This is a genomic window from Cryobacterium sp. TMT1-62 (genome assembly GCF_004403145.1).
GTDB lineage: Bacteria > Actinomycetota > Actinomycetes > Actinomycetales > Microbacteriaceae > Cryobacterium > Cryobacterium sandaracinum.
On sequence record NZ_SOGZ01000030.1, the window covers coordinates 1 to 56,929 of the forward strand.

50 protein-coding genes (1 of these 50 cut by a window edge) are annotated in these 56,929 nt (G+C 66.6%); 21 read left to right on the top strand and 29 right to left on the bottom strand.

Translation table 11 applies throughout. The features are described 5' to 3' along the window. Positions 1-129: 129 nt before the first annotated feature. The 3 genes from E3T34_RS07595 to E3T34_RS07605 all read right to left on the bottom strand — a co-directional run bounded on the left by E3T34_RS07595 (position 130) and on the right by E3T34_RS07605 (position 3,545). Positions 130-1,623 carry an amino acid permease gene (locus E3T34_RS07595; protein WP_134342634.1) on the bottom strand — a complete coding sequence of 498 codons (1,494 nt, stop codon included), beginning with the start codon at positions 1,621-1,623 and terminating at the stop codon, positions 130-132. 141 nt (positions 1,624-1,764) lie between these two features. Further along, positions 1,765-3,270: a phosphomannomutase/phosphoglucomutase gene (manB, locus tag E3T34_RS07600; RefSeq protein ID WP_134342635.1), complete on the bottom strand. Its 1,506-nt coding sequence runs from the start codon at positions 3,268-3,270 to the stop codon at positions 1,765-1,767. Then, the gene (locus E3T34_RS07605; RefSeq protein ID WP_104099183.1) at positions 3,267-3,545 is read right to left on the bottom strand and encodes a DUF3499 family protein; all 279 of its coding nucleotides are present in this window, start codon (positions 3,543-3,545) and stop codon (positions 3,267-3,269) included. Before E3T34_RS07605 ends, manB begins: the two co-directional genes overlap by 4 nt. A 43-nt stretch (positions 3,546-3,588) precedes the next feature. Between E3T34_RS07605 and E3T34_RS07610 the strand changes: the two genes are divergently transcribed. Next, positions 3,589-4,041 carry a metallopeptidase family protein gene (locus tag E3T34_RS07610; RefSeq protein ID WP_104099184.1) on the top strand — a complete coding sequence of 151 codons (453 nt, stop codon included), beginning with the start codon at positions 3,589-3,591 and terminating at the stop codon, positions 4,039-4,041. Between the two features lie 199 nt (positions 4,042-4,240). Then, entirely contained in the window at positions 4,241-4,930 is a 690-nt protein-coding gene (locus tag E3T34_RS07615; RefSeq protein ID WP_104099185.1) for a hypothetical protein, read from the top strand. Positions 4,931-5,605: 675 nt separating this feature from the next. On the opposite strand, the gene E3T34_RS07620 is transcribed toward E3T34_RS07615, so the two are convergent. Further along, positions 5,606-7,075, bottom strand: a complete 1,470-nt coding sequence (locus E3T34_RS07620) for a glycosyltransferase family 87 protein (protein WP_166785861.1) — start codon at positions 7,073-7,075, stop codon at positions 5,606-5,608. A gap of 111 nt (positions 7,076-7,186) precedes the next feature. Here E3T34_RS07620 and E3T34_RS07625 point away from each other — a divergent pair, with 111 nt between their 5' ends. After that, entirely contained in the window at positions 7,187-8,476 is a 1,290-nt protein-coding gene (locus tag E3T34_RS07625; RefSeq protein ID WP_104099188.1) for a molybdopterin-dependent oxidoreductase, read from the top strand. Between the two features lie 11 nt (positions 8,477-8,487). Beyond that, positions 8,488-8,988: a hypothetical protein gene (locus E3T34_RS07630; RefSeq protein ID WP_104099189.1), complete on the top strand. Its 501-nt coding sequence runs from the start codon at positions 8,488-8,490 to the stop codon at positions 8,986-8,988. Here E3T34_RS07630 and E3T34_RS07635 read toward each other — a convergent pair. From E3T34_RS07635 to E3T34_RS07645, 3 genes are read right to left on the bottom strand one after another with little or no spacing between them, the layout of a single operon-like run. Continuing rightward, positions 8,937-9,629, bottom strand: a complete 693-nt coding sequence (locus E3T34_RS07635; RefSeq protein ID WP_104099190.1) for a bifunctional 2-polyprenyl-6-hydroxyphenol methylase/3-demethylubiquinol 3-O-methyltransferase UbiG — start codon at positions 9,627-9,629, stop codon at positions 8,937-8,939. The genes E3T34_RS07630 and E3T34_RS07635 overlap by 52 nt on opposite strands. Beyond that, on the bottom strand, positions 9,626-10,267 hold the full coding sequence (locus tag E3T34_RS07640) for a DUF2064 domain-containing protein (RefSeq protein WP_104099191.1): 642 nt from the start codon (positions 10,265-10,267) through the stop codon (positions 9,626-9,628). The genes E3T34_RS07635 and E3T34_RS07640 overlap by 4 nt, the downstream gene beginning before the upstream one ends. Beyond that, entirely contained in the window at positions 10,264-10,932 is a 669-nt protein-coding gene (locus tag E3T34_RS07645; RefSeq protein WP_104099192.1) for a glycosyltransferase family 2 protein, read from the bottom strand. Before E3T34_RS07645 ends, E3T34_RS07640 begins: the two co-directional genes overlap by 4 nt. A gap of 120 nt (positions 10,933-11,052) precedes the next feature. On the opposite strand from E3T34_RS07645, the gene E3T34_RS07650 reads away from it, so the two are divergent. Continuing rightward, positions 11,053-11,805 (top strand): response regulator transcription factor, encoded by a 753-nt coding sequence (locus E3T34_RS07650; RefSeq protein ID WP_233191092.1) that lies wholly within the window; start codon positions 11,053-11,055, stop codon positions 11,803-11,805. Then, on the top strand, positions 11,802-12,968 hold the full coding sequence (locus E3T34_RS07655) for a sensor histidine kinase KdpD (RefSeq protein WP_134342637.1): 1,167 nt from the start codon (positions 11,802-11,804) through the stop codon (positions 12,966-12,968). Before E3T34_RS07650 ends, E3T34_RS07655 begins: the two co-directional genes overlap by 4 nt. Before the next feature lie 113 nt (positions 12,969-13,081). On the opposite strand, the gene E3T34_RS07660 is transcribed toward E3T34_RS07655, so the two are convergent. The 8 genes from E3T34_RS07660 to manA all read right to left on the bottom strand — a co-directional run bounded on the left by E3T34_RS07660 (position 13,082) and on the right by manA (position 24,145). Then, entirely contained in the window at positions 13,082-14,146 is a 1,065-nt protein-coding gene (locus E3T34_RS07660; RefSeq protein ID WP_134342638.1) for an NAD(P)-dependent oxidoreductase, read from the bottom strand. Continuing rightward, positions 14,143-15,093 carry an MTAP family purine nucleoside phosphorylase gene (locus tag E3T34_RS07665; RefSeq protein WP_134342639.1) on the bottom strand — a complete coding sequence of 317 codons (951 nt, stop codon included), beginning with the start codon at positions 15,091-15,093 and terminating at the stop codon, positions 14,143-14,145. The genes E3T34_RS07660 and E3T34_RS07665 overlap by 4 nt, the downstream gene beginning before the upstream one ends. Before the next feature lie 25 nt (positions 15,094-15,118). Then, on the bottom strand, positions 15,119-16,576 hold the full coding sequence (locus E3T34_RS07670; RefSeq protein WP_134342640.1) for a DUF5719 family protein: 1,458 nt from the start codon (positions 16,574-16,576) through the stop codon (positions 15,119-15,121). After that, a complete protein-coding gene (locus E3T34_RS07675; protein ID WP_134342641.1) occupies positions 16,566-19,679 on the bottom strand; it encodes a glycosyltransferase in 3,114 nt (1,037 codons plus the stop codon). The genes E3T34_RS07670 and E3T34_RS07675 overlap by 11 nt, the downstream gene beginning before the upstream one ends. A 144-nt stretch (positions 19,680-19,823) precedes the next feature. After that, complete coding sequence (locus E3T34_RS07680) at positions 19,824-20,144, bottom strand: WhiB family transcriptional regulator (RefSeq protein ID WP_134342688.1); 321 nt, start codon at positions 20,142-20,144, stop codon at positions 19,824-19,826. A 158-nt stretch (positions 20,145-20,302) separates the two neighbouring features. Continuing rightward, positions 20,303-21,277 (bottom strand): UDP-glucose 4-epimerase GalE, encoded by a 975-nt coding sequence (galE, locus tag E3T34_RS07685; protein WP_134342642.1) that lies wholly within the window; start codon positions 21,275-21,277, stop codon positions 20,303-20,305. Positions 21,278-21,588: 311 nt separating this feature from the next. Further along, on the bottom strand, positions 21,589-22,545 hold the full coding sequence (locus tag E3T34_RS07690; RefSeq protein ID WP_134342643.1) for a hypothetical protein: 957 nt from the start codon (positions 22,543-22,545) through the stop codon (positions 21,589-21,591). 259 nt (positions 22,546-22,804) lie between these two features. Next, positions 22,805-24,145 (bottom strand): mannose-6-phosphate isomerase, class I, encoded by a 1,341-nt coding sequence (gene manA / locus E3T34_RS07695; protein ID WP_104100302.1) that lies wholly within the window; start codon positions 24,143-24,145, stop codon positions 22,805-22,807. A gap of 133 nt (positions 24,146-24,278) precedes the next feature. Here manA and E3T34_RS07700 point away from each other — a divergent pair, with 133 nt between their 5' ends. Then, the gene (locus E3T34_RS07700) at positions 24,279-25,457 is read left to right on the top strand and encodes an acyl-CoA dehydrogenase family protein (RefSeq protein ID WP_134342644.1); all 1,179 of its coding nucleotides are present in this window, start codon (positions 24,279-24,281) and stop codon (positions 25,455-25,457) included. Between the two features lie 213 nt (positions 25,458-25,670). On the opposite strand, the gene E3T34_RS07705 is transcribed toward E3T34_RS07700, so the two are convergent. Both E3T34_RS07705 and E3T34_RS07710 read right to left on the bottom strand, forming a co-directional pair. Next, positions 25,671-25,976 (bottom strand): metal-sensitive transcriptional regulator, encoded by a 306-nt coding sequence (locus tag E3T34_RS07705; protein WP_104100304.1) that lies wholly within the window; start codon positions 25,974-25,976, stop codon positions 25,671-25,673. Further along, a complete protein-coding gene (locus tag E3T34_RS07710; protein WP_134342645.1) occupies positions 25,973-27,649 on the bottom strand; it encodes an FAD-dependent oxidoreductase in 1,677 nt (558 codons plus the stop codon). The genes E3T34_RS07705 and E3T34_RS07710 overlap by 4 nt, the downstream gene beginning before the upstream one ends. Positions 27,650-27,729: 80 nt before the next feature. Between E3T34_RS07710 and E3T34_RS07715 the strand changes: the two genes are divergently transcribed. Both E3T34_RS07715 and E3T34_RS07720 read left to right on the top strand, forming a co-directional pair. Continuing rightward, positions 27,730-29,034 carry an O-antigen ligase gene (locus E3T34_RS07715; RefSeq protein WP_134342646.1) on the top strand — a complete coding sequence of 435 codons (1,305 nt, stop codon included), beginning with the start codon at positions 27,730-27,732 and terminating at the stop codon, positions 29,032-29,034. Positions 29,035-29,053: 19 nt separating this feature from the next. Continuing rightward, positions 29,054-30,355 (top strand): O-antigen ligase, encoded by a 1,302-nt coding sequence (locus E3T34_RS07720; RefSeq protein ID WP_134342647.1) that lies wholly within the window; start codon positions 29,054-29,056, stop codon positions 30,353-30,355. 53 nt (positions 30,356-30,408) lie between these two features. On the opposite strand, the gene E3T34_RS07725 is transcribed toward E3T34_RS07720, so the two are convergent. Continuing rightward, positions 30,409-31,611, bottom strand: a complete 1,203-nt coding sequence (locus tag E3T34_RS07725; RefSeq protein WP_198412272.1) for a glycosyltransferase family 2 protein — start codon at positions 31,609-31,611, stop codon at positions 30,409-30,411. Between the two features lie 60 nt (positions 31,612-31,671). Continuing rightward, entirely contained in the window at positions 31,672-32,934 is a 1,263-nt protein-coding gene (locus E3T34_RS07730; protein ID WP_134342648.1) for a lipopolysaccharide biosynthesis protein, read from the bottom strand. 70 nt (positions 32,935-33,004) lie between these two features. Between E3T34_RS07730 and E3T34_RS07735 the strand changes: the two genes are divergently transcribed. Beyond that, positions 33,005-33,913 (top strand): glycosyltransferase, encoded by a 909-nt coding sequence (locus E3T34_RS07735; RefSeq protein ID WP_134342649.1) that lies wholly within the window; start codon positions 33,005-33,007, stop codon positions 33,911-33,913. Here the strand turns inward: E3T34_RS07735 and E3T34_RS07740 are convergent. The 3 genes from E3T34_RS07740 to E3T34_RS15810 all read right to left on the bottom strand — a co-directional run bounded on the left by E3T34_RS07740 (position 33,910) and on the right by E3T34_RS15810 (position 37,243). Beyond that, complete coding sequence (locus E3T34_RS07740; RefSeq protein WP_134342650.1) at positions 33,910-35,943, bottom strand: hypothetical protein; 2,034 nt, start codon at positions 35,941-35,943, stop codon at positions 33,910-33,912. The genes E3T34_RS07735 and E3T34_RS07740 overlap by 4 nt on opposite strands. 98 nt (positions 35,944-36,041) lie before the next feature. Next, a complete protein-coding gene (locus E3T34_RS07745; RefSeq protein ID WP_198412273.1) occupies positions 36,042-37,076 on the bottom strand; it encodes a glycosyltransferase family 2 protein in 1,035 nt (344 codons plus the stop codon). Then, positions 37,076-37,243, bottom strand: a complete 168-nt coding sequence (locus E3T34_RS15810; protein ID WP_166785862.1) for a hypothetical protein — start codon at positions 37,241-37,243, stop codon at positions 37,076-37,078. The genes E3T34_RS07745 and E3T34_RS15810 overlap by 1 nt, the downstream gene beginning before the upstream one ends. 185 nt (positions 37,244-37,428) lie before the next feature. Between E3T34_RS15810 and E3T34_RS07750 the strand changes: the two genes are divergently transcribed. Genes E3T34_RS07750 through E3T34_RS07760 form a run of 3 tightly spaced genes read left to right on the top strand, consistent with a single transcriptional unit; the run spans position 37,429 to position 39,020 of the window. Continuing rightward, positions 37,429-38,148 carry a glycosyltransferase family 2 protein gene (locus E3T34_RS07750; protein ID WP_134342691.1) on the top strand — a complete coding sequence of 240 codons (720 nt, stop codon included), beginning with the start codon at positions 37,429-37,431 and terminating at the stop codon, positions 38,146-38,148. Positions 38,149-38,157: 9 nt separating this feature from the next. Next, positions 38,158-38,544 carry a DUF2304 domain-containing protein gene (locus tag E3T34_RS07755; RefSeq protein ID WP_134342651.1) on the top strand — a complete coding sequence of 129 codons (387 nt, stop codon included), beginning with the start codon at positions 38,158-38,160 and terminating at the stop codon, positions 38,542-38,544. Positions 38,545-38,567: 23 nt separating this feature from the next. Next, positions 38,568-39,020: a GtrA family protein gene (locus tag E3T34_RS07760; protein ID WP_104100313.1), complete on the top strand. Its 453-nt coding sequence runs from the start codon at positions 38,568-38,570 to the stop codon at positions 39,018-39,020. Positions 39,021-39,030: 10 nt separating this feature from the next. Here the strand turns inward: E3T34_RS07760 and E3T34_RS07765 are convergent, their stop codons facing one another. Next, positions 39,031-39,978: a glycosyltransferase family 2 protein gene (locus tag E3T34_RS07765; RefSeq protein ID WP_134342652.1), complete on the bottom strand. Its 948-nt coding sequence runs from the start codon at positions 39,976-39,978 to the stop codon at positions 39,031-39,033. Between the two features lie 196 nt (positions 39,979-40,174). Between E3T34_RS07765 and E3T34_RS07770 the strand changes: the two genes are divergently transcribed. Next, positions 40,175-40,627 (top strand): GtrA family protein, encoded by a 453-nt coding sequence (locus E3T34_RS07770; RefSeq protein ID WP_241977363.1) that lies wholly within the window; start codon positions 40,175-40,177, stop codon positions 40,625-40,627. Here the strand turns inward: E3T34_RS07770 and E3T34_RS07775 are convergent. The 3 genes from E3T34_RS07775 to E3T34_RS07785 form a co-directional block, all read right to left on the bottom strand. After that, complete coding sequence (locus tag E3T34_RS07775) at positions 40,614-42,587, bottom strand: hypothetical protein (RefSeq protein WP_134342653.1); 1,974 nt, start codon at positions 42,585-42,587, stop codon at positions 40,614-40,616. The genes E3T34_RS07770 and E3T34_RS07775 overlap by 14 nt on opposite strands. A 77-nt stretch (positions 42,588-42,664) precedes the next feature. After that, the gene (locus E3T34_RS07780; protein ID WP_134342654.1) at positions 42,665-44,719 is read right to left on the bottom strand and encodes a hypothetical protein; all 2,055 of its coding nucleotides are present in this window, start codon (positions 44,717-44,719) and stop codon (positions 42,665-42,667) included. A gap of 73 nt (positions 44,720-44,792) precedes the next feature. After that, the gene (locus tag E3T34_RS07785) at positions 44,793-47,309 is read right to left on the bottom strand and encodes a glycosyltransferase (protein WP_104100318.1); all 2,517 of its coding nucleotides are present in this window, start codon (positions 47,307-47,309) and stop codon (positions 44,793-44,795) included. Between the two features lie 135 nt (positions 47,310-47,444). Here E3T34_RS07785 and E3T34_RS07790 point away from each other — a divergent pair, with 135 nt between their 5' ends. Genes E3T34_RS07790 through E3T34_RS07805 form a run of 4 tightly spaced genes read left to right on the top strand, consistent with a single transcriptional unit; the run spans position 47,445 to position 51,812 of the window. Further along, positions 47,445-48,368: an ABC transporter permease gene (locus E3T34_RS07790; protein ID WP_104100369.1), complete on the top strand. Its 924-nt coding sequence runs from the start codon at positions 47,445-47,447 to the stop codon at positions 48,366-48,368. A gap of 23 nt (positions 48,369-48,391) precedes the next feature. Continuing rightward, positions 48,392-49,651 carry an ABC transporter ATP-binding protein gene (locus tag E3T34_RS07795; protein WP_104100319.1) on the top strand — a complete coding sequence of 420 codons (1,260 nt, stop codon included), beginning with the start codon at positions 48,392-48,394 and terminating at the stop codon, positions 49,649-49,651. Between the two features lie 59 nt (positions 49,652-49,710). After that, positions 49,711-50,565 carry a glycosyltransferase family 2 protein gene (locus E3T34_RS07800; RefSeq protein WP_104100320.1) on the top strand — a complete coding sequence of 285 codons (855 nt, stop codon included), beginning with the start codon at positions 49,711-49,713 and terminating at the stop codon, positions 50,563-50,565. Positions 50,566-50,624: 59 nt separating this feature from the next. Beyond that, the gene (locus E3T34_RS07805) at positions 50,625-51,812 is read left to right on the top strand and encodes a glycosyltransferase family 2 protein (RefSeq protein WP_104100321.1); all 1,188 of its coding nucleotides are present in this window, start codon (positions 50,625-50,627) and stop codon (positions 51,810-51,812) included. 85 nt (positions 51,813-51,897) lie between these two features. On the opposite strand, the gene E3T34_RS07810 is transcribed toward E3T34_RS07805, so the two are convergent. From E3T34_RS07810 to E3T34_RS07820, 3 genes are read right to left on the bottom strand one after another with little or no spacing between them, the layout of a single operon-like run. After that, complete coding sequence (locus E3T34_RS07810; RefSeq protein WP_104100322.1) at positions 51,898-52,827, bottom strand: class I SAM-dependent methyltransferase; 930 nt, start codon at positions 52,825-52,827, stop codon at positions 51,898-51,900. A 39-nt stretch (positions 52,828-52,866) separates the two neighbouring features. Next, on the bottom strand, positions 52,867-53,730 hold the full coding sequence (gene rfbA, locus E3T34_RS07815; protein ID WP_134342655.1) for a glucose-1-phosphate thymidylyltransferase RfbA: 864 nt from the start codon (positions 53,728-53,730) through the stop codon (positions 52,867-52,869). 2 nt (positions 53,731-53,732) lie between these two features. Continuing rightward, positions 53,733-54,341 carry a dTDP-4-dehydrorhamnose 3,5-epimerase family protein gene (locus E3T34_RS07820; protein ID WP_134342656.1) on the bottom strand — a complete coding sequence of 203 codons (609 nt, stop codon included), beginning with the start codon at positions 54,339-54,341 and terminating at the stop codon, positions 53,733-53,735. 72 nt (positions 54,342-54,413) lie between these two features. On the opposite strand from E3T34_RS07820, the gene rfbB reads away from it, so the two are divergent. The 3 genes in view from rfbB to E3T34_RS07835 are tightly spaced (each overlapping or abutting the next) and all read left to right on the top strand, a layout consistent with a single transcriptional unit that may run on beyond the window. Beyond that, a complete protein-coding gene (gene rfbB, locus E3T34_RS07825) occupies positions 54,414-55,400 on the top strand; it encodes a dTDP-glucose 4,6-dehydratase (RefSeq protein WP_134342657.1) in 987 nt (328 codons plus the stop codon). Beyond that, the gene (gene rfbD, locus E3T34_RS07830; protein ID WP_134342658.1) at positions 55,400-56,254 is read left to right on the top strand and encodes a dTDP-4-dehydrorhamnose reductase; all 855 of its coding nucleotides are present in this window, start codon (positions 55,400-55,402) and stop codon (positions 56,252-56,254) included. The genes rfbB and rfbD overlap by 1 nt, the downstream gene beginning before the upstream one ends. Next, positions 56,251-56,929, top strand: partial view of a glycosyltransferase family 1 protein gene (locus tag E3T34_RS07835; RefSeq protein WP_134342659.1) — the 5' portion only. The gene runs 467 nt beyond the window's last position; only the first 679 of its 1,146 coding nucleotides appear in the window; its start codon is at positions 56,251-56,253; its stop codon lies beyond the right edge, outside the window. The genes rfbD and E3T34_RS07835 overlap by 4 nt, the downstream gene beginning before the upstream one ends.

A 56,929-nucleotide genomic window follows, 5' to 3' on the forward strand; every position in this document is an offset into this window, starting at 1 on the left:
TTCCGCACCTGTGGGGTACGTTTGAATACATTACGGCCGACACACCAGGCCGTCAAAACCAGCAACCGCCCGGGCGTGTCACGCCCCAACGGGGCGGAAACACGGCTTCCGTGCAGCCGGGACGGCACCCTATTTCAGCACAGCGGCAGTGCCGCTCGGGGCAAGAGTCTCGGCCTCGTCGTTCTTCACTTCGGCGGAAACCGAGTCATCCGCAACGGGGTGGGCGGCGCCCCTGTCCCCGCGGTACTTCCACAGGCCGATGCCGACCACGACGCCCGCAAGCAGGAGGGACATCAGGAGTTCCATGCGGGTGCGTTCGAGAATGGCCATGCCCGCGAGCAGTGCAACGATGGCGCCGATAGCCAGCCAGGTCAGGTAGGGGAAGGCCCACATCTTCAGGCTCAGGCGACTGGCGGCATCCGTGCCCATGCGCCGTCGCAGGATCAGCTGCGACACGGCGATGACGAGCCAGACGAGAAGCGCGATCGCGCCAGAGGTGTTGACGAGGAGAAGGAAGACCGTGTCGGGCGCGATGTAGTTCAGACCCACCGTGATGAACCCGACGACGGTGGAAGACAAGACGGCGGCGCGCGGCACGCCGCGGACGGAGATTTTCGACCACGCCGGGGGTGCGTCCCCGCGTTCCGACAGGGAGAAAAGCATGCGGCTCGCGGTGTAGAGACCCGAGTTCAGGCAGGAGAGCACACTGGTAAGCACGATGATGTCCATGATCGTGCCGGCCCCGGGGATTCCGTAGAGCTCGATCACAGCGACATAGGGACTCTTGGCCACGGAAGCGCTGTTCCACGGAAGCAGCGTGACGACGACGGCGATGGATCCGATGTAAAAGACGAGGATGCGCCAGACGGTGGATTTGACAGCCTTCTTGACCGCGTCGACCGGGTTCTCGGACTCGCCGGCAGCGATCGTGGCGATTTCGGCGCCGAAGAACGAGAAAACGACCACGAGCACGCCGCCGAGGACGGCGCCGCTACCGCTGGGGAAGAACCCACCGTTGCCGGTGAGGTTGCTCAGGCCGGGGGCCGCGACCCCGGGCATCAACCCGAGGATGGCCACGACGCCGAGCAGCAGGAAGACGGCGATGGCCGCCACCTTGATCGACGCGAACCAGAACTCGAATTCACCGAACATTTTCACGGAGGCGACATTGGTGCCCGTGAGGAGCACCATCAGAAGGAGTGCCCAGACCCACTGGTCGACCTCCGGCACCCAGCGGTGCACGATGGCGGCGCCGGCCGTGGCCTCGATGCCGAGGACGATGATCCAGAACCAGGCGTACAACCAGCCGATGCTCAGCCCCGCCCAGCGACCGAGGGCTTTGTCGGCGTAGGTAGAGAACGAACCGGTTTCTGGATGCGCCGCCGCCATTTCGCCCAGCATCCGCATGACCAGGATAACAAGCAGTCCCGCGGCCGAGTAGGCCACGAGGATGCCCGGCCCGGCCTGCTGGATGGCAGCTCCGGACCCGACGAAAAGGCCGGCTCCGATCACGCCGGCGATTGCGATCATCGAGAGGTGTCGCGGTTTCAGGGACTTGGACAGCTGCTGGCCTCCCCCGCCCTTTTTTGCGGCAGTGCGGTCTGTGTCTGTCTCGTTGGCCATGTCACTCCAGTTTCAGTGGGATGCTGCCACCCCGACGGTGGGGCCGACTGCTATCCATTGGTGCTTCGTGAGTCAGCGTATGACCGGCGATTACCGGCGCCGAAATCAACCCGCGGGTGGAAACGTGCTTGTAACGTGCGATTAATCGGCGGGCATGAGTGCGAGGACTTCGTCGCGGATGCGCACCATCACCTCAGGGGTCCCGGCCTCCACGGTGAGTCGCAGCTCGGGCCGCACCTGCTTCTGTTGCTGCTGCGGCGCTCGCTCCGGCTCGGTGCGCGATGGGCGCACGTTAAACCACCAGAACGGTTCGTCGACGCTCGTGAGGCCGATGACCGTAAGGCCGTCGATCTCCTCGAAGTCGGCGGAACCCGTGTAGGCGTCGACGACGCGCGCGTAGACCCCGGGCAGGTCGTCGACGGCCATGCTGATCTCGCCGGAATGGGCGTAGGGCATGGCATCCGCCGCCAGCGCCGACAACGGGCGGGGCTGGAATCCGAGCTCCGCCAGAACGTGCAGGGCCGCGAGCAGACCGCTGTCGGCGCACCAGAACTGCGGGAAGTAGTAGTCGCCGGAGTACCCGAACCCGAACACTGCCCCGGTGGCCCGCAACTCGGCCCGCATCAGGGATCCGCCGACCGAGGTGGGGACCGCGGCCGCACCGGCCGCCTCGATCGTCTCCGCCACGAAGCGGGAGACGTTGAGGTCGTGCAGAACCACCACATCCCGGCCAGGGTCCTCAATCCGCGCGCTCGCGATGGCGCGCCGGGCGAGCACGGCGCCGATCGCGGACGAGGGCACGACGCACCCGGTCTCGTCGACCACCACGCAGCGGCCGCCGTCGGCGTCGAAGCCGAGCCCGAGGTCGGCCTCGTGCTGGATCACGGCATTCCGCAGATCGGTGAGGGTGGCCGGGTCGGCAGGGTCGATGGTGTGCGGCGGGAGGTCCGGGCCCTGATCGAAGAAGAGCGGGACGATGGTGAGGGCTGCTGCGCGCGGTGTTTCGGCGGGGTCCGCCGCCGCGGAGGCGCCGCCGGCCGGGTCTCCGGCAGCTTCGCGGACATCGTCGCCGAAAACGTAGGGCACCGTGACGGCGGCGGCGCCGCGGCCGGCGTCGACCACGACGGTGAGCGGGCGGATGCCGGTGAGCCCGACGAGCGCGCGCAGCCCGGCCGCGTAGTCGGGCAGCAGGTCGAACTCGCGGCGGCGGCCGGGTGTCGCCACCGGGGCCGGCCCGGCGGCCAGATAGCCGACGGCGCGGTCACGAATGGCGCCGAGACCGTGGTCGTGCCCGATCTCTTGGGCACCCGCCCGAAGCATGGTGAGCGAGGAGGCGGTGATCCGGGCGGCCGGGGCGTTTCGGGCTCCCGAGCCGAATCGAATTTCGTCGGTGGAGCACACGCCGAGGTCGACGACGGTGGCCCCTCGGGCTTCCGCACCCCGGGTGAAGGCGGCCACGAGCTCGCCCGCCTCGCCCCGGTCGTGACCGAGGAGTACCTCGCGGCTCTGCGCACCGACTTCGTCGACGAAGGCAGCGGCAAGGGCAGCCACCAACTGCGCGGTCAACGGTGCGGCAGTCGTGCCGCACACCTCGCCCGAGCCGACGACGGCGCCCAGGCAGGCGGCGGCATCCGTCTGGTCCGTCATTCCGCGGATCCCGACTCGGCGTCCGGCCCGGCGGCCGGCTGTGCGTCCGGCCCGTCGGCCGGCTCGGTCGCCGGCCCGTCGGTGCGGAGGCGCACCAGCTGCCAGCCCTGCGGGGCTGCGGTCAGCCGGGCGTGCCGGGCGCAGAGGTCGAAGGTGTGCGGCTCGCGCTGCACGGCAAGCGGACCGAGGACGGCCATCGCGTCGGCATAGTCGAAAGTGAGAGTCGCGGCGGATTCCTCCGAGCAGGCGACACGGGAGCAGGGCCGGAATGACATTGGCTACAGGATACCCGTCAACGGGTCGAACTAGGATGAGGGCATGTCTCGAGTTCGCCGTTCCGCCGTGTCGACGCCGGCCCCCGTTCAGCGCGGGCGAGGTCGGGACCGGCACGGCCGGGGCATCCGCAGCTCGGCGACCGGGCCTTATTTGCCGCCTCTGCAGACGCGCATCGACAACTTCGATATGACCGTGGCGTCAACCGTTGACTACCTCCGCTCGGTCTGGCCGGAGCAGCTGGGTGATGTGAGGTTCGTGGTTGCGGCCGGTCCTTCCTCGGTGCTGCCGGCCATCGGAGTGGAGCGCTGGGCCGTGAACGCCGCGGAGCGTCGCGTGGTCTTCTACCGTTTGCCGATCCAGCGCCTGACGCGGCTGCATCGGAACGACGACCTGCACCGGCGGATGGTGATCGAGAGCTGCGTGTTCCGCGCGATCGCCGAGCTGCTCGGCAAGGACCCGTGGGACCTGGCGCCGGATCGGTTCCGGCACTTCTAGGGTTCCGCTCGCGTCTTTTGCTGGCGGCGGCCGGGGTGCGCTCGGTCGCTTTTTTGTGCCCGGATCCCCGTAATTACGGAGCTTGTGGCCGAAGTTTGCCCCAATTTGAACTAATTCCAAACCGTTTGACGGAGGGGACCGAACCTCATTCAGCACCAAGAACCGCTGAATCCCAACCACAGACCCTAAGGATTTTCTCATGCGCTCATTCACCAAGACCACGCTCAGCCTCGCCACCGCGGGCCTCCTCATCGCCGGCCTCTCCGCCTGCTCGACCACAGCCGATGCGACCGCCCCGGCCGAGAATTCCTCCTCCTCTTCCTCCCCTTCCTCCGAGGGAGCAACCCCCAAGGCCCTCGCTTCGATCCCCGCATTGTCGGGCGTCGACACGTCCGTTCTCCTCGACGCCGACTTCGCTGCGGCGCTGACCAGCCTCGGCCTCACCCCCGGCACCGTGGGCACCGCCACCCTGACCGACGGCAGCCTGCACTTCCCGATCACCGGTGGAAACGTGGACTACTACGACCCCGAAGAGGACTACCGGCCCTTCGTCCAGGGCTCCATCGAGCACGAGGGCTCCGGCTTCTCACTGACCGCCGGCGAGACCACGGTCGAATTGACCAACTTCACGATCGACCCGGGCACCAGCAAGCTGTTCGGTGACGTGAGCGTCAACGGAGAGTCAGCCGCCACCCAGGTCCTCCTCTTCAACCTCTACGGCGGGACCCTGAAGCCGCTCCAGATGGACGGCGATAACGCCATCCTCGAGGGCACCACCGTGCACATCTCGGCTGAGGCCGCCGGCCTGCTCAACGACACGTTCATGACGGATGCTGTCGCTGACCAGCTCCTGGTCGGCATCGCGAAGATCACGGTCGCCACCAAGTAACACCGCTTATCAGGAAGGGCCCGCTGCGCAGATGCGCAGCGGGCCCTTCCTTGTGTTGCTCGCGGTGGTCGAGACGCTGACCCGGCGGCCCGGCGGCCCGGCGGCCCGGCGGCCCGGCGGCCCGATTCTGCCGCCCGGTTCTGCCGCCCGCCCGGGGCATCCGGGGCGGCCGCGGTCGCTAACTTTGGGGATTTTCGCAACACGCCGCACACCCAGGCGCCACAACCGGCATTTCGCGAAAATCTCCGCGTTTACGTCACACGGCGGATGGGAGGTGAGGGCCGTGTGACCGATGCCAGCGGCGGTCAGTTCAACGGATTGCGCCGTGGCCCCTCTTCTCCTTCACAATATGGGCGTCATCGGGTTTTCCACAGAGCGATGACTGGTGCCGATCTGGGGCATGGAATGTCAGTGGATACCCGTAGCGTCTCCCTCATGAAGCCCACTTATAGCGAGAAGTTCGAGGCCCGGGGCGACACTTCGAGGCGATTCAGGCGACGCAGGCGGAGTCCGCCCGAGTCGACGCCCGATTCGCCGCGCAGGTCAATGGAGCCCGCCGGTATTCCGAGATCACGGCCCGGAACGCGACTCGGGGGAGCTCCGTGCACCTGCCCGACGGGACGCTGAAGAAGACGTCACCGACCGGGCGCGCCCTCCTCAGCGAACCAGCCACGATCATCCGCCCGGCGGGGCATCCGGCGGAGAAGGAGGAGAAGGCGGAAGAGTAGAAGGTGAAGAAGGCGCGGGAGCCGGATTCGGACGTGCCGGCGCCGTTCTGATCGGGCGGAACAGGCGTCGTGCCACCTCGGGGCGGGCGCGGTGGATCGACACGACGACGATGACGACGATAGCCGTGGCGATGGCCACCCGGGTAAGCGGAATCGACGGGACCAGCAAGCGGAGGGTGAGGGCCATCGGCACCAGAAGCCATTCCCAGCGGCCGCTGAGGGCGATGAACGGCAGCAGCAGCAGGGCATACCAGGAGTACCGCGGGCTCAGAATGAGCAGCGCACTGCCGATCATGACAAGTTGGCCCAGCCAGGGCTGGTCGGGGTCCGTCTTCCAGATCACGAGCACGGCGATGACGAAAAGCAGCACACCGGCAACGATGACGGCCGAGCCGCCCGGGGCGACCAGCGAGAGCAGGGCGAAGCGGGTGCCGTCCTCATACCCTTCCTCGGAGAGGTAGCCGGGCAGATAGCCGAGCACCCCGATACCGGTGGTCAGCACATACGGCACGTACAGCAGCAGGAAGGTGGCCACGGCGGCCACGGCGACCTTCCACCCCTGGCGCCGCAGCATGGCAGGGGCCGCGAGCACGGGAATCAGCTTGGTCGCGATCGCCGCGCCGAGCGCGATCCCACCGCTCCAATAGCGCCGGCCGGTGACCAGGAACACCGCGCTCAACGTGAAGACGACGCCGAGCATGTCGATGTGGGAATTCGTGACCGCTTCCGTGGCCACGAGCGGACACCAGGCCCAAAGCGCGGCGAACCGCTGGTCGATGCCGCGGCGGCGCATCCCGACCAGCAGCATCACCGTGGTGCCGACGCTGAGCAGGAGGCCCGTCAGTTGCAGGGGCCAGTACTCCGCATTCGGCCCGGTGACCGCCCGGACGCCGGCGAAGAAGATCTCGGCGGCCGGCGGATAGATCGTGGGCACTCCGGTGCGGTTCAGTGCCGAACAGAGAATCTCGTCGGACTCGCTTTTCAGCGCCGTCTGGATGCGTTCGCCGACGCACACGAGATCGCCGGCCGCGGTCAGCTCCGGAGCCGGAAACAACCAGTCGGGGCGCAGGGCGTCGAGCCGATCGTCGGCCGGCGTGTAGGCATACGGCGAAATGCCCGCGGTGGCGACGATGCCGTCCCAGGCGTAGCGCGCGGAGTCCGTGCTCGTGTTCGGCGGACCGACCATGGCCGCGGCCCCGATCCCGACCGAACCCGCCAGGATCAGCACGACCACGGCCCGGCCCCGCACCCCGCGCAGCAGGACCACGGCGAGCGCGAAAAGCAGCCACAGCCCGCTGGTGCAGATGACCAGAGGCACCGTGTCGCGTCCCGGCTTGAACAGGTCATACGCGAGCACGCTGAAGGCCGTCAGGGCCGCACTGGCGGCAAGGAGGAGGGAGACAACGGCGATACGCACCCTGCCATCCTGACGGAACCCGGGCATTCGGGCCCAACCGTCCCGGTGCGCGTCACCGGACCGTAAGGATTGCGCCGCCTCTCCGGGCACCCCGGATGATGCAATGGAACCATGAGACGAATGATGTACGAGGCCCAGCGCGCGCTGGCCTCCCCGGTGCGCAATCCCCGGCTGGCGGTCGTGACCGGCCGGCTGCTCGGCGCCGCGTTCATCGTCTGCTTCGGCACCGGCCTGTACAGCCATTTCCTGCAGGAGCCGCTGCCGTGGATGCGGTTCCCGACCCGGCCCGCGTCGCTCTACCAGATCACCCAGGGCACGCACATCGTGGCCGGCATCGCATGCTTCCCGCTGCTGCTGGCCAAGCTCTACATCGTCTTCCCCGACCTGTTCCAGTGGCCGCCGGTGAAATCGTTCCTACACCTGCTCGAACGCGCGTCGATCGCCCTCTTCGTGGGCGCATCCCTGGTGCAGATCACCATCGGCCTGATCAACACCTACCAGTGGTACCCGTGGCCCTTTCCCTTCCGCGAGGTGCACTACGCCCTCGGCTGGGTGTTGGTGGGACTGCTGGTACTGCACATCGGCATCAAGCTGCCGATCATCACACGGTTCTGGAACGGGCGCGCCGCTGCCGAGCACGAGGCAACGGATGCCGCGAGCGACGTTGAGTCACCGGCCGACGTCGAGGCGGTGCGGCTCTGGGGCAGCGGACGTCCGTCCGGTGTGACGGGCCGGTTGATCGCCTGGATCGACGCCACGCCCTCGTTCGTGAGCGAGACGAAGACCGTGAGCGAGACGACGACCGTGAGTCGCCGGGGCTTCCTCACCACCGTCGGAATCGCCTGCGCCGCCGTGGTGGGGCTGACCGCCGGCCAGACCTTTGCGCCTCTGGACGCGGTGAACGTGTTCGGTCCGCGCAAGAAGGGCGTCGGCCCGCAGGGCCTCCCGGTGAACCGCACGGCCGAGGAGGCAAAGGTCACCGCGTCGGCCGTCGCCGCCGGCTGGGTGCTCACCCTCGCTGCCGGTGGCGTGGAGCGCAGCTTCAGCCGCGCCGAGCTCGAGGCCCTGCCGCAGACCGAGGTGGAACTGCCGATCGCCTGCGTCGAGGGCTGGAGCCAACTGGCGCTCTGGCGCGGGGTTCGCCTGTCGGAACTGGCCGACCTGGTCGGCGCCGACACCGGCGCATCCTTTCGCCTGATCAGTCTCGAAGAGCGCGGCAGCTTCAAGAAGACCGAGATGGGACCGGAATACGTGCGGGACCCGCTGACCCTGGTGGCGCTCGAGCTGAACGGCGAGACGCTCGACCTGCAGCACGGTTACCCGGCACGCATGATCGCCCCGGGACGGCCCGGAGTGCTGCAAACCAAATGGCTGAGCCGGATCGAGGCGATCACCGCATGAACACCGCAGGTATGACAACAGCACGCGCGACCACCGCGCTCCCCCACGCCGGCGACCGACGGATGCGCGCAGCCCGCACCACGCTGATCCTGCTCGGCACGTCCGGGCTCCTCTTCGGCCTCTACGTTCTTTTCGACACAGTGCGGATCACCCGACTGCCCGGGGTGGCGCTCTGGATCGGCGCGGCGATCGTGCTGCACGACGCCGTGCTGGCCCCCCTGGTCTTCTTCTGCGGCCTTCTGCTGCGCCGCGCGGGGCGCCGCGTCACGGGCACGATCGTGCTGGTCGTGCAGGCCGCCATCGTGGTCGGCTCGATCATGACGCTGATCGTGGTGCCCGCGATCGTCGCCCGGTCGCTCACCTCGAACAATCCGAGCATCCTTCCGCTCGACTACGGTCGGAACCTCGCTCTGTTCTGGGTGGCCGTCGCCCTGGTCGCGACGGTCTGGTCGGTCGTGCTCTACGCTCGCAGCAGGCGCGCGAACCAGCGGCCGTCCAGCCGCCAGTCCTGAGCCACGACCAGACCGGTCGCTCCGGCACGGTCGCGGAGGCCGTTAATGCCGATTTCCGCCCAGGGGAACACGGCGCTGCGGCTCCCGGTTGAATCCTCGATGGTGCCGAGGTAGCTGTCGTCCCGGGCCGGGTCGTGGCTGAGTTCGACCAGGAGAACGCCGTCCGGCGCCAGCAGGTCGGCGCAGCGCGTGAGCAGAACGGATGCGTCGCCGCCGATTCCGATGTTGCCGTCGACGAGCAGCGCGGCCGCCCAGCCACCCTCCAGCGGCAGAGGGTCGAAGACGCTGCCCTGCAACACGTCGAGGCCGGCGTCTGCGGCCATGCGCACGGCGGTCGCCGACACGTCGAGGCCGAGCGCGGTCAGCCCCAGCCCCATGGCGGCCCGCACCATGCGGCCGGGGCCGCAGCCGATGTCGAGCACCGGGCCGGTGATCCCGTCGAGCAGGCAGAGGTCGGTGTCGTCGGCGTCGGCGCTCCACCGACCGGCGTCGATGGTGGCGTGCTCGCCGGAGGATATCCGGCGCAGGTAGAGCACGTTGTCGGCGTTCCGCAGCGCGGCGGCATAGGGCTCCGCGCCGCCGGCACCGAAGGTGGTCGGTTCGGCCCACTCCCCCTCGAGTTGTGCGGCCAGCAGCGTCATCGGAAATTGTCCGTCGGGCTCGGCGGCATCATGGCGGCCAGAGCCGTGGCGAATCTGCCGGTGGGCGCGATCCCCGCCACCCGGTGGGCGTCTTCGATGGTGTCCACATCGGTGAGGGTAGGCAGCAGGTTCACGCGCAACCCAGCATCCGTCAGCCGTTTCAGCTGCACAGCGCCAGTATCGTCCCGGGACATCGGCACGCCGCGGATCAGGTCGCCGGTCGGGTCGTTCAGGGCGAGCGCCCAGAAGCCGCCGTCGTTCGCGAAGCCGAACCAGGCATCCACGTCATCGGTCCAGTCGGTGAAGACGGGTTCGAGCAGGGCGGGGGTGACCTGCGGGGTGTCCATGCCGACCAGCAGCATGGGACCCTCGCAGGCGTCGAACACGGCCGCGAGCCGCAGGTCGAGGGTGCCCTCCACCTGTGGCAGGATCTCGTAGCCGGCGGCTGCGTTCGGCGCAATCACACCGTCGAAGGCCAGGATGCGGCGGGTCGCGGGCAGGGCGGCGACCGCGGCGAGAGTGTCGTCGAGGCTGGCCGCCGCCAGATCGGCGGCCTGTTCGAGGCTCAGCGGCGGGTGCAGCCGGGTCTTCACCCGACCGGGAAGGCATTCCTTGGCGATCACGACGATGGTCGTCATCGGCGCGTCTCCCGGAGGAGGGCGGACATGTCATTGACCGCGGTCAGGGTGCCGCGCACGGTTCCGGTCACCTTGCTGCGGCCGACCCTGGGCGAATACGTCGTGTCAACCTCGAGGATGCGCCAGTTCGCCGACGCCGCCTTCAAGAACATCTCCAGCGGATACCCGCTGCGGCGGTCCTGGAGATTGAGGTCCAGCACGGATTCGCGGAGCGCGGCGCGCATGGGGCCGAGGTCATGGATGTTCACCCCTGTTATTCGGCGCAGACGCCAGGACAGACTGGAATTGGCGAGGCGCGCGTGCAGCGGCCAGGATTTGGCGGTCGCGGGCCGGCGGCGGCCGAGCACCAGGTCGGCGGATCCGGCCCGCACGGGATCAACCAGGAGCGGCAGTTCGGCCGGGTCCATCGACGCGTCGGCGTCGCAGAAGGCGACAATCGGCGCGGTGGCCGCCAGGAGGCCCGCGTGAGCGGCGGCGCCGAAGCCGCGGCGCGCCTCGTGCACGACCTGGGCGCCGGCCATGGCGGCGATCTCAGCCGATCCGTCGGTCGAGCCGTTGTCGACGACGATGGCCCGATACCCCTCCGGGAGTCGCGACAGCACCCAGGGCAGAGCGTCGGCCTCGTTCAGGCATGGCAGCACGAGGTCCACCTGGAACACAGTCATGGGACGACACTATGGGGGCCGGCTCCGCCGAAACGGCCAAAGAGATTACGGAGTGAGGAAGAAACGGTGTCGCCTGCTCCGGCCCGGCACACCCGGTGCCTGCCGCTCTATCCTGATTTCGTGCCTCCTTCCCTGCCCCCGGGCGATTTGCGCCCGCTACCGCCTCTCGAGCGCCGCATCCTCGTCGTCGACGACGACCCGACGGTGTCCGAGATCGTCTGCCGGTATCTGCGGGCGTCCGGGTTCGTGGTCGACGAGGCGGCAGACGGCTTGGACGGGCTCGCGAAAGCCGAACAGCTGCGGCCAGACCTGGTCGTGCTCGACCGGATGCTGCCACTCCTGGACGGAATCGAGGTGTGCCGGCGCATCCGCGGGGACTGGGAGATCCCGGTGATCATGTTGACCGCCCTCAACCAGGAGGAGGACCGCATCGACGGCCTCGAGGCCGGCGCCGACGACTACCTGACCAAACCGTTCTCCCCGCGCGAACTCGTGCTGCGGGTGCAGTCGGTGCTGCGCCGGAGCACCGCGCCCGCCGTGCCGGCCGGTCTGGTCTCGGCCGGCGACTTCGCCCTGGACGCGCAGGCGCACGAGGTGCGGCTGCGCGGCGAGCCGCTGGTGCTCACCGCGCGGGAATTCGACCTGCTGGCCCACCTGATCAGGCGTCCGCACACCGTGCTCAGCCGAGAGGACTTGCTTCGTTCCGTCTGGGGCTGGGAGTTCGGCGACCTGTCCACGGTGACGGTGCACGTGCGCCGGCTGCGGGAGAAGATCGAGGCTGACCCGGCGCAGCCCCGGCTGCTGAACACGGTCTGGGGGGTCGGCTACCGGTTCGACCCGGTTCCGCTGGCTCCCACGGGGCGGCAGTCATGACACCGGATGTGCTCCTCACGGTCTCGCTGTTCACGCTGGCCTGCGCGGTGGTCGTCGGCGGCGCCGGCCTGCTCACCCTGCGCCTGCTTTCCCGCACCTCCCTCGTACTGCAGCTGATGGTGATCGCCCTTGCCACGGTGGTGTCGGTCGTCGGCGGGATGGCGGCGGTCGCCTCGCAGACATACGTCTCCCGGCACGACCTCACGGTCTTCTACTCCGTGGCCAGTGTCGCCGGACTGGTGTCGCTGGCCATGGCCGCGGTGCTCAGCCGTCAGCTCGCCCGGGACAGCCGCTCCCTGCGCTCGGCCGCGGCCAGCATCGAGCGCGGCGAACGGGTCGCGGCGACCGACCGGCACAGCAACAACGAGTTCACGGCGCTGGCCGGGGAGCTGGCCGCGACCGGGGAACACCTCGCCGAATCCCGTGTCCGCGAGAATCAGATCGAGGAGTCACGGCACGAGCTGATCGCCTGGATCTCTCATGACCTGCGCACGCCGCTCGCGGGCATCCGTGCCATGGCCGAAGCCCTCGAGGATGGCATGGTCGAGGACCCGGAACGGTACTACACGCAGATGCGCGGGCAGGTGGACCGGCTCACGGGCATGGTCGACGACCTGTTCGAGCTGTCGAAAATCCACTCCGGCACCCTGCGCCTGAGGCTGCAGCCGGTCTCGCTCTACGACCTGATCAGCGACACCGTCGCCGGACTCTGGCCGATCGCCCAGTCCAAGTCGCTCGACCTGCGATTCGCCGGAGAGAAGGGGCTGACCATCCTCGCGGACCCGCGCGAACTGTCCCGGGTGGTCGGCAACCTCGTCATGAACGCCATCCAGCATTCGCCGGCCGGCAGCTCGATCGTGGTCTCGGTCACGGCCAGCACCGGATCGGGTGCCGGTGCCACCGACCACGCCGTGATCTCGGTAACGGATGCCGCTGGCGGCATCCCCGAGCAGGACCTCAGCCGGGTCTTCGAAGCCGGCTGGCGGGCGAGCGGTCCGCGCACCCCGGTGGCCGAACCGTTGGGCACCGGCGGCGCTGGCCTCGGCCTGGCCATCGTGCAGGGGATCGTGCGGGCGCACCACGGCGAAGTGCGGGTGCGGAACGTGCCCGGCGGGTGCCGGTTCGAGGTGCTGTTGCCGCGGCATCCGATCGCTACGCGCTGATCCGCGCCGGACGCCCCGAACGAATTCGACGGAGATTTTGCCCATAAACCCTGTTTTCGGCCTCAAACCGACTCTTTTCGGCAAAATCTCCGTCGAATTGGTTCATACCGGGGCTACCGGGTGACTGCGGCGCGCAGGGGCGCGTTCGCGAAAGCGCGCATGCCCTCCTCGAATGAAATGCTGGGTGCCCAGTCCAGTTCGCGGCGGAGTCGCCCCGAGGAGGCAGTGATGTGGCGCACATCGCCGAGCCGGAATTGCCCGGTGACGACGGGGGTCGGTCCGTCGGTGGCCACGCTGAGGGCCGCGGCCATCTCGCCGATGGTGTGCACGACGCCGCTGCCCACGTTGAAGGGGCGGAAAGTGGACGGCTCGATGCCGGCGGTCCAGTCGAGCGCGGCGAGGTTGGCCGAGGCGACGTCGGCGACGTGCACGAAGTCGCGACGCTGGCCGCCGTCTTCGTAGACCCGTGGGGCCTCGCCGCGTTCCAGCGCCGAGCGGAACAACGACGCGACACCCGCGTAGGGCGTGTTCTGCGGCATCCCCGGCCCGTAGACGTTGTGGTAACGGAGCGCCGCGGCCCGGCCTCCGGTGGCGCGCGCCCACGCCGACGCGAGGTATTCCTGTCCCAGCTTGGTGCTCGCGTAGACGTTGCGCGGGTCGAGCGGGTCGTCCTCGGAGATGAGCAGTGGCTCGAGGGCCTCACCGGTGGCCTCATCGACGGGGTCGAACACGCCTTGCAGCAGATCGGCCTCGCGGCGCGGTCCCGGACGCGTGAAACCCTCCGGGCCGCGGTAGCTTCCCTCCCCGTAGACCACCATCGAGGAGGCCAGCACGAACCGGTTGATCCCGGCCTCGGTCATCACCGCGAGCAGAACGGCCGTGCCGACCTCGTTGCTGTGCACATAGTCGGGGGCGTCGGCGAAGTCCACGCCGAGGCCGACCTTCGCGGCCTGGTGACAGACGGCATCCGTGTCGCGGAGAGCGAGCGCGACGACGGATGCGTCGGTCACGTCGCCGACGATCACGTCAACACCGTTCGGCAGCACCGGGAGTCCACCGTGCACGTCACTGCGGAGGGAATCGAGCACCCGTACCTGCCAGCCGCGGGCGAGCGCGTCCCGGACGATCGCGCCGCCGATGAAACCGGCCCCACCCGTGACGAGCAGGCGCCGGGTCACGCGTCGGCTCCGGCCGGCGCGGCAGGGGCAGGTGCAGGACGACGATCGAGCACGACGCCGACCTGCTCGGGGGCGATCAGCTCGCGAGGGGAGAAATTCTCGGGCAGGGCACGCAGGATGCCGTCGATCGCGGCCAGGATCCGCGGCTGGGCGGCCCGGAGACGCGTGAAGACCAGGCTGGCGGAAACTGTATCCGGGTCGGCCTCGACCTCGGCCTGAGGTGTGTCGGTCTGAGCGGTGTCGGTTTGAACGGTGGGCACCGGGGCCAGGCCTGCGTCGGCGTCGGTGACGAAGGAGAGATTGACCGTGCCCATGTTGAGTTCGGCGGCCAGGACGACCTCCGGGTACTGCGTCATGTTGACGGTGTGCGCGCCCGCGGCGCGGAACCAGAGCGATTCCGCCCGGGTGGAGAACCGCGGGCCCTGAATCACGACGCAGGTGCCGGTGGGTGCGAAGTTCTCCTCCAGCGTCGCGAGCGCGCCGATCGCGAGGCGGCGCAACTCCGGATCGAACGGGTCGGCCGCGGCCAAGTGCGCGACCGTGCCCTGGTCGTAGAAGGTGTCGGCACGGCCCGAGGTGCGGTCGATGAACTGGTCGGTCACCACCAGCATCCCCGGCGGGTATGCGGGGCTGACGCCGCCGACGGCCGACGAGGAGATGATGGCCTTCACGCCCAGCGACGCGAGCGCCCAGATGTTGGCCCGATAGTTGATCAGGTGCGGCGCCACCGAATGGTCGCCGCCGTGCCGGGCCAGGAAGGCGACCCGCCGGCCGGCCCGCAATCCGATGGAGATCGACGCCGAGGGAGGGCCATAGGGCGTGATGATGTCGACGGATGTCTCGGTGCCGGCGTCGAAGAGCCGGTACAGTCCGGACCCGCCGATGACGGCGACGCCCACGTCGGCGGTGCTGGTGGTGCTAGTGGTGGTGCTGGTGGTCTCGATCACGGGATCTCCAGAGGTTGGAAGACGGTTAGCGGGGGTAGACCCGGATCGGGGCCGCCAGCGGCCCGGCCTGGCTCAGCGGGAATGCCGCGAGCAGCCCGTCGCCCGCGTAGGCCACCGAAGCCACGGTCGAGGTGCCGCCGGACACGAGGTAGCGCTGCGACTGCTCCAACGGCATCGTGGCCGAGCCGCCGGCCGGCACCGCCACTGTGCTGGATGTGCCATTGTCGGGGGTGGCCGTGTAGGTGGCGTCGACGGTGCCCATGTTGACCAGGTTGAGTTGCGGGGACGGGCCGTCGGCGGCGGCCACCAGGAACTCGTCGGCGAGGGCGTCGGACGACGCGAACCAGGCGAAGTCGCGGCCTGCGGAACCCGCCGCGGAACTCTGCGCCGCGGCCACGATCGGCTCGCTGGCGGTCAGTTCCAGCGAGTAGGTACCGGGAACGAGCCCGGTCAGGGGCACCTCGGTGGCAACCCCCGGCTGGATGTCGACCTGGACCGAGGCCCCGGCCGCCTGGCCGGTCGCACCGGTCACACCGACCTGGACCGTCGCCGCCACCGTTCCGGGAACAAGCACCCGCACCGAGGTGACGTCGTCACTAAGGCCGCCGACCTCGTCGGGGGCATCCGATCCGGCCGCGTTGGAGACGATCACGCCGGCGATCGCCAGGGCTTCGGCGGGGCCGTTTGAGGGACCGAGGAGGTCGACGCCGCCGGGTTCCAGCCCGCGCACGATGCTCTGCTGCAGCGTGGCCGCCACCTGGCCGCCCTTGGATTGCACGTGCAGCACGGGTGAGCGGAGGTTGGGGGCCAGTCCGGCGAGGGAAACGACCCGCTGGGTGCCCGGCTGCACGAGGATTCCGGTGGAGCCGGGGGCATCCACCTGACCGGTCTCGCCGAACACGGCCAGGTCGACGGTGGCCACGACCGTGGTGGGGTTGCTGAGCAGCACGAGGCTGGTGCGGCCGATGTCGGTGGAACCGCCGACGAGCCAGCTATCACCGGCCGCCTCCCCGCAGCCCGCGACGGCCAGGCCACCGAGCGATTCGCCGCCCGCGATCTGGGACTGGCTGCCCGTGACCAGCGGTGCCGCCCCCGACCCGGGCGGGGTCGGAACGCGCAGCAACTGCGGTGCGCCGAACGATTCGGGGTTCGCGTTGTCCGGGGCCGCGATGGCTGTAACCTCCGGTTCGATCCATCCCGGCTCGCCCGACGCCGCATGGGCGCCGAAAACGGCTGCAGCGCTTCCGACGGAACTGGCTGCCTGTGCCTGGCTGGAATCCTCGGCCAGCACGAGGAGCGGCCCCGGGCAGACTCGTTGCTGCTCGCTCGGAGTCGGCGACACGATGATGGACGACGGCCCCTTCTCAACCGTGGGCCAGGTGACGAGGGTTGCCGCGCCGACGGATGCGACGACGACTCCGAGACCGACCAATCCGGCCACCGCCCGCGCCCCGAGCAGGGCGATTCCGCGTTTACTGGGCATGGTCGTGCTCCTCTGAACGGGCGCCGATTTCCGTGTCAGGTCCGGAGTCGGGTCCGGTACCGGAACCGACGTCCGGTGACGTTCCAGGGACGGCTTCAGTCGACGTGACCGGTGCGGCTGTGTCGAGGGTGCCCGCCGCCGCGGGCGTGACGGCGCGCTCGGTGGAGGGCCGGAAGCCGGGCGCGGGCTTCCTACGGGCCGCCGCCTTGGCGATACGCTTGTTCTCCCTGGTGCGGGCCTTCGCCGTGTTGCGGATGGCGTCCCGGCTGGCCTGACGCACCGCCTCCGGCCCCGCACCGGTAGGGATCGACAGGAGCACGGTGGCCCCGACCACAAGCACGGCGATGACGAGGAACACCAGACCGAGAGTGCCGCCGGCGTTGGCCGGGATGGCGCCGTTGGCCGCGGTGGGAACCGGGGCATCCGTCACCTCGTACTGCCAGAGCCGGCCGAAGACCGTGTCTCCCACCGGCGCCAGGGCGGCGTTGCCGTCGAGGGCGGTCGTGGTGCGGCCGGCGGTCTCTTCTGCCGCGGGGGTGACCGGCGCCGTGTTTCCGGGACCGGCCGGTGCGACGGCGGCCGGTCGAAGCAGCACGAAACGGATGCCGAAGTCGGCCAGGCCGGCCGCGGCGTCGAGCCCGCTGCGCGAGGCGAGGTTTCCGGCCAAAGTGGCCAGCTCCTCCTCCCGCGGGCTGAGGGTCACGTCGGTGCTGCTGAGGGTGGACTGGGTGTTCAGGGTGGCGCCGGGACCGCGCACGATGGTCGCGAGGATGCCCCCGTCGGGTTGCGGCACGATCTGCAGGGTGCCGACCCGGGCATCCGTCTGCGCCTCGGCGCTGACGAACGCGGGCTGGGTGCGGTCGATGCCCTCGGCCACGACACTGGTGCCGAGGGGCAGGGCTGCGACCAGCGGCGCCACCACGATCACGAGCAGGGCGACCACGGTGACCGCCGGGGCGATGGCGAAGCGGCGCAGGCCGCGCAGGGCGAAGACGACCGCGCCGACCAGTCCGAGCCAGTACAGGCTGAGCCCGGCGCCGGCCCAGATGCCGACCGGCTGGCCGCCGACCGAGGAAAGGGAGAGCTGGCTGGCGGCGATGGCCGTGCCCGCACCGAGCAGGGCGGTCAGCAGCGCGAAGCTCGCGCCGCGGGCCCCAGGCAGGAAGAGGGCAAGGGCGCCGAGTACGGCCAGCGGGATCAGGAGCACCGGCACGAGCACGGACGCGTCGACACCGGGCAGCCCGAGCGTCTCGAGCAGCGGGGTCCACCCGCCGAGCTCACCGGACGGGAAGCCGAGCAACAGCTGCCACACCGAGACGTCGGGGGCGGGCAGAGGCAGGCCCGGGTCCGCCAGCAGGGCCAGCCAGTTGCCGCGCAGTCCCTGATTCCAGATCAGAGGTGCCGCGAGGGCGAGCGCCGCCAGAGGGATGCCGATGAACCGCATACCACTGCGCCCACTGAGCAGCATGGCGATCAGCCAGACCACCAGGAGCGCGGGCGCGAGCGACGGCGCCGCAGCCACGATGGCGGCGAACAGCAGGGCCGCGGAGCCGGACGCCGACCACGAGCGGGCGGCCATGAACCCGGCGAAGAACAGCCACGGCAGCAGCAGGTGCACGAGGATCGCAGCCGGACGCCCGGCAGCGAGGGCGCTGAGGAAGGTGGGCGACAGCATCCAGAGCACGGCGGCGATGGCGCGAATGGACGCGCGCTCGGAGAGGCGGGTCGCGGCAAGCCAGGCGCCGAGGGCGGCCAGCGGCAGGGCAAGGAAGTGGAGCAGGACGAGCGAGAAGGACGGCGCCCAGAAGGTGAGCGAGCCCAGCACCGCCAGCACCGTGGCGAATGGGTCGGCGCCGCCGACAAAGCCCAGGCCGATGTCGCGCCAGCCGTAGCCGATGCTCCCCCAGAGTTCGGCGGGGGTGTCCGACAGTGGCAGCAGCCCGCCGCCGGTGAGGGTGCGGGCGCCGATCAGAGGGCCCAGGACGATGAGGCCGGCCACCAGGGCGGCCAACACGGTCCACGCGCCGCCACCGGAGGCGAAGCGGATTTCGGGCACCTCGCCGTTCACGCTGGTGAGGCTGGCCTCACGGCGGAGCGCCTGGCGGCGGCGCACCTCGACGGTGGGCACGCGCAGCGAGGCGATCGACGCCCAGCCCAGGGTGCGGGTGGCACCGAAGCGGCGCCGGGCAGCACTCACCCGCAGACCGCTGAAAGCCGCGGCGAACGCGGCGGAGTACTCACCCAGAATCGCCCCGGGTTCCTTCTGCAGCAACTGCCCGAACGAGCGCAGCACCGCGAGGGGAACCAGGGCCAGCCAGTGCAGAGGGATCATCCAGCGCGGGGAGTAGACAAGCCGGCGATGCAGCTGCGCGGCGCGCATGGCACGGAGGCGCTTGCGGCGCGCGCGGCCGCGGGAGGAGCCGCTGGTGCCGGCAACGCCGTCTCCGGCTGAGGCCACCTGAGCCGCGGCGACGCCGGAGACGCGGTAACCGGCCATCCGCACGCGCACACAGAAATCGAGGGAGTCGTCCGCGGACGGCAGGGCCGGGTCGAAGCCGCCGAGCTGCTGCCAGACGAGGTGGCGCACCAGCATGCCGCCGGCGCTCACAGCGAGCACGTCGCCCATTCCATCGTGCTGGCCCTGGTCGAGTTCGCTCTCCACCAGGGTGACGGTCGCACCGCCGGGCGTCAGGGACTGCCCGAATTCGTGGATATAATCGCTGGCGTCCCAGTCCATGACCTTGGGACCGGCCACGGCAACGGATGGCGCAATCTCCAGTTCGCCGAGCAGGGCCGTCAGGGCGTCGGGTTCCGGCGCACTGTCCTGGGCGAGGAGCCACAGCATTTCGCTATCGGACTCGGCGGGCGCGATGACCCTCTCGGCCGTGACGATGGCCTCGCCGAAGCTGAGTCCGGCATCCGCTGAGATGAAGTGAGTCGGTGCGTAGGCAGCCAGAAGCGCGGCCGTAGTGTCGGTCGATCCGCAGTCGACCGTGATCACGACGTCGGGTTGACGTGTCTGGCGACTCAGCGCCTCGAGAGTGCGGTCGAGGTGCTTGGCGCCGTTACGGGCAACGAGGATGGCGGTGACTCTGGCATGCATATGGAGAACAGCCTAGATTGGTTCGGGCCCGATGAGGAGCAATGGGAGGGGCGAGCCTGAAAAACACTGCTTCGCCTCCGGTGCCGCAGCCGGCGTCGGGTCCGGATTCGCATGCCGTGGGTCGTTTTACGGCCCGTCTGAGGCCTAGCTGGCCCGCTTGCGCAGTTTGCGCCGTTCCCGCTCGGACAGGCCGCCCCAGATTCCGAACCGCTCGTCGTTGGCGAGCGCGTATTGCAGGCACTGGGTTTTCACCTCGCACGAGGAGCAGATCTTCTTGGCATCGCGGGTCGACCCTCCCTTTTCGGGGAAGAACGCCTCCGGATCGGTCTGCGCGCAGAGCGAGTCCGATTGCCACGACAGAAGATCGCCGTCGCCCACTTCCTTACGGACCCCGGGAACACCCAGACGAACCGGGTCAATGAACCAGTCCTCCGGTACCCCGGCACGAGACTCTGATAGCGCCATATCGTCATCCACCCCACTGCAAAATGTGCCCAAAATTACGCGTCAGCCCTAATTACAGCCGTGTAATTCCTTGCCGTCAAGTCGCTGATACTAAACCGTCAATATTTGTTGGAGGGTTTCGACTCGCCCAAGAGCGAAAATCGGTGCGATTTGATTGGTCACAACGCTGAGACGGATGCCGCCTGCCGCGATTCCCAGGCGCTTTGCACCATCTCCTCCAGGCTGTGGCGCATGGCCCAGTCCAGATCGCGGGCCGCGAGTTCGCCGGAGGCGACGATCCGGTCGGGGTCGCCCGCGCGGCGCGGACCGATCACGGGCGCGAAGTCGATGCCGGTGACGGCCGCCACGGTGGACATGATCTGCCCCACCGACACTCCGTCGCCGCTGCCGAGGTTGTAGACGGGCAGCACCGGCTCGCCGGCGTCCAGGTGCCGGGCCGCGGCCACGTGCGAGAGGGCCAGGTCTGCCACGTGGATGTAGTCCCGCACGCACGTTCCGTCGGCGGTGGCGTAGTCGTCGCCGTTGATGCTCGGGATGCGGCCCTCCATCAGCGCGTCGAAGACGAGGGGGAAGAGGTTGTGCGGGCTGGTGTCGCGCAGGTCGAGCGCTCCGGACCCGACCACGTTGAAGTAGCGCAGCGCCGTGTAGCGCAGTCCGGCGGCGACGGCCTGATCGCGCAGCAACCATTCGCCGATCAGTTTGGACTCACCGTAGGGAGATTCGGGGTTCTTCGGGGTTTCCTCGGTGACCAGGTCGGTGTGCGGGGTGCCGTAGACGGCCGCGCTCGAGGAGAACACCATCCGTTTGACCTCGCACTCCTGCATGACCGCCAGCAGGGTGGCCATGGCCGTGACGTTCTGCTCGTAGGTGTGCAGCGGGCGCTGCACCGAGACCCCGGCGTACTTGTAACCCGCGACGTGTACGACGCCGGTCACGGTGTGCTCGGCGAAGGTGCGCACCAGCAGCTCGCGGTCGAGGAGGGTGCCGCGCACAAACGGCACGTCGGCAGGCACGAATTCAGCGTGCCCGCTGGAGAGGTCGTCGATGACGACCACCTCGATGCCCTCTTTCAGGAAAGCACGAACGATGTGGGAACCGATGTATCCGGCACCTCCGGTGACAAGCCACGCCATCTGAACCTCGCAAGATCTGACGGCAATCAAGCACTGCCGCTCTGCAAGCCTAGCCTCGGTGGCGGGGCTGTCGCTGGTCGATCAGCGCGGCAGGTCGTCGGGGCGGGTCGCCCGGCGCAGCCTGCCGCTGCCCGGAGCGAGTTCCCGGAGGGTGGCGGACGCGGACGCGGGGGCGGGCAGGGTCGGGCAACGGATGGGGCCCTGATCGCGACGCGCGCGGGTGCGCCAGGCGGCTCGACCGCGAGCTGGGCGGGTGCTCGCCGCGGCGCAGGGGCGACACCTGATGCGGGGGCCGGGAACCGACCCGGGCCCTAGCCGAGACGGTGGCGCGCCCGCAGCATCCGCTCGTGGAACGGCGGAAACGCTGCCGACGGCTCGCGCAGGTAGTCGTACTCCAGCGCCGTGACCATCGCCCGCACACACAACCCCCACTGTTTGCGAAGGAGCGCGTAGCTGAACCTCAGGGTGCGCCCGTTCTGGCTTGCAACCAGCAGATCGCGTTCCCGGTCGACCTCGAAGGCGATCGGATCGTCATGCCAGTCCTTCCCATCGATCTCGACGAAGGTCGACGGCCCGATCTGGCCATCGAGATGCCCGACCCCGCTGACGAACGGTTGCGGAACGAAGGGGATGCCCGCGGCCAGGGCCTTGAGTCGGAATTCCGTTTCCCCACCCGCGGCGGCGCGTCCGTCGACTTCGTCGCGCCAGGACTGAACCCGCAGCGGCGCGCGGGCGAAGATCCAGCCCAGGTCGTCGCGGATAATCCCGACGCCGTTTTCCTGGGCGCTGTGCAACGCGGCATCCAGACACACGATTGCGGTGACCCGGTCGTGGTTGTTCAGAATGTGCACCAGGGCCTCGTGCACGCTGGTACGCCACACGCAGTCGCCCCGTCCGTCGATCGCGTCGTCGCTCCACGTCACGCGACACCGCACACCGTCGATCACATCCAGCCGTGCGCGCATGTCCGTCGGGCGCCGCAACCCGCGCACGGCGCTGGGGACGCTGACGTGGAGCCTGCCGGTGGTTGGGGTCCAGATCCCGTAGGACTTCAGGCAGCTCAATCCGGCCAGCCGGCCTCCGATCCGGAACGCCTCGACGGCCGACGGCGGCGCCGACGGAACCGAATACCAGCCCTTGCGCACCCGCACGACCGTTCCCCGGTTGACCTCGCCGCGGAGGTGCCCATCGCTCCAGCCTCGGGCGCGGAGTGCGGCGCGTTTGACGAAGAGTCCGTGGTCGAGGATGTCCCTGATGAGTGAGCGCATGGCCCGCAGCCTCGCAGCGGAGTCGAACCCGCGCCGCGGCATCCGTCACCTTGGGGATAAAACGCCGCCCCCACCGGGTGGGGGGGGGCACCGTTTCCCGCCCGGACGCTCCCGATCAGACCGCCCCAGCACCCCCGCGCTGCTGCGCGGAAGGGCGACCGCGAACGAATTCGACGGAGATTTTGCTCCGAACAGCGCACAAACCGGCAAATAGCGGGTTCGAGCGCAAAATCTCCGTCGAATTGGTGGGGAGCCAGGGCTAGGGGGTCGTGGCCAGGAAGACCTCGCCGACGCCGGCGAACGTGAGCGTGCCTTCGTCGGGCGTGATGTAGACGGACTCGCCGCGCTTGAGGGCGACGGATGCCCCCGCACCGGCCACCAGGAATCCCCCGGCCGTGCAGATGGCGATCGCGGGCCCCGTCAGCGTGAACTGCCGCATCGGCACTCCCGCGCGAGAAGCCGCAGCCGCACGAGCACCAGCACCCGCATCCCCGGGAGAAGCCGCAGCCGCAGGCGCGCCCGCACCCCCGGCTTCCGCCGCGATGTGCACGAGCACGAAGTCGTCCACGTCGGGTCGGTACTCCGAGACGCCCGGAGACGACAGCACGGGCGGAAGGTACGGCACGGGCAGCGGCGTGAATTCGAGCACCTCGAGCAGTTCGTCGACGTCGATGTGCTTGGGGCTCAGCCCGCCGCGCAGCACGTTGTCCGAGGCGGCCATCAGCTCCACACCGAGGCCGGACAGGTAGGCGTGGATGTTCCCGGCAGGCAGGTAGAGCACCTCGCCTCGGCGCAGCGACACCCGGTTCGTCAGCAGCGAGATCACGATGCCGGGATCCCCCGGGTAGGCACGGGCCAGGTCCCGCACGGTGGCGAGTTCGAGCGGGTAGTCGAGGATCGCGCCGCTCTCGGCCAGGTCGGCCGCGCTGACGGCGAGGGCAACCACCCGCTCGACCAGCCAGGCCACCTCGCCGGAATCGCCGCCGCGGCCGTCGCGCAACAACCAGTCGACGCAGTCGCGCAGAGCGTCGTCGCCGAGCAGGTGCCGCTCGAGCGCATCGAGCGCGCCGGGCTGCGGGTCGTCCGAGGCCACGTCGAGGGCGCGCAGCTCGCCCAGGATGCCGCGGATCTCGACCGGCTCGCGGAACCCACAGAGGGCCTCGAAGGTGTCGCTCAGGGCGAAAATCACCTCGGGCTTATGGAACGGGTCGCGGTAGTTGCGGTCCGCCGCATCCTGCGGAATACCGGCCGCGTTCTCCAGGCCGAAGCCGATCCGTGCCCGCTCCGCGGTCGGGTGCGCCTGCAGCGAGAGCGGTCCCGCGGCGGCGAGGATCTTCAGGAGATACGGCAACCGCGGAGCAGCGGGCGCGGCGAGCGCGGCGCCGAGGGCCTCCTCCGGGGCTGCGTGGATCCAGTCCAGGAGGGTGTGGTGGCCGCCGACCTGCTCGGGGTCGGTGATGACGCTCGGCGATCCCGGGTGTGCGCCCAGCCAGAGTTCGGCCTCAGCTGTGCCCGACGGATCGTAGCCGAGCAGACCCGCGATGGCGGTGGTCGAACCCCAGGCATAGTGCCGCGGCGTATTGGTGATGCCCACAAACATGGCGCTCTCCTGCACTCTTAGGTTTAGACCAAACTACCAACCGCTTGCGGCGTGCCGGTTCCGCGACCGTAGGCTGCGAACATCCGCCGACCGCCGCACGCCGGCCGTCGCCACCTTTGCAATGGAGCACCTGATGACCTTCGAGCTACTTCCCAGCGACTTCTACGGCTACGAGAATCTGCTGACCGATCAGGAGAAGACCGCGCTCGCCAATCTGCGCGCCTACCTCGAGTCCGACGTTCGGCCCATCGTGAACGGATGCTGGGAGCGCGCCGAGTTTCCGGCCGAGGTCATCCGGCCGCTGGCGGCGCTCGGGGCCTACTCCTTCGGCTGGCCTGAGACCCGGCCCTTCCAGAACTCCGCGGTGTTCCGCGGCTTCGTGGCCCTGGAGACGGCGCGCGTGGACGCATCCGTCGCCACGTTCGTCGGCGTGCAGAACGGCCTCGCCTGCGGAACCATCTCGGCGACCGGCTCGCCGGAGCAACGCGACGAGTGGCTGCCGCGCCTGGCGAGCGGGGAGCTCGTGGGGGCATTCGGGCTGACCGAGCCGCTCTCCGGCTCGGACGCGGCGCAGGGACTGCGCACGACGGCCACCCGCACCGGCGACACTTGGCTTCTGAACGGCGCCAAGCGCTGGATCGGCAACGCCACCTTTTCCGACATCACCATCATCTGGGCGAAAGACACCGCCGACGGCATGGTCAAGGGCTTCATCGTGACCACCGACACCCCCGGCTACAGCGCCACCCGCATCGAGGGCAAGATCAGCCTGCGCTCGGTGCAGAACGCCGACATCGTGCTCGAGAACGTTGTCGTGCCCGAAAAGAACCGGCTGCAGAACGCGAACTCGTTCAAGGACACCGCCAAGGTTCTGCGCCTGACCCGCGCCGAGGTGGCCTGGGCGGCCGTGGGAACGTCGATCGGCGCCTACGAGGCGGCCGTCGCGTACGCGAAGGAGCGCACGCAGTTCGGCAAGGAGATCGGCGGCCACCAGCTGGTGCAGGACCTGCTGGTGAAGTCGCTGGGCAACATCACCGCCAGCCTGGGCATGGTCGTGCGGGTCTCGCAGATGCTCGACGAGGGCAGCCAGCGCGACGAGCACGCCGCCCTGGCCAAGCTCTTCACGACTGCCCGGATGCGCGAAACGGTCGCCTGGTGCCGCGAACTATTCGGCGGCAACGGCATCGTGCTCTCGTTCGATGTGGCGCGCTTCTTCTCCGACGCCGAGGCCGTCTACTCCTATGAGGGCACCCGGGAGATGAACACCCTGATCGTGGGGCGCAGCATCACCGGCCAGGCGGCCTTCGTCTAGGCGAGTCAGGGGCCGCGCCCGCCCTAGCCGCGAGCCCCGAGTCCCGAGCCCCGAGTCCCGAACCGCGAGCCCCGAACCGCGAGCCGCGAGCCCCGAACGAATTCGACGGAGATTTTGGCCAAACCAGTCCCCAGAACCCCGAAAAAGCGCTTTTACGGGAGAATCTCCGTCGAATTGGTTCAACGCCGAGCGGGCCCGACTCGCGTCGGGAGGCTACGCCAGCGTCAGGAAGAGCTTCTCCAGCTCCTCGACCGTGAGGGAGTTCTCCCCCTGCGGGTTGTCGAGGCACTCGCGCATCGCCGTGGAGACGATGACGAAACCGGCCTTGTCGAGGGCGCTGGACACGGCGGCAAGCTGAGTGACGACATCCTTGCAGCTGCCGCCGGCCTCGACGGCGGTGATGACCGCCGCGAGCTGGCCCTGGGCCCGGCGCAACCGGTTGAGGATCTTCTTCTGGTTCTGTTCCCCAGCGACGTCGGCAGCAGCGACGTCGGCAGCGGTAGCGGTGATTTCGGTCATGCCGGAATCCTTTCAGACTTGGCGGCGATGACGGGCATCAGGCCGAGAGCGGTTTCGCCGGCGATCCAGGTGCGGTAGCCGCCGTCGAGGTTCTGCACGTCCAGCCCGTTCTGGCTCAAAATGCGTGCGGCCGTGTGCCCGCGCTGGCCCACCTGGCAGTGCACGATCACAGGTGCGTCGGGCAGCTCGGCCAGGCGGTCCCGCAGTTCGTCCACCGGAACGTTGATCGCGCCGGGAATGTTCCCGGCGGCGAACTCCGCCGCCGAGCGCACATCCACGAGCACCGCGCCCGCGGCCCGGGCGGCGGCCAGCTCGTGCCACTGCAGCGCACGCGTCGTTCCCGCGGCAAGGTTGTCGGCGACATAGCCGAGCTGGTTGATCGGGTCCTTCGCCGACGCGTACTGCGGCGCGTATGCCAGCTCGAGGCGGGTGAGAGCGGATGCCGTCAGTCCGCCGGTCATCGCCGTCGCCAGGATGTCGATGCGCTTGTCGACGCCGCTGCCGCCGACGATCTGGGCGCCGAGGATGGCATCCGTCGCCGGGTCGACCAGGAGCTTCATCGACATGCCCTCGGCGCCGGGGTAGTAGGTGGCGTGCGACGCCGGGTGGGTGTGCACGACCCGGCGCGCGCGGCCGCGCTGCACGAGACGCTTCTCGCTCCAGCCGACCATGGCCGCCGTCAGGCCGAAGATGCCGAGGATGGCGGTTCCGAGCACCGGGGAGGCCGACGCGGGCTCGCCGGCGATGCTGTCGGCGGCCGCCCGGCCGTGCCGGTTTGCGAGGCCGGCCATGGTGATCAGGATGCCGCTGTCGTCGACGGCGTCGATCTTCTCGACGCCGTCGCCGACCGCGTAGATCGACGGGTCGTTGGTCTGCTGACTGCCATCGACGGCGATACCGCCGCTCGCGCCGATCGTGATGCCCGCCCGGGCGGCGAGCGAGGTGTCGGGGAGCACGCCGACGGAGTCGATGACGAGGTCGGCCGGAACGACGGATCCGTCGCTGAGCTTGACTCCCGCGTCGGCGGCGGCGACGACGGTCGTGTTCAGGCGTACGTCAACGCCCCGCAAGAGCAGCTCGTCGAAGATCGGCGCGGCCATCTCGGCGTCGAAGGGCCCGAAGACCTGGGAGCCGAACTCGACCAGGGTCACGTGCACGCCGCGGCGAACGAGGTTTTCGACGGCCTCCAAGCCGATGAACCCGGCGCCGATGACGACGGCGGAGGCCTGACCCGTGACGCCGGCCAGCAGAGCGGTGATGTGGTCGACGTCGTCGACCGTGCGCAGGGTGCGAGTGGCGAGGCCGGCCGGGGTGATCCCGGTTCGGGCCGTCGCTCCGGCAGCCAGGATGAGGCGGTCGTACGTCTCGGTGGTCTCGGCGCCGGTCTGCGTTTGGCGCACGGAGACCGTCTTCGCCTCCCGGTCGATCGCCGTGACCTCGTGGTCGACGCGCACGTCGAGGCGGAAGCGGGCTTCGAGGGATGCCGGGGTCTGGAGTAGGAGATCGCTGCGGTCCGTGATCACGCCGCCCACGTAATAGGGAAGTCCGCAGTTTGCGAACGAGACATAGTGGCCGCGTTCAAATACAATAATGTCTGCCGTCTCGTCCAGCCGACGCAACCGCGTCGCCGCCGACATTCCGCCCGCAACTCCACCAACAATGATCGTTTTCATTCGAACCTCCGGGATAACCATACCCCAGGGGGTATAGAAATTGATCGGTGACCGCCCCGGCACGCTCTAGCCTTAGACACATGCCCGCCGTCCAGAGCCGATTCGTCGTTCGCACCTTCGCGACGCTCGTCTTTTTCTCCGTCCTGGCCGGCCAGTTCTGGCGCAGCCTTTTCGGCTGGTGGGGCTACGGCGCGATCGCGCTGGTCGTCGTCGTGAGCAGCGTCGTCGCCCTCGTCACATTGAACCCGGACTGGATGTGGTCGCGGTTCCCGAAATCGCTCATCGCCTTCCTCGGTCTGGCCACTCTGTCGCTGGCCTGGTCGTTCTACCTCGGCGCCTCCCTGATCGGAGTCACCCTGCAGTGGGCAACCACGCTGGCCGCACTGTTCCTCGCCCTGTGCCTGAGTTGGGCCGAGCTGCTGCGCACGCTCGCCGCCGCACTGCGCTGGATCCTCGCCCTGTCCCTCGCCTTCGAGCTCATCGTCGCCGTGTTCGTGCGGCAGGCCGTGCTCCCCTTCTGGGTCGACTACGGCACCAGCAACGTGCCGGAGTCGTACTACTGGACCCGCGGTATCCTGCTGCAGGGCGGGCCAATCGAGGGCATCGTCGCCAACCGCAACCTGCTCGGGTTCGTGGCACTGATGGCCGTGATCGTCTTCGCCGTTCAACTTGCCGCCGGCACCGTGAGCCGCAACTGGGGTCTGGCGTGGCTGGGCCTCGGGGTGCTCATGCTGCTGCTGACCCGGTCCGCGACCGTGACGCTTGCCGCCGCCGCCGTCGCCGCGGCGCTGCTCTTCGCCCTCTGGGCGCGCCGCCGGCCCCCCGAGGGGCGCCGGCCGGTGTACCTGGTGGCCGCGGCATCCGTGGTCGTCGGCGGTGTCGGCCTGGTGGCCCTCACGCCGCAGCTCCTCGCCCTGCTCGGCAAATCCGCCGACCTCACCGGCCGCCTCGACATCTGGCGCAGCGTGGCCGGGCTGGCAGCCGAGCGCCCGGTGTTCGGCTGGGGCTGGGTGAGCTACTGGGCCCCCTGGGTCGAACCCTTCGAGGGTCTCGCCGTGCGCCGCGGCGTCGTCTACCTTCAGGCGCACAACGCTTGGCTCGACGTCTGGCTTCAGCTGGGCGTCCTCGGGCTGATCATCTTCGCCGCCGCCGTTTTCTCCACGCTGTGGCGCTGCTGGTTCCTCGCGGTCGACCGGCCCAGGCGCGCCCTCGCCGACACGGAACCCTACGCGGCCTCCGCCCTGCTCCCGCTGCTGCTCCTGGTAGCCCTGATCGCCCAGAGCCTGGCCGAAAGCCGCATCCTGATCGAGTCCGGCTGGCTGCTGCTGGTCGTGCTCGCCGTGATCACGAAGCGACAGCAGGCAACCAATCAACGGATGCCTTAGGCGGTAGCGTGGGAACGTCATGACCTACCGCGCGTATCCCCCCGCCGTGCCGGACCAGTTCACACGGCTGTTCGCCTCCCCCAAGTTCGCCTCCTCGCTGGCGCTGGTCATCATCGGCTTCGCCTTTTCGACCACTGCCCTGCGCGCCGTGATCGGCCCGCCCGGCGTCGTCGGCATTCTCGTGGGCCTCGTCGTGCTGGCCGCGTTCTCGCTCACCGCCCGCTGGGCCGGCGTCGACTGGCACGGGCTCCTGCCGATCTCGATCATGGTCTTCGTGGGCTGGTGTGCCCTGTCGGTGCTGTGGTCCAGCTACCCGCTGCACACCCTCAGCGCCTCGCTCTACCAGCTCGCCTTCACCTTTTTGGCCATCTACATCGCCCTGGCCCGCGACACCATCCAGGTCGTGCGCGCCACCGGCGACGTGCTGCGGGTGCTGCTCGGAGTGTCCCTGGCTCTGGAGGTGCTCTCCGGCCTGCTGCTCGACACGCCCTTCGTCTTCCTCGGCATCCAGGGCAACATCGACTCTTTCGGGCCCGTGCAGGGCCTCTTCGGCTCCCGCAACGTGTTTGGGTTGGTCTCGCTGATCGCGGCGGTCACTTTCGCGGTCGAGCTGCGGTCCCGGTCGGTGCGGCGCGGGCTCGGCATCGGCTCCATCGCCCTGGCCGTGTTCGGCCTGCTACTCACCCGCTCCCCCGTCATCCTCGTGGTGGCCCTGTTCGTGGGCCTCGCCGCGCTGGCGCTGATCTGGCTGCGCGCCACGCCCGCCGCGAACCGGTGGCTGCTACAGATCGGGCTGCTCGGCGGCACCGTCGTGGCCGGCATCATCGCGATTGCGGCCCGCGCGCGCATCACCGACCAGCTGAACGCGGGCAGCGAGTTCGAGGCCCGCACCACACTCTGGGGCGAAATCTGGCGTCTGGCCATGCTGAACCCGCTCGAGGGCTGGGGCTGGGCCGGTCTCTGGCCCGTCGACGTCACGCCCTACGGCTGGCTCAGCTTCGTCACCGGGCGCCCGCAGGCCTCCGCGCTGAACGCGTTCCTCGACGTCTACTTCCAGGTCGGCCTGGTCGGCCTCCTGTCGTTCCTCGCGCTCGTGACGCTCGCCTTCTGGCGGTCGTGGTTGCTCGCCTCGGACAAACGCTCGATGGTCTACGTCTGGTCGCCGCTGGTGCTGGTGACCCTGCTGGTCACCTCGGCGGCCGAAAGCACTGTTCTGGTCGACTTCGGCTGGCTGCTGCTGCTGATCTGCGCCGTGAAGGCCGCGCAGGGCAAGAGCTGGCGCAGCCTGTTGCAGCCCACCCCGCACCGGCACCCGGAGTAGAGGTCGCTGGGAGCCGACCCGAGCGAGGGCCGAGCGCGCACCGACAACGAAATCTAGGCCCGTCGGATGTCTACCGAGAGGATGCCCAGGAACATTCCCGACATCGCTGTCTGGAAGCCCAGCATCATGAACAGTGCCGCCGGCACCGCCAGGCGCATCGTGTCAACCGGGTCCTGAGGGCCGAAGCCCGATGCGCCCCACGTGGCCAGCTGAACGATCGCGACACCCAGGCCGGCCATGAAGAGAGTGAGCCCGACGACCGCTCCGCTTTCCAGGCTCGCTCGCTCGGCGAACCGCTCGAACGCCTGACTCCGCGGGAGATGGAACCCCTCGTGCCGGCCGTAGAGCTTGGTCAGCAGGGCGAACAACACCGCCTGGTACCCGACGACCGTCAGTGCGGCCAGATACACCTGGCTGGAGACGTCCAGCCCGACCCGGCCGATCTCCAGTGGCCCGAACACCAGGGCGACGGTAGCGAGCAGACCGACTGCGAACGCCACCGACCCCGGGATCAGGAACAGCCAGCGGGGGTTGAACAACAGCAGGAACCGCAGGTGACGCCATCCGTCGTGCCAGCTCCGCAGGTGCGGCGGACGGCTCCGGCCATCTCTGGACAGGGTGGTCGGTACTTCGCTGACGCGTAACCCGTCGAGGGTGGATTTCACGACGATTTCGCTGGCGAATTCCATGCCGGTGGTGATCAGGCCGAGGCCGAGGATCGATTCGCGGTTGAAGCCGCGCAGGCCGCAGTGGAAGTCGCGGATCTCGGAGCGGAACAGCATCCGCCCGATCGTCGACAGAACCGGGTTTCCGAGGTATTTGTGCAGGGGCGGCATGGCCCCGGGTTCGATCCCGCCGCGGAACCGGTTTCCCATCACGAGTTCATCGCCGGCCCGGAGCCTTGCCACAAAGGGATCCAGGGCGCTGAAGTCATAGCTGTCATCCGCGTCGCCCATGATGACATAGGTACCCCGCGCGCCGACGATCCCCCCCATCAGTGCGTTGCCGTATCCCTTCGCCGCAACGGGTACGACCCGGGCGCCGTGGTCGAGGGCAATCTGCTGGGATCCGTCGGTGCTGCCATTGTCGGCGATGACGACCTCGCCCACAATCCCCGCGCCGGAGAGGTAGGCCTGGGCCTTGTCGATGCAGATGGCAAGGGTCTCCGCCTCATTGAGGCAAGGCATGACGATCGAGAGTTCGATCGCGACGACTGCGGATTCGACAGCGGATTCGACAGCGGTGGAGTCGGTCATGATGTCCTTTTGCGAGGGAGAACTGTGGAGATGGTGTGAAACGGGTGAAGCGATTGCAGCCTAACGGAGCGTGACCGCCACCGACTGCGGCCACCGAGACCGGGACCGTCGGAACGAGGCCATAACCACGCAGCAGGTGGTCACCGAATATCCCGCGATCACGCCGGCCGCGGCGGCGCCCGACCCGCTCCAGGCGGGAGTGCCGACGAGCATGACGACCAGTCCTGTCACCAGCCCGGCGATGGAGGCGACCGTCGCCACCATGGTTCGACCCGTCGTGAGCAGGAAGGCGGTGGCAACGAGGCCGATCGAGAACGCGAACACGCCGATCAGGAGGAGCGCCATGATCGGCCCCGCGGCTCGGTAGCCGGCTCCGAAGACGATGCTCACGATGAGGGGGCTGGCCAGCGCGACGGCCCCGAACACGATCCCCAGACCGACGAACATCACCCCGAAGACGCCCAGATAGTTTTTCCGTGCTGCCGCCGGGTCGACAGCCGCCCATTCTGAGAACCGCGGAATCAGAACCTGGGTCACCGCCTGGCTCAGCATCGACGCCGGTGTGGCAAGCGCCATCGCCGCCGCGAACAGCCCGGCCTGGGCCGGGGATTCGACGATGAACACGTAGACCATCGCGAACTGGATCAAGCCGTTCGAGGCCAGGAGCCCGAGCGAGTTCCAGGAGATGAGCTTCCAGATGGTGGCCGGTGCGGTGACGGCCTCCTGGTTCAGGGCATCGTGCCCGCGATGCGCGCCGCGCAGGGAATGCAAGCCGAACAGGGCGTACCCGATGGCGAGCGGCCAGAGCAGGGCCCACGGCAGTTGCGCGGCCAGGACCACGATCAGTAGAACCATGGTCAGTGCGGAGGAGATGACATCCCACACGGCTGCCGAGGTGATTCGTCCCAGACCGACCTCGATGCCGCGCGCGAGAATGTAGCCGGAATACGCGACGATCAGGGCGGCGATCGCGGCCGCATCCGCCGGGTCCGCCCCCAGCGCGAAGATGCTGACCGGGATGCCGATCGCGAGAATGACCAGGCAGGAAATCCAGAAGGATCGCTGAATCAGGCGCAGGGCGTGCACCGGGGAGTATCCGAGCGCCCGGGCATGGGAAAGGAAATGGGAGGCCGCGTTGCCCGCCCCGGTCGGCCAGAGCAGGGAGAGGATGAGCGACAGCGCGATCCACGCTGACACCTCTGCCAGCTCGCTCGGCCCCATAAACCGACCGATGAGCACCGTGTACGCAAAACGGGACAGCCCCTGAGCCAGGACGCCTACTGTGGAGAGAGCCGCCTGGGACATGAGCGAAGATGGTTTCACTCGTGAATGCTATCCGGCCATCACGGTGATCCGCCCACTCCGGCCCTCGTCGGCCACGAAGGAGATCCCGGTGACACTCGACATCATGATGCCGTTCTACGGTCGTGTCGACCATTTTCAGGCTGCGGTGCGCAGCGTGCTCGCGCAGGTCGACCCGGACTGGCGGCTCGTGGTGATCGACGACCACGACCCCGACGAAACGGCCGGCCGGTGGCTGCGGGGGCTGGCAGACCCCAGAATCATCTACCGCCGTAATCCGATCAATCTAGGCATCAACGCGAACTTCCAGGCATCCATCGACCTGGCCGAGAACGAGTGGCTGACAATCTTCGGCTGCGACGACGTGATGCTCCCCGACTATGTCAGCCGGATCACCCAGCTGATCCAGGAGCATCCGACGGTGGCCTTCATCCACCCCGGCACACGCGTCATCGACGAGCACGGGCAGGTCAGCACACCCCTCGTCGACCGGGTCAAGTCCCTGTACCGGCCCCGGTTCCACGGTTCACTCGAACTCGCCGGGGAGCCGCTCGCGGTGAGCATCACCCGAGGGAACTGGATGAACTTCCCGGCGATCGCCTGGAACCGCTCCGCGGTCACGGCGGTCGGCTTCCGGCCGGATTTCAGCATTGTGCAGGATCTCGGGCTTGCCCTCGACCTCGCCGTGCGTGGCGGGAGCCTACTGCTCGACGACCAGGTCGTCTTCGAGTACCGTCGCCACGCGTCCAGCGTCTCGTCCTGGCGGGCGGCCGACGGAAGCCGCTTCGCCGAGGAACAGGGCTTCTTCCGCGGCCTCGCGGTCGAGTTCAACGGCCACGGCTGGCCCCGTGCGGCGCGAGCCGCACGCCTGCACCTGTCGTCCCGAGTGAACGCACTGACCCGAATCCCGGACGCCGTGAGGGCCCGGCGCAGCGACGGCATCCGGATTCTGCTGCGTCACGCCCTCGGACTCACCGTCGCCGCGACGCCCAGAGACTAGGGCGCAACCACCCGGTAGATCGAGAGGCTGGACTTCGGCAGGTCAAAGGTGCGAACCGGGGACAGGCAGTCCAGATCGAGGCGTTTGTCGTCGGCGAGCACGTAGCCGACCTCAGCCTGGGCGAAGGTGGAACAGGCATCGAAGCTCACGCTGATCTGATCGGCGGCGGGATTGGCAACGACCGGTTCGCCCGGCCCGGCCACCCAGCTCACGCCCGCCAGCCGGTTCCATTGCAGCGTGTACACACCGGCTGGATCGATGGCGCCCCACATTCCGGCAGAGGGCGCGCCTTGAAAACCGTTGTAGGCCCGCACCCCGGACTCGAGCAGCATGGCTGTGGTCAGCCCGCCGCCGACGCCAACCCAGGTTTTTGGAGCCGCCTCGTCCAGGGCGACGACAGCCTGGGACACGTCAGTTTCCCGCAGGTCGAAAACGCCGCGGTAGATCGGATTGGTCAGGCCGGAGCCGGCAACGGTCACGATCAGAAACGCGGTCGCGGCGAGTTGTGGCCTGCGCCGAGCGACGAAGTAGATAGCCGCGGCCGACAGCAGCGCCCAGAGCCACCACAGCTGCACCGGCTCCAGCATGCCTGGCAGCCGTCGCCAGGCCAGGGCGCCGATTGCAAGCTGGGAGAGCAGGAAGGCGATCGCAGCGGCTCCGGCCAGCCACTTGCCGGCCCGCGCCCGCTTCTGGTCGAGGTAGGCGATGACGTAGGCGACCAGGGCGATGGAGGCCAGCCCCATCCCGAGTCGAACCCGATTCGGCGTGGTCTTGTCGAGCAGCAGCAGCCGAGCGATCGCATCCCAGCCGGGCAGGTAGAGATACGCCAACAGCACCGACACGGATGTGGCGAGGCCGATCATCGCCCAGGGAAGGGTTTTGTGCATCCTCGCCTCCCTGGCGATGATCCAGACGACGACAGGAATCAGGAAGATGCCCAGATAGAAGAACGTCGCGGCCTCGGACGAATTGCCACCGAGAAAACCAGCCCGCTGCTCATTCAAGGCCTGGGTGAACGAGGAGCCAACGGCGGAGGCGAAACTCAACGGCCCGTTCCCGCCTGTAGGGGTTGACCGGTTCCCCGGATACGCGGTGCCCAGAAAAGCCTGAACCGTTGACAGTTTGGTGGCCAGCCACACCACCGCCACGACGGATGCCGCCGCGCCACCGACGAGGACCGGGACAACGCGTGCCAGCGTCGCCCGCCACCTCGCGCCCCGGCGCAGTTGTTCGATCATCAGGGCAATCCCGAAGAACAAGACCACAACGGCGGCCGGCACGATGAACGGAACGTAGATTCCCATCGCCATCACGACGGTTAGGTAGGCCACGAGGGCGGAGAAGTTCCAGCGGGACCGTCGCGATGGGCTCCGGAATGCCCAGACCAGAGCCGTCATGGTGACAAGCGCCCAAACGGCCGGCCAGAGTGTGGTCGAGAGGTACCACCATTGGAACAACGGGCTGAAGAAGAATCCGACCGCAAGCATCGCCGACACCCCGGGTCGGCGCGGGATGACGGTGAGCAGGAATGCGTACGCTGCGGCTGCGAGAGCAAGCCCGGGCAGCCACCACTTGAAAGCTATGGCGTGGTCGACGTCCATCAGCATGAAGCCCCAGAGGTGAGGCCTGAAGGCGACGGACCAGTCCACCCTGGGGAGGTCCTGCGGCAGGGTCGCGTCCATGCCGCCCGGAAAGGTCCCGTTGGTGAGCGGCAGGCCCTGCTCGACCTGGGCGATGGCCCATACCGTCTGCACGTTCCATTCGTCGGAGCGGGTGGCCTGCGGGTGGCCGGCGATCAGGTCCGGGTCGGCGCCGTACGACACCTGGCTGAAGAACACGCCGGATGACGAACCGTTGATTCCGAGCGTGACGAGCACGATGCCGAGGATCAGCAGCAGTGCGGGGAATGCGAGCAGGATTCGTAGTCGCGGCAGGCCGTAGGGACCTGGGTCGATTGCGCGACGATAAGCGTCCCGCCCTGCACGGTATCTGGAGCCCCAACCGACGGCACGCATTCGAGTGTTGTTCACCACGAACCTTTCAAATCCCTGTGCGGGACTCCCCCACGTCGAAGCCCGACCCCTGCCACGGCGCGGACTTGCTTTCTCAGAATAAAGGATCACAAACGCTAGAGCGGCTGAACCAAATCCCGCAGAACGTCTTGGGGCCCCAGACCGAACCGCGCGTATCCACCGGTGCGCCACTGACGGAGAACCGGGAGCACACGGCGGAGCCGGGCGCTCGGCAGGGCGCTGCGGGCGCGCTCGTGCGCGGCCTTCGCCGTGATCAGTCGAAGGTACGAGTCGACCGGAACCGGCATCAGGCCCAGTGCGCGTTCATCCAGCGCCTCGGCCCGGGCCAGCAGACGCGAGTTGCGTAGCGTGCGCGGCGTCCGCAGCCTGGACAGTCGGCCGGCGGCATCCAGACTGGTTACGCCGATCTGGTTGCCGCCGTGTTGCCGGTAGTCGACCAGGGCGTCGTCTAGGAAATCCATGGTCCCCGTTGCCGCGGCGACGATCGCCAGCCATTCGTCGTGCACCCACGCTGCCGGGAACGGTCGTGCCCGCTGCACCAGCCCGCGGCGCAGCATCACGGTGGCGCCGGTGACGATGTTGCGGCGCAGCAGGATGTCGAAGGCGTGTCCCGCGTGCACTGCGGCCCGCTCGGCGGCGGAGACCCCCAGGGTGGCGAGCAGGGTGCGGCCTATCGGCCGGCCGGTCTCATCGACGAGTCGGGCATCCGTATGGAGCAGTTGCAGGCCGGGGCGAGCCTGGAACTCGGCGGCCAGCAGGGCCAGACGTTCCGGGGGCCACACGTCGTCCTGATCGCTGAGCGCGATCAGCTCGCCCGTGCAGGCAGCGAGCGCCTGCTCGAAGTTCGCGGTGACGCCGAGCGGCGCCGGGTTACGGATGACGCGCAGGGTCACGGGCTGCCCCGGATGTGCGCCCCGCCACGCTGCGACCATGCGGTCCACCGCCGCCGGGGTACCGTCAGTGGAGCCGTCGTCGGAGACGATGATCTCCTGGGCGGGCACGCTCTGATCGAGGATGCTGAGCAGCTGTTCCTCGATGAACTCGGCGCCGTTGTAGGTGCAGAGCGCCACGGACACGCGCGGCATGGATGCCGCGGGCCCACTCGAACCGGAACCGGTTGAATGAGTCATCAGCGACGCTCACGATCGAGGGCGTGCAGGACGCTGGAGGCCGGAAGCTGCTGTGTAACCACGTTGTGTTCGCTGCCCCCGATCAGGGCGCTGCTGGTCTTGGCGATATGGGTCCCGTTAAGGGACGGCACAGAGTTCGAGAGTTCTATGACTCCGGTGGTTGTCATGCGTGGGGCGAGTCCTGTCATTGCTAGTCTCCCGCCATCGTACAGAGTGCGCTGACCTGGGGTGAGCGCGAAGTGTCTGCTGGGATCGGCGATTTCCACAACAGATGCGCCGCACTGTGCATCGTAAATATGGTCGCGAAGACCTTCGAACCGTCTGTCTTCACCACCTCGGTAGACTCACTGTTATGCCGCTTCTTCTCGACACACTCGTTGTGATGCCCGCTTTCAATGAGGAGGAAGCCGTCGCTGCGGTCATCAAGGAGGTGCTGTCAACTCTTCCAGGTGTGCGCTGCCTCGTCGTTAACGATGGATCGACCGACCGAACCGCGCAGGTTGCCCGGGAGGCAGGGGCAACTGTTCTCACTCTTCCCTTCAATCTCGGCGTCGGCGGTGCGATGCGTCTCGGCTTCCAATACGCGGTGGAGAACGGGTTCGAACGCGTTGTTCAGATAGACGCGGATGGACAGCACAACCCGAGCAACGTCCCAAACCTTCTCGCCCAGCTCGAAAACGCTGACATCGTCATCGGGGCACGGTTCGCCGGCACCGGCGACTACGATGTCACGGGGCCGCGAAAATGGGCGATGAAGATTCTCGCCACAATCATCAGTCGCATCGCGAGGACACGCCTGACGGATGTCACATCCGGTTTCAAGGCCGCTGGCCCTCGTGCTGTGCGCCTTTTCGCCGTCAATTACCCGGCCGAGTACCTCGGAGACACGATCGAATCCCTTGTCCTGGCATCACGCGGTGGGTGCACGGTCGTGCAAGTGCCCGTCGCGATGCGCCCTCGAGCCGGCGGCGTTCCGTCCCATAATCCCATGAAGTCCGCGGTTTACCTGGGACGAGCGGCGATGGCGCTTGTCATAGCGCTTTGGCGCACTCCAATTTCCGTGAGAGGTTAAGGCGCGCCAATGAATCCTGTCTCCTACGCATTCGCGATCGCCGCAGCCGCGATCGCCTTGCTCGCCATCATCGAGATGCTGCGGCGCCAAAGATTTCGCGAGCGGCACGCATTCTGGTGGCTGCTTGCAGCCATCCTGTCCCTCGTCGTCAGCATTTTTCCCAGCACCTTGGAGTGGGCATCTTCAGTCGTAGGTGTCGAAGTTCCCAGCAACCTCGCCTTCTTCATCAGCATCGTCATCCTGTTCTTCGTGACCGTCCAACATAGTTCAGAGCTCACAACGCTTGAGGAGAAAACCCGTGTCCTCGCGGAACACGTCGCCCTGGTGGAACAACGTCTCTCGGTCCTGACCGACAATGTTGAACGATCCTCGCAGCCGTCAGAATCGATAAAATGATTGGGGAAGTGTAGGGGGTGGGAATGCTCGATTTCGACGCCGGAAAAAGCCTGGAGGGGAGTAATCGATCTCCTGTCCCCTCCCGATTGCAATTGTTCGTCAATCACAGCGCCATGCGCTATCTGGTGATCGGCGGCGCTAGCTTCTTAATCGATTTCGGATTGCTGGCATTGTTCTTTCAGGCGTTCGCTTGGCCGCTCTGGCTGGCGACGGGTGCTGCATTCCTGATTAGCTTCGTCTTTAACTACTTACTGCAGCGCGCATTCTCGTTTAGTTCACAGGCAACGCACGCGACCGCCCTTAGCAAGTATCTTTTTCTGCTCGCTTTTAACACTGCGGCAACCATCGGCATCGTTTGGCTGATAGATATGACCGGCTGGGGCTGGGGCGCAGGAAAGGTCGTTGCAACAATCATTACGACTGGCTGGAACTATTTTGTCTACCGATATTGGGTTTTCGCTATCCCAAAAGCCTAGCTAGCGGCCCTCAACTACCCTTGTGCCATCCGGGGGCGCTGTAGGCCAGGTAGGTCAGTCGGGCGAGTTCCCGTCGGGATTTTGTGATTCCGTCCAGGATCATTCCGACGAATCCGATGAACGCTCCCACAATCACCAAAGTTGAGGCGAGAAGGGCTGTGGGAAGACGCGGCACGAGTCCTGTGTCGAAGAACTCGAGGAGCACAGGCGCACCGAGAACAGCGGCGCCGACAATCACGAGGCCTGCCAGCACACCGTGGAAGACGAGCGGACGTTCATGCCTGGTCAGGTTGACGATCAAGCCGAGGATCTTGAACCCGTCCCTGAAGGTATTCAATTTGCTTTCACTGCCCTCCGGGCGATCGCGAAAGCCAACTTTCACCTCGGTCTGGGGAACGCGGAGGCTCATCGAGTGAACCGTAAGTTCGGTCTCGATTTCGAACTCGTGCGACACGGCAGGAAACGACTTGACGAAACGGTGCGAGAATACACGGTAGCCACTGAGCATGTCGGTGACCCTGAGGCCGAAGATCGCGCTGACCAAGGCGTTGAAGGCCCGGTTGCCGGCGGAGTGACCTGGCCGGTAAGCCGATGTCGACGACTCTTCGCGCACTCCTAGGATCTGGTCATAGGGGCCATTAAGAAGTTGCTCAACCATGCCGGGTGCGGCCGTTACGTCGTAGGTATCGTCTCCGTCGATCAGCAGGTAAACGTCGGCTTCGATATCAGCAAAAGCCCGTCGCACGACGTTTCCCTTGCCCTTGATGTCCTCGTGGCGAACAATCGCACCGGCTTTCAGCGCCAGCTCCACTGTTCGGTCCGTGCTGACGTTGTCATAGACATAGACCTCGGCGTCAGGCAACGCCAGAAACAGGTCGGTGACCACCTTGGTGATTGCCGCTTCCTCGTTGTGGCACGGGACGATGACGGCAATTTTCACATCGGTGAACAAATTCATCCCTTGCACTCACGATCACTAGATACGTCGAGACCACCTTGGACCGACTTAGACTTACCCCCCGCTAAGGGTACAGAGTATCCGGTTACGGGATTTACCGAGACCGACCGAGAGCAGGGCATCCCCCACCTGGATATGCTGTTTTTCAGGCTTTGCTGGCATTCCACGAGTCTGAGCCATAGCAAGGAGCTTTCCAGTGACGTCTCGGCAGTTGATGGACCACGCCAAAAGAGGAAGCACCTTCCTGGTCATCGGCGGGGCCGCCTTTCTTATCGATGCGGGCGTCTTCAACGCTCTCGTCTACTGGGGAGAGCGGGGCCCGATGTTCGAGTGGCCTCTCACCGCGAAAATCATCGCCATCGTGGCCGCGTCCGTTGCGACCTACGTCGGAAACCATCTGTGGACCTTCCGAGACCGAAAGACGAAGACCTCAGCCAGAAACATACTCGCCTTCATCGCAATCAACGGTGTGGCGATTCTGGTACAGCTGGGTTGTCTGGCCTTCTCGCGGTATGTTCTCGGCCTGGCAGATCCGGTCTCCGACAACATCTCCGGGACCATCGTGGGCCAGATTCTTGCCACCGTCTTACGGTACTTCTCCTACAACGTTTGGGTGTTCCCGAAGAATCCGGATCTCAGCCCGGCGTGACCCGGTAGATGAAGTGCTGGGATGGCCCCTCAGTGAAGTCGTCGATAAGGACCGCGCATTCCTGATCGAGGGGCACGTCAGTCAATACGTAATCCACGTGCTTCTGACCGAACGAGCTGCAGGAATCGAAGGTGATCCGTATCTGGTCACGCACAGGAGTAGAAACCGAAGGTTCCCCGACCCCTGGCTCCCACCCGACATTGGCGAGGCGGTTCCAAACACCCTCGTACTTCCCCGAAGGATCGATCTCGTCCCACATCTCTTCCGGCGGATAAGTCTGGACCCCATTCATGGCTTCCACACCCGCCTGCACAAGCACGGCCGTCGGAACAACACTGCCGATGCCGACCCAGGTCCCAGGCTCCCTCAAATCTATCTCCTGCACCGCTGTTCCGACCGCTGTCTCATTCAGTCTGAAGACGCCAACGTAAAGCGGGTTGACTCCGAGTCCGATGATTGACGCTGCGAGCAGGAACGCCGCTGACCCCGCTAATAACCGCGCTCTCGTAAAGAGAACCACACAAATCATCAGCAGCAAGGTCGCGATCTTCCAGGATGGTGACAATGCGATGGTATCCGGGGCCGCAGTCCTCAGATAAGCCCAAGGCACGACCACACTCAGTATCACGGCACCGGAAGCCACCCAGCTGACGCTCCACGGCAGGATTCTGACGCGGGCACTTTGTAGGCGCTCTGAAGTAACGACAATGGCGACGATCCCCAGGATCGCCAGACCGAGACGCATACGTGATGCGCTGCTGCGATCCAGAAACATGACATGAGCGAGGCTGTCCCACCCAGGCAAGAACATGAAGGCGAGGATAACCATCGTGCAGGTCACAATCGACACTGCCAGCCAATCGACAACCCGGTTCTCGCTCCATTGTTGCGTGATCAACCAGACGAGAGGAATCACCATAAACAAGGCGATCATGAGCACTGACGAAGCTTCAGACTGGTTAGCGCCCAGACCGTTCACTCCCTGATTAAGGAGGGCTTGGTCGAATGGCCCGCCCATGAGCCCTATCAGCCCCTCAAAGCCGACGGTCCCCGTCTTCTCGAATCTTTGGCCTGGATAGACCGTTCCAAGGAGCGCTTGGATGGTCTCGATCCTTGTCACGATCCAAATGGACAAAACCGCCCCGGCACCGAGACCGGCGGCAATCAAAGGCAGCAGCCGCAACAGGACAGTCTGGAACGATACAGACTGGCTTCTGGCCTCAGAAAGACTGAATCCGATTAGGAAGAAAACGACAACCAGAGCGGCAGGCACAATAAACGGGGCGTAGATCGACATTGCCGTAGCGACGGCCACGTATGCTATCGCCGCTGCCCACCCGACGCGAACCCACAGGGCTGGGTGCCTGAGCATCCACACGGTTCCCGTCATGCCCAGGAACGCGAGCGCGACCGGCCAGATGGTCGTGGGTAGGAACCACCACTGGATGACCGGGGTCAGAAAGAGCGCCCCGCTGAGCAGCGCAGCCGACAGCGGGTGCTTGGGCAGCAGGCTGACCGCGAAGGAGTAACAGGCCCCGACCATCACGAATGCCGGAAGCCACCACCTGACCGCCATACCCTGGTCAAACGGAAGGGCAAGGAGTCCCAGCAGGTGCGGGCGGAAGATAGAGGACCAGTCCATGGTGGGCAGGTCGTTCTGAACGGTAGCGTCCATTCCCCCCGGAAGGGTCTGATTGAAGACGCCGAAGCCCTGCTGGTACTGAGACGCGACCCAACTGGACTGAACGAGCCACTCATCGCTTCGAATCGGTCGCGGCTCCCCCAAGAGCAAGGACGGATCCTGACCGGTGCCGAAATAGGACCAGTACACGCCCGTCGACGAACCGGAAACAGCAAAAGCGACCAGCAGGATGAAGGCGATAAGCAGAAGTGCGGGAAACCACAGCGAAACGAAGAGGCTGGGCAACCCGAACCGGGTCGGTTGAATGAGCCGGGACACCGCCGCCACTGCGGAGACCGTAAGGCGACGCCCTCGCGAGGGCACGACTCCGGACCGAGGTCTCATGTTCAGAGCTCTCACGGCACAATCACGTCGTAACAGGCGAGCAGGGTGTTCCCGCCCTGCCCCACATTGATTCCGAACGCACACACGCTGTGCTTTCCGGGTGCCAGATCAAAACGCTGGTCAATCCCATGGTTATCACCATAACCGGCAAAGATCCGACCAACATCCGGGCGGGCCTTATCCGCCTTGATCGACTGACCCCTGCCATCAATGTAGACGTGCACATCGAGAGGCGAAGCAGTCTCCGGATCAATGGTCCAGCCACGCAACTGCACCCCACCCGGGACCACCGCCACATCCGTGCCTCCGAACGGGCTGCCGGCAGGGACCGTCACGTCGTAGCAGCCGAGCAACGTGTTCCCGCCCTGGCCCACGTTGATGCCGAACGCACACACGCTGTGCTTTCCGGGTGCCAGATCAAAACGCTGATCAATGCCGTGATTATCGCCATAACCGGCAAAGATTCGACCGACATCCGGACGGGCCTTATCAGCCTTGATCGACTGACCTTTGCCGTCGATATAGACGTGCACATCGAGAGGCGCAGCAGTCTCCGGGTCGATGGTCCAGCCACGCAACTGCACCCCACCCGGGAGCACCGCCACATCCGTGCCGCCGAACGGGCTGCCGGCAGGGACCGTCACGTCATAGCAGCCGAGCAGCGTGTTCCCGCCCTGGCCCACATTGATCCCGAACGCACACACGCTGTGCTTCCCGGGTGTCAGATCAAAACGCTGGTCAATCCCGTGATTGTCACCGTAACCAGGATAGGTTCGACCGACATCCGGACGGGCCTTATCCGCCTTGATCGACTGACCTCTGCCGTCGATATAGACGTGCACATCGAGCGGGGCCGCAGTCTCCGGGTCGATGGTCCAGCCACGCAACTGCACTCCACCGGGGGCGACCGCCACCGCCGTGTCGCCGAACGGGCTGGCCTGGATGACCTGGACCGTCCGGCAGCCGAAGGAAGTATTCGAGCCGACGCCGACATTGATGGCATAGACGCAGATTTCGTGCGTGCCCGCATCAAGCGGAACCGTCCGTCCGATTCCGTGGTTGTCGCCGAAACCGGGGTACGCAGCTCCGACGTCAGGACGGGGTAAGTCGGCCGGGAACGAGGCCAGGCCGCGCCCATCGGAGTAGACGTCGATCCGAACGGCACCCGTCGTATCGCGGTCGATGGCCCAGCCGCCGAGAGTGACCGCTCCGAAGACGGGCGTGGCGTCAAAGCCGCCGAACGGGCTTCTGCTTTCCGTGGGCGAACCGAACCAATCACTGAAGAAGATCCAGAAGTTGCGATTGCCGTACGAGGAGCAGGCGTTTCCGGTGCCACCCAGGTTCGCCAGCGCGGCAGCGTTGGGCTGATACGGAGTGTAGTTGTAGAGGTTCGCGGTCGCCTGATTCCGAATTCTGACGTTCGAGCTGCCACAGGCAGCATTGGGGTGGAACCCCACAGGAATCGTGCCGATCCGGTACTGCCGGTCGGGGGCGATCGTGTACTGACGGAACTGCCATGCCGCTTTGTAGACCTGGTTGTAGAAGCCGTAGAAGGCAGCGTCACAATCGCTCGTGTCGGGGCATCCGTAGCCCATGGCTTTTCGGTACGTGCCGTCCGTCGGACTCTTGGAGGTGACAAGCCCCGTTTCTTTCTGCAGCAGGACCAGGAGCGTTTGGGGGTTGATGCCGCACGCCTGGGCAGTCTTGAAGATGATGCTGCTGGCCAGTTCGTTGGCAACACCGACATACGCCTTGCAGTGGCCGGGGGCGACCGCTGCCCGGCTGAAGGTCGAGATCCGGTAGTCCTTCAGACAGGTGTAGCCCGACGAGCACGAGGAGACTTTGCCGTTCAGGAACGTCTGGATCTGGGCTTCGGTCATCGAACCCGCGTCGAAAAACCTCTGGTCCGAGATGATGTATCCCGGGTCGAACTCCGACCCGGTCAACGCCTCCGCCCGCTGGGGCACCGCGACCAGGACTGCACCGACCAGCAGGAGGACGAGAGCAACCGCGCAGGCACGGAACGCAACATACAATTTCACGGTTTCCCCCTCATGGCCGACCACAGACGGAGAGACCGCTCACATCGTACGATGCGAACGGTCTCTCACCGGGCCGACACGACCCTGAAGCCGATTCTCAGCCGCGGAGCCTGGTTTCGCGCTTGCGGTCCAAACGGGCTCGGAACCGTTCGATGACTGCTGTCGCCCCACCCTGACGGAAGTAATAGGCCACTCGATCCGCGTCTCGTCGAAGCCCCGTGTGCGGGCTTCGGCGTGCCGTGTCTGTCGACTTGGGCTTCGGCACCGGCCCGGAGCCGCTGTGCACCGGTTCAATCACCTTGTCGGCCGCGTGAACCGGCTGGCGACAGAATTCCACGAGGGGAGCCATGGCGCGTTCCCAGACGAAATCCTGACGCACGCGCTGCACGTTCGCGCGCGCTCTGGCGATTGCGCTCGGGTCGTACAGGTACGTGAGCAGGGCGGCGACCAAGGCGCTCTGGTCGCGCTCCGGGACTGATGCCCCGAGGCCTTCCTTCTCCACGAGGTCTCCGAAAGAGTCACCCTCCGTGGTCACGATCGGGAGGCCGGACCACAGGTAATCGAGGATGCGGGTGCGGAAGGAGAAGGTCGTCTCGACGTGCTGGAAGTGAGTCGATACACCGATGTCTGCGTCGAGCAGATAGTTCTGTCGATCTTCGAACGCGACCCAGGCCTCGTTGAAGAACACGTTCTTGTTCGTCATCCCGAGTTCCTTCGAGAGCAGCCGCGCCTCCGCGACGGCCTCCATCTCGGGCACGTCCGGGTTAGGGTGCTTGACCCCCAGGAAGAAGAGTCGCACGTCCGGGTGTTCCACGGCGATCTCAGCCACAGCACGGATCAGCGTTCCCGGATCGAACCAGTTGTAGATTCCGCCACCCCAGACGATCACCTTGTCGTCGATGCCGATGCCGGGCGTCACGCCGCGGATCGCCGACCGGGACTTCACGGGGTCCGTGCTGGAGATACCGAAGGGCGCCACCGCGATCAGGGAATCAAGTTCGCTGTCCCGTGAGTAGGTCAGTGCGTTGATCCGGCCGAGACCGGCCAGCTGACCGAGCCAGAAGTGGCGCTGTCGTTCGCTGGCGCACAGGAAGAAGTCGCCGATGAGAAGCTGGTGGTTCAACGCATCTGTCGCGTCGTTCACTTGCTTGTTCCACAGTTCGAGGACCTTGCCGCGCCCCTGTTCCAGTTGCTCGAGGTGCAGCGGATCGTAGATGTCGACAACGAGAACCTTCGTCGAGCGTTCCAGAGCAGGGAAGAGCGCGAGCGCATGTCCCTGAACGATGATCACATCCGCCCACTTCTCGTGTTCGATAACGGAACTGGGGCGGTGGTGCGAGATGACTCCGACCTCGAAGGCATCGTCGAGGGAGTCGGCGCGGGTCATGCTGAGCAGGCGCACGTCATGTTCTTCGGACAGGAGCTTGGCGATGTGCCAGGCACGGATCGCCGGGCCGGCCATCTTCTCTCCGACGGAGTCCCCGGTGACGACCAGGATGCGTCGGCGGGCGACCGTGGAGAGCACGTTGAGGCTGCCGACAATTTTCTCGTAGCCGCGGAGGTAGGACTCGATCGGGTACGCTGGTTCGTCGACGTTGCCAAACAGATAGGTCAGTTCCCGGTCCGACCGGACGCGGGTGCTCTGCACACGCTCCCGGGTTGCACTCATCTGCGGTAGGAACTCGACGAGCTGGTCGATCGCGAAGATGCCGGCCATCGTGGACTTGGGCACGGTCATCAGCGGATCGCTATCGTCGCCGGGGACCCTCAGATCGAGCGAAGCCGAGTCGAGTTTGCCGCGGCCGATAGCCCGGCGCACGGCCAGCAGGAGAGCGCCGGGGAACACCCGTGCCAGGGATTCGTCGTCGAGGTTCTTGTACAGCGTGTACAGGGCGTTGCGCTCGAGCAGGTACTCCTCGCGGAAGTTGCCGAACTTGTTCATCGACGCGTGGTGCTTGTGGAAGGCCAGGGATTTGGGCTGAAACCGGAACCGGTAGCCGAGCAGGTTGAGCCGCCAGCCCAGGTCGACGTCATCGTAGAACATGAAGTAGTCGTCGTCGAACCCATCCAGCTCCTCGAAGACGTGAGCCCGGATGAACATCGCGGCGCCCGTGCCGAAGAGCACGTCCTTCTCCTCGTCCCAGGCTCCGCGGTCGGTTTCGCCGGCGTGAGGCTTGTAGCCCATGCCATACCAGGTGACGGCGGCGTCCAGGAAATCGACCTTGTCGCCGTCCCAGTCGAGGACTTTGCTGGCGACAGCGCCGATGTCCTCACCGGTCGCGAAGGTGTTGACGGCTTCCCTAATCCATTCAGCATCCGGTCGTGCGTCGTTGTTGAGGAAGGCGATGAATTCGCCCGTCGCATGCGAGACTCCGAGGTTGCATCCGCCCGTGAAACCGAGGTTGGCCTTGGAATCGATGACCGTCACACCTGGTCTCAACTTCGCCAGACGCTCGAGGCTGTCGTCACCCGAACCGTTCTCCACGACGATGATTTCGAGGAGCTCCGCCGGCCAGTTGAGTTCCTGAAGCCCGCGAACGCACTCGATGGTGTCGTCCGATCCTCGAAAGTTCACGAGGACAACGGAAACCAGACCTGATCGTCTCTTTTTCAAAAATTCACCTTTGCTCGGACAGTTCTTCGGCGTGGAAAGCCTACCAAGCGTTCTCCGGGGTTGGGTTTGGCGACGCCGTCGCGGGGTGCCACCTGGTCCGGCGACCAGACAGTGCAGTTATGATTTGGTGTGATCATGACTGCTTCGAAAGACTCGCCCGACGCGCGAACCGCCAGATTTCGGCGACTGGCCTCCGTCCCACTCGACACGATTGGATCGCGCTCCCGCCCGCTGGCCGGCGCCTGGACGTCCATTCGTGAGATCGGCGACCAGAAGGAAATGCTCGGGCTGCTCGTTCGCAGAGATCTCAAGGCGCGATACAAAGACAGTGCCCTGGGTTTTCTGTGGTCGTTGATCAGGCCCATCACCCAGCTCATCATCTATTACGTCGTCGTCGGCAAATTCCTCGGGGCCGCGCGCGGGATCCCCGACTTCGCCATTTATATATTCACCGGGTTGACCGCGTACACCCTCTTCAGCGAGATCGTCGCCTCGTCGACGGCGTCGATCATCGGCAACGCCGGCCTCATCAAGAAGATCTACCTGCCGCGGGAGATCTTCCCCTTGGCCAGCGTCGGTTCCGCCAGCTTCAATTTCCTGATTCAGCTCGCGATTCTGGTTGTGGCCGCCGTTGTCGTGGGCAGTCAACCGCTCAGCCTGGACCTGCTGTACTTCTTCCCGTCGGTCATGGTGCTCCTGGTGTACGCAACGGCCCTCGGGCTGCTCATGTCCGCTCTCAACGTCTACCTCCGGGATGTGCAGTACCTCATCGAGGTCGCGCTGATGGTGCTCATGTGGGCCTCCCCGATCGTCTACACATGGTCCATGGTTCGCGACATCCTCGGCAACGGGATCCTGCTCAACATCTACACGAGCAACCCGATCACACTGTCGGTGCTGGGCTTCCAGCAGGCCTTCTGGACGGCCGGAGAGGGAACGCCCTTCCCCGACAACCTGCTGCTGCGGCTCGCGGTGACGCTCGTCGTCGGCGTGGTCCTCTTATTCGTATCCCAGCGGGTGTTTTCCCGCCTCCAGGGCAACTTCGCCCAGGAACTCTAACGAGAAAAAGAATCGACGTCATTATGAATTCTCCCCTTCTCGAAACAAGCTCCGACGCGCCGACACCTGCACCGGTCGTCATCTCCGCGAAAGATGTGTCCAAGAGGTTCGTCGTTCGCAAGGACAATGCGCTCAAGGAGCGCCTCGTCACGATGGGCAAGCTCGGCCGCCAGCACCGCCAGGAGTTCTGGGCGCTGCGCGACATCGACATCACCATCGAAGCCGGGACGACAGTGGGTCTGATCGGTCACAACGGGTCCGGCAAGAGCACGCTACTCAAAGTCATCGGCGGAATCATCCAGCCGACCACCGGAACCGTGTCCCGACGCGGCAGGATGGCCGCGCTTCTCGAGCTCGGAGCGGGGTTCCACCCTGACCTCACTGGACGCGAGAACGTCTTCCTCAACGCCTCCATCCTCGGCCTGACCCGGAAGGAGACGGAAGATCGTTTCGACGACATCCTGAGCTTCTCCGGGATCGGCGACTTCATCGATACCCAGGTGAAGTTCTACTCGTCCGGCATGTACGTGCGGCTCGCCTTCTCGGTCGCCGTTCACACCGAACCGGATGTTCTGCTCGTCGACGAGGTCCTCGCGGTGGGCGACGAGGCGTTCCAGCGCAAATGCCTGGACAAGATCCGTTCCTTCCAGGAGGAAGGCCGCACGATCATCCTCGTTAGCCACTCCCTGGGCCAGGTGACCGAGCTGTGCGACCGTGCGATCCTACTCAATCGCGGTGAGATCGAATTCGACGGCAACGCCCACCAGGCCGTGACGGCCTTCCGCAACATCCTCGAAGAACGGCGGGTAGAAGAAGCGGCCGCCGCCTCTCCCGACGTCGTCGTTCACGAGGGTCATGTCCTGGGAGCGACCGTGCACGCGGTCGGCAAGGCAATCGGCGACCCCGTGCTGCCCGGCGACGACCTGCGGATCGTGATGACGTTCGACCACGATGACAAACTCAATGATTGGATCGGGGCCCTGCAGATTGACAACGCCTCCGGCCAGGTCGTGTACGGCACGAAGAACTCCCTGATGGACGTGCGGCTGCCCCCTCTGTCGGGTCCGGTCTCGCTCGAGTACATCATCCACAACGTGACCTTCGGGTCGGGCAAGTACTTCGTGAATGCGTCCCTGCTCGACAGCGCCCTCCGGCACGTGCACGACATGCCCCAGGCGTGCACCTTCAACGTTCCCTTCTACCCGCTCGCGACCGGCACGGTGCACGCCGAGCCGACGTTGCGGGTCCTGGATGCCGCCGCACACCAGGCTTCGGCTGTCTGATCTCCCGCAGGATGACCGATGTCACGCACATCCAGAGTCGACCGGACAGGAGTCAGAACATGACTGACTCCGTGGTGATTGTCACGGTCACGCACAATTCCAGCGCCGTCCTCCCCCGATTCCTGGCCACCGCCCGCGGCGCAACGCTCGCGGTGACGCCAATCGTCGTGGTCGACAACGCTTCCCAGGACGTCGACGAAGCCAAGGCGGTGTCAGAGGCCGGACAGGCCCTGTTCCTCGGCCTCGAATCGAACCGAGGCTACGGCGACGGAATCGCGCAGGGAATTGCGTCGCACGCAACATCGGCCGACTTCATCCTGATTTCCAACCCGGACGTCGAATTCGCCGCGGGTTCACTCGACATTCTTCTGGAAGCGGCGCGGAACAACCCCCAGGCCGGTTCGCTGGGCCCGCGGATTGTCGATCCGGCGGGCGCCACTTATCCCTCGGCCCGCCCGGTTCCCTCACTCAGCACCGGCATCGGGCACGCCCTGTTCTCCCGTATCTGGCCGGCGAATCCGTGGACGCGGTCATACCGCCCGATCCCCGTGGCGGCCAGTCCCGATATCGTGCCGGCGGGATGGCTGTCTGGCGCATGCCTCCTCGTGCGACGACGCGCCTACGACTCCGTGGGCGGTTTCGACACCTCCTACTTCATGTACTTCGAAGATGTCGATCTCGGTGACCGGCTGGGCAAGAACGGGTGGACGAACCTGTACGTGCCAGAGGCGGTCGTCGTGCACACGGGAGCACACTCCACCTCGCAGAGCCGCGACGCGATGGAGCGGAAGCACCACGAGAGCGCTTATCAGTTCCTGTCCCGCAAGTACTCTGCCTGGTACTTCTCACCGGTGCGCGGCATCCTGCGCCTGGGTCTCCACCTGCGCGGCCGGTGGCATCTTCCCGGCCGATAGTGTGGAGGGAACGTTTAGACGCCGTACAGACTGGAGATCCACCACCAATGAGGCTCGTAATGACCCTGATGGTCCGAGACGAAGCGGACATAATCGGGCCGATGTTGTCGCACCACCTCGACCAAGGCATCGACAAAATTATCGTCACCGATAACGGCTCCGTCGACGGAACCTTGGAGATCCTGCGCGGCTTCTCGGACCGTGGCCTGATCGACCTGCGCGAAGACCCGGTCCACCGCAAACAACAGCATTCCGTGGTCACGGCCATGGCTCGTGACGCCTTCCTGCTGTACGGGGCGGATTGGGTGCTGAATGCCGACGCGGACGAATTCTGGATGCCCGTGGACCGTTCCTCATCGCTCCGCGAGGCGCTCGAGCTCCACCCGAAAAGCCTGCAGAGCTTTGTCGTGCCCGTCGTGGACATGATCGGGCCTCCCGCTGCGATTGGATCCGGTCTGCAGCGGTTGGTCTACCGGGACCTCCGGACCAACGCCGCCCTGAACAAGATCGGCCTGCACGCCCATTCCACCCCGGACACGGTTCACATCGGCGTGCCTGACATCGAGATCGCCCAGGGGAATCATTTCGTCAGCCTCGAGGGGCGCGGCGTGGAACCCGCGAACGCTCTAATCGAGGTCCTGCACTTTCCCTGGCGTTCCTGGGACCAGTTCGAACGCAAGGTCCGCAGCGCCGGGCTTGGCTATGAGAACAACCCCGACCTAAATCCGAGCCCGAATCACCACGGGATGCAGGAGTACCGGCGCTACAAACTCGGCAGCCTCCAGTCGTTCTACGTTCTGCGGCACCCGACCCCGGAGGAATTCGCGGTGGGACTGGGCGACGGGACCTTCGTGCCAGAGGAGACCGTAGCCGGCAGTCGGGAATCCCCTGTCCCCGACGTCGCACTTGACCCCGATCTGCTGGCCGCGGCGCGGCGGATGGGACCGGTGATCGCCGGAACCGAAACGGAATTCAAGCGGTTGCTCGCCGCGGAGAAGGTAGAGTCGCGATTCTTCGCGACCTCCTACCATGAGACCGCGGTGCATGCCCGAACGCTGGAAGAGAAACTGGGCTCGCTGAAAGAGTCACGGCGGGCCCTGGAAGAGACGCTGGGCGTCACGCAAGAGCAACACCGAGCGCACGTCACCCGCCTCGAAAGCGAACTGGCAAAAATCCGACAGCGACGCGTCGTTCGGTGGGCCGAACGCGTCGGTGCGCTGCGTCACCGTCATCGACACCCGCGGTAGCATTTCCGCTCCCGACCACTGGATGGCGCTCTGTCGGCCCGGTCAGCCGGTCCGCGCGGTCGGCCCCGTCAGCCGGTCGGCGGGGTCACCGGGCGCGTTCCAGGACCGCCGCCCTGTCGGTTTGGAAGCGCACCTGGAACGGAGCCGCACCGGTGCCGTCGGCAACCCACCGGGCCAGGATCGACTGCTCCTCGGCACGGTCGATGTCGTCGAGGATGACCCAGGCGTCCGGTGTTAGCCGGTCCGTGAGGAGGGGCAGCGCGGGGTACCGTATTTCCGCGCCCAGGTGCGCGGGTGGGCCATCGACGAACAGCAGAGACACCGGTCCAATGTCGGCCAGCGCCTCGGAGGGGAACCACAACCGGGAGCGCGCCTCGAAAGGCTGCAGGACCAGGTCGTGCACCCGGATCTCCACCCACCCGTCGAGCCCGAGTTCTTCCAGTTTCAGCCGGGTTGAGTCGGCGTAGTTCTGGTCGTGTTCGAGGGAGATGAGGCGCCCCTCGCCGCGCTTCTTTAGCGCGAGCGCGATCCACGCCGTCGACGTGCCGCTGCCGCACTCCACCACCGTGTCGATGCGCGGCGCAGCCAGAATTCGCGAGACGAGGACCAGGAGCGTTTCCGGTGTTGCCGCCCAGCCGCCGGGGGCCGGCATACTCCCCGTGACCGGAAGGAGGGCGTGGAGCGACAGCAGGGCCGAGACATCTCTCTGGATGTCCCGCCGCAGCATGTCCAGCGGCTCACCAGGTGCGTACGACAGCCCGGTCGGCGGCACGACCTGCGTGGGTGCCGGCGCCTGCACTGGCGTGGGCAAGGATTCCCGCATCAGCTGAAGGGCGTTGTGGCCGGACTTCGCCAGGACGACCGAGACGCCGGTGGAGACCAGGAGCAGTGCGCCCAGCAGCCACGAGGCATCCTCCCAGACCAGCGCCGCCACGACGCTCAGAGCGAGAACGACACCAATGGCGCCCGCACACAGTAGAAGAGTTCGTCTGCCCAGCGCCGGCCATGTTGTCATACCTCTAGGAGTACCACACGACCGGCCTGCCGGACGTGCTTACTCGCCGAGCAGGCTCAGAAGGTAACGGCCGTAGCCGCTCTTGACCAGGGGCCCGGCGATCTTCGCCAGGTGCGCATCCGTGATCCAGCCGGCGCGCCAGGCGATTTCCTCGATGCAGCCGACCTTGAAGCCCTGGCGATCCTCAATCACGCGCACGTACTCGGACGCCTGCATCATCGACTCGAACGTCCCCGTGTCCAGCCACGCCGTTCCTCGGTCGAGGACCTGCACGTGCAGATTCCCTAGTTCGAGATAGCGCTCGTTGATGGTGCTGATTTCCAGCTCGCCACGGGCGCTGGGCTCGATGGTCTTGGCGATGGCCACAACGGAGTTGTCGTAGAAGTAGAGCCCGGGAACGGCGTAATTGCTCTTGGGCTTCTCCGGCTTCTCTTCGATCGACAGGGCGGTAAAGTCATCGTCGAACTCGACCACGCCATACGACGTCGGGTTGCTGACGTGGTAGGCGAAGATGCGCGCACCCTGCAGGGCGTGGTTACCGCGGAGGGCGGAACCGAGGCCGGCCCCATGGAAGATGTTGTCGCCGAGCACGAGTGCGACGCTCTCGTCTCCGATAAAGTCTTCGCCGATGATGAAGGCCTGGGCCAGACCGTCAGGGGAAGGCTGAACGGCGTACTCGATGCTGACGCCGAGATCTGAACCGTCTCCGAGCAGGGCGCGGAACTGATCGTTGTACTCCGGCGTCGTGATGATCAGGATTTCGTTGATCCCGGCCATCATCAGCGTCGACAGGGGATAGTAAATCATCGGCTTGTCGTAGATGGGCATCAGCTGCTTGGAGATGCCCTTCGTGATCGGCCAGAGCCGTGAACCCGAACCGCCGGCAAGGATGATTCCGCGCATTGTTACTTTCCTTCGTTCAGGGAGGTGTATAAGGCCCGGGCGTCAGCCCAGGTGGGCAGCAGGCCACCGGCAGCGGCTTCGGTCAGGCTCGGGGCATCCGTGTCCTTCGGGGACAGGAGCAGCTCGCCGGCCTCGGGCGGGAAGACCAGGCCGATGTCCGAGTCGAGCGGGTTGATGCCGTGCTCGCGTCCCGGATTGAAGGGCGCGGTGACAAGGTAGCTGACCGTGGCGTTGTCGGTGAGTGCCACGAAGCAGTGACCGAGACCCTCGGCAATGTAAATTGCGCGCCGGTCGGTGTCGTCGAGCAGAACGCTGTCCCACTGCCCGAAGGTCGGGGACCCCACGCGGATGTCGATGACGAAGTCGAGCACTGCGCCATGGGTCGCCGTGACGTACTTCGCCTGGCTCGGCGGGATGTCGGCGAAATGGATGCCGCGCACGGAACCGCGCTTGGACACCGACGTGTTGGCCTGGGCGATGTCGAGGCGGTGCCCGATCGTCTCCTCGAGACGGTCGAAGCGGTACCACTCGAGGAAAACTCCCCGGTCGTCTCCGAACTGCTTCGGAGTGATTTCATAGGAATCGGGGATGGAGAGTTCGCGAATCTTCACCGCGTAAGCCTACCAAGCGCGTTCCGATAGAATCGCAACGGCACTTTCATCAAACGGAACGGTTACCTCCATATGAAGATCCTCGTCACCGGCGGAGCCGGTTTCATCGGCTCGAACTTTGTTCGGCGCACCCTCGAAGACGCCTACCCGGGCCTCGAAGGAGCCGAGGTCGTTGTGCTCGACGCCCTCACCTACTCGGGCAACCTCGAGAACCTGGCCCCCGTCGCCGGGTCGCCGCGTTACTCGTTCGTGCACGGCGACATCCGTGACGCCGCACTGCTCGACGAGCTCTTCCCTTCTCTCGACGCCGTGGTGCACTTCGCCGCCGAGTCCCACGTGGACCGCTCGGTGCGCGACGCGTCGATCTTCGTCGAGACGAATGTGCTCGGCACGCAGCAGCTGCTCGACGCGGCGCTTCGCCACGACCTGGCCCGGTTCGTGCACGTCTCCACCGACGAGGTCTACGGCTCCATCGCCGAGGGATCGTGGAACGAGGAGCGCGCGCTGGAGCCGAACTCCCCCTACTCCGCGTCGAAGGCCGGCAGCGACCTGCTCGCGCGCAGCTACCACCGCACGCACGGTCTGAATATCTCGATCACGCGCTGCTCGAACAACTACGGGCCGTACCACTTCCCGGAGAAGCTCATCCCGCTGTTCGTCACCAACCTGATCGACGGCTTGCACGTTCCCCTCTATGGCGAGGGAAACAACATCCGTGACTGGCTGCACGTGGACGACCACACCCGCGCCATCGCGATGGTGCTCGTCGGCGGCCGCGCCGGTGAGATCTACAACATCGGCGGCGGCACCGAGCTGACCAACAAGGAGCTCACGCAGATGCTGCTCGACTCCACCGGCAAGGACTGGTCCTACGTCGACCGCGTCGCCGACCGCCTCGGCCACGACCTGCGCTACTCCGTGGATATCTCGAAGATCCAGGCCGAACTCGGCTACGCGCCCCTCGTTCCGTTCGAACAGGGACTCGCGGACGTCGTGCAGTGGTATCGCGACAACCGCACCTGGTGGGAGCCGCTCAAGGCCCGTGCGGCATTGAGCTGATGACCCGCTATCTGATCACCGGCGCGGCCGGGATGCTCGGACGCGACCTGCAGGCCGCGCTCGCCGGCCGCGACGTCACAGCGTTCGACCGCACCGAGCTGGACATTACCGACCGGGCCGCGGTTCTGGCTCAGGTCGTCGGCTACGACGTCATCATCAACGCCGCCGCATACACGCAGGTGGACGACGCCGAGACGAATGAGGATGCCGCGTACGCGATCAACGCGACCGGCCCCCACAACCTGGCGCTGGCCGCATCCGCCACCGGGGCGAAGCTCGTGCAGATCTCCACCGACTACGTGTTCGACGGCAGCGCCACCGCACCCTACGCGGAGGACACCGAGATCGACCCGATCTCCGCCTACGGCCGCACCAAGGCCGCCGGCGAGGCGTTCGTAATGCAGGAACACCCGGCGGGCAGCTACATCGTGCGCACGGCCTGGCTCTACGGCCAACACGGCCCGAACTTCCCCAAGACCATGCTGAAGCTGGCTGCAGCCCGCGACACCCTCAGCGTCGTCGACGACCAGGTCGGTCAGCCAACCTGGACCGCCGACCTGGCCGCGCAGATCGTCACCCTGCTCGATTCCGACGCGCCCGCCGGCATCTACCACGGGACCAGCTCCGGCGTGACGAGCTGGTTCGGCTTCGCCCAGGCCGTCTTCGCCACGGCCGGCCTTGACCCTGAACGGGTCACTCCGACCGACAGTTCGCAGTTCGTGCGCCCGGCCCCCCGGCCCTCGTATTCGGTGCTCGGCCACGATGCCTGGGCTACCGCCGGGCTGTCCCCCATTCGCGACTGGCGCGAGGCTCTGGCCGCGGCGGCCGAGCAGGGGATCTTCGCGGACCAATGACCACACTGAGAGTCGTCCTGGACCAGATGATTGCACCGGTCCCGGGTGGCATCGGGCGTTACACCGAAGAACTGACCCGGGCCCTGATCGCGGCGGCGCCGGCCGGTTGCGACGTCGAAGGAATCGTGTCGTCGTCGTCGGCCGAGCACTACGCCAGGGTCGAAACGTCCCTGCCGGGTCTGGCCAGTCTGCACAAGACCACGTTGCCGCGGCGCGAGCTCACGGCGGCCTGGCAACTGGGCATCGCCAACAGTTCCGGGTCGGGCATGATCCATGCCCCCTCCCTGCTGGCGCCCCTGCGCAAGCACAGCATCGTCAACGACGGCACCCAGGTGACCGTCACCATTCACGACGTGCTGGCCTGGACGCATCCGGAGGCGCTCACTCCGGCGACCGTCGCCTGGACGAAGGTCATGGTCAAACGCGCCCGCAAACACGCGGATGCGATCGTGGTCCCCAGCCACGCCGTGGCCCACCAGCTCGCGAACATCGTCGACCTCGGCGACCGCGTGCGGGTGATCGGCGGCGGAATCGGCAGCGGCCTCCGCCTTCCGTCGAACTCCTCCGCGACGGAGATCATCGCGGAACGCCTGGCGTTGCCGAACGAGTACATCGTCACCGTCGGCACGCTCGAGCCCCGGAAGGCCATCACGGCGCTGATCACCGCCCTGGGCC

What these genes read in the sequence shown, in the direction of transcription:
- rfbA (WP_134342655.1), bottom strand. Translation starts at nt 53,730, where the DNA reads ATGCGCGGAATCATCCTTGCCGGCGGTTCGGGTTCACGGCTCTGGCCG.
- rfbD (WP_134342658.1), top strand. Translation starts at nt 55,400, where the DNA reads ATGACCCGCTATCTGATCACCGGCGCGGCCGGGATGCTCGGACGCGAC.
- E3T34_RS07630 (WP_104099189.1), top strand. Translation starts at nt 8,488, where the DNA reads ATGACAACAGCACGCGCGACCACCGCGCTCCCCCACGCCGGCGACCGA.
- E3T34_RS07800 (WP_104100320.1), top strand. Translation starts at nt 49,711, where the DNA reads ATGACTGACTCCGTGGTGATTGTCACGGTCACGCACAATTCCAGCGCC.
- E3T34_RS07750 (WP_134342691.1), top strand. Translation starts at nt 37,429, where the DNA reads ATGCCGCTTCTTCTCGACACACTCGTTGTGATGCCCGCTTTCAATGAG.
- E3T34_RS07805 (WP_104100321.1), top strand. Translation starts at nt 50,625, where the DNA reads ATGACCCTGATGGTCCGAGACGAAGCGGACATAATCGGGCCGATGTTG.
- E3T34_RS07725 (WP_198412272.1), bottom strand. Translation starts at nt 31,611, where the DNA reads ATGACCGACTCCACCGCTGTCGAATCCGCTGTCGAATCCGCAGTCGTC.
- E3T34_RS07720 (WP_134342647.1), top strand. Translation starts at nt 29,054, where the DNA reads ATGACCTACCGCGCGTATCCCCCCGCCGTGCCGGACCAGTTCACACGG.
- E3T34_RS07790 (WP_104100369.1), top strand. Translation starts at nt 47,445, where the DNA reads ATGACTGCTTCGAAAGACTCGCCCGACGCGCGAACCGCCAGATTTCGG.
- E3T34_RS07645 (WP_104099192.1), bottom strand. Translation starts at nt 10,932, where the DNA reads ATGACTGTGTTCCAGGTGGACCTCGTGCTGCCATGCCTGAACGAGGCC.
- manA (WP_104100302.1), bottom strand. Translation starts at nt 24,145, where the DNA reads ATGTTTGTGGGCATCACCAATACGCCGCGGCACTATGCCTGGGGTTCG.
- E3T34_RS07760 (WP_104100313.1), top strand. Translation starts at nt 38,568, where the DNA reads ATGCTCGATTTCGACGCCGGAAAAAGCCTGGAGGGGAGTAATCGATCT.
- E3T34_RS07605 (WP_104099183.1), bottom strand. Translation starts at nt 3,545, where the DNA reads ATGTCATTCCGGCCCTGCTCCCGTGTCGCCTGCTCGGAGGAATCCGCC.
- rfbB (WP_134342657.1), top strand. Translation starts at nt 54,414, where the DNA reads ATGAAGATCCTCGTCACCGGCGGAGCCGGTTTCATCGGCTCGAACTTT.
- E3T34_RS07680 (WP_134342688.1), bottom strand. Translation starts at nt 20,144, where the DNA reads ATGGCGCTATCAGAGTCTCGTGCCGGGGTACCGGAGGACTGGTTCATT.
- E3T34_RS07670 (WP_134342640.1), bottom strand. Translation starts at nt 16,576, where the DNA reads ATGCCCAGTAAACGCGGAATCGCCCTGCTCGGGGCGCGGGCGGTGGCC.
- E3T34_RS07635 (WP_104099190.1), bottom strand. Translation starts at nt 9,629, where the DNA reads ATGACGCTGCTGGCCGCACAACTCGAGGGGGAGTGGGCCGAACCGACC.
- E3T34_RS07655 (WP_134342637.1), top strand. Translation starts at nt 11,802, where the DNA reads ATGACACCGGATGTGCTCCTCACGGTCTCGCTGTTCACGCTGGCCTGC.
- E3T34_RS07765 (WP_134342652.1), bottom strand. Translation starts at nt 39,978, where the DNA reads ATGAATTTGTTCACCGATGTGAAAATTGCCGTCATCGTCCCGTGCCAC.
- E3T34_RS07715 (WP_134342646.1), top strand. Translation starts at nt 27,730, where the DNA reads ATGCCCGCCGTCCAGAGCCGATTCGTCGTTCGCACCTTCGCGACGCTC.
- E3T34_RS07745 (WP_198412273.1), bottom strand. Translation starts at nt 37,076, where the DNA reads ATGACTCATTCAACCGGTTCCGGTTCGAGTGGGCCCGCGGCATCCATG.
- E3T34_RS07690 (WP_134342643.1), bottom strand. Translation starts at nt 22,545, where the DNA reads ATGCGCTCACTCATCAGGGACATCCTCGACCACGGACTCTTCGTCAAA.
- E3T34_RS07615 (WP_104099185.1), top strand. Translation starts at nt 4,241, where the DNA reads ATGCGCTCATTCACCAAGACCACGCTCAGCCTCGCCACCGCGGGCCTC.
- E3T34_RS07700 (WP_134342644.1), top strand. Translation starts at nt 24,279, where the DNA reads ATGACCTTCGAGCTACTTCCCAGCGACTTCTACGGCTACGAGAATCTG.
- manB (WP_134342635.1), bottom strand. Translation starts at nt 3,270, where the DNA reads ATGACGGACCAGACGGATGCCGCCGCCTGCCTGGGCGCCGTCGTCGGC.
- E3T34_RS07595 (WP_134342634.1), bottom strand. Translation starts at nt 1,623, where the DNA reads ATGGCCAACGAGACAGACACAGACCGCACTGCCGCAAAAAAGGGCGGG.
- E3T34_RS07755 (WP_134342651.1), top strand. Translation starts at nt 38,158, where the DNA reads ATGAATCCTGTCTCCTACGCATTCGCGATCGCCGCAGCCGCGATCGCC.
- E3T34_RS15810 (WP_166785862.1), bottom strand. Translation starts at nt 37,243, where the DNA reads ATGACAACCACCGGAGTCATAGAACTCTCGAACTCTGTGCCGTCCCTT.
- E3T34_RS07705 (WP_104100304.1), bottom strand. Translation starts at nt 25,976, where the DNA reads ATGACCGAAATCACCGCTACCGCTGCCGACGTCGCTGCTGCCGACGTC.
- E3T34_RS07625 (WP_104099188.1), top strand. Translation starts at nt 7,187, where the DNA reads ATGAGACGAATGATGTACGAGGCCCAGCGCGCGCTGGCCTCCCCGGTG.
- galE (WP_134342642.1), bottom strand. Translation starts at nt 21,277, where the DNA reads ATGGCGTGGCTTGTCACCGGAGGTGCCGGATACATCGGTTCCCACATC.
- E3T34_RS07795 (WP_104100319.1), top strand. Translation starts at nt 48,392, where the DNA reads ATGAATTCTCCCCTTCTCGAAACAAGCTCCGACGCGCCGACACCTGCA.
- E3T34_RS07675 (WP_134342641.1), bottom strand. Translation starts at nt 19,679, where the DNA reads ATGCATGCCAGAGTCACCGCCATCCTCGTTGCCCGTAACGGCGCCAAG.
- E3T34_RS07610 (WP_104099184.1), top strand. Translation starts at nt 3,589, where the DNA reads ATGTCTCGAGTTCGCCGTTCCGCCGTGTCGACGCCGGCCCCCGTTCAG.
- E3T34_RS07810 (WP_104100322.1), bottom strand. Translation starts at nt 52,827, where the DNA reads ATGACAACATGGCCGGCGCTGGGCAGACGAACTCTTCTACTGTGTGCG.
- E3T34_RS07710 (WP_134342645.1), bottom strand. Translation starts at nt 27,649, where the DNA reads ATGAAAACGATCATTGTTGGTGGAGTTGCGGGCGGAATGTCGGCGGCG.
- E3T34_RS07640 (WP_104099191.1), bottom strand. Translation starts at nt 10,267, where the DNA reads ATGACGACCATCGTCGTGATCGCCAAGGAATGCCTTCCCGGTCGGGTG.